We start from the raw sequence: 56,204 nt of genomic DNA on the forward strand, positions 1-56,204 counted from the left end.
CAAGTCATGAAAAACGCTATTCTGATGCCGCACGGTGTTGCTCCAATTCGTGTCCAGGAGACGCGCCAAACGTCTGAACACGAGTAGAATCAACGCCGTGCACTCAGTCCACTAAATTAAACCGGACAGCAGTGGGTCAAGCCCGGCCATGACAAAGTGGACAAGGTGAGACGATTGCCGAGTTTTTCCTCGAGCCTGTTAAGCCGGATCGGGCGCCAGGACGGCGATGCCGGCGGCGGCGATCTCGCAATCCTGGTCCTCGTGGGCGCCGGATATTCCCAACGCGCCGATCAGCTCGCCCGCCACGAAGACCGGGACGCCGCCGCCGATGGGGATGAAGCCGGCGCGGCCGTTCAGCCCTTCCAGCACATGGGGCCGGTCGCCGATGCGCCCCTTCCACGCCGCCGTGGGGATGCCGAACCCGGCCGCCGTCTTGGCCTTGTCGGTCGAGATCACCACCCCGTGGAAGGGGGCGCCGTCCATGCGCAAAAGCGCCTTGGGATGGCCGCCGGCATCGACCGCGACGGCGGTGATCTTCAGCCCCATCGCCTTGGCCCGGACGATTGCCGCCGTTACGGCGGCCAAAGCCTGTTCTTCGGTCATGTCATCTTCTCCTGTCGGTCAAACCCAGCCCATCGCCCCCGCGCCGGCGCCGGCGGCGATCAGCCATAGCGGATTAAGCCTGGTCTTCACCATCACCCCCAGGGCGGCGGCGAACAGCAGGCCTTGCGCCCAATTGTGGACGGTCATGGTGGTGAGCGACCAGGCGGTGGCGCCGACCATGCCGATGGATAAGGGCATGATGGCGCGGCGGATGGTCGCCCCCCAGCCGCCCCAGCGGACCTTGGCGCCGAAATGCAGCGACGCCATGGCCAGGATCGAGGGCGGCACGATCAGCGCGGTGGTGGCGGCGACGGCGCCGGTCAGGCCGGCCGCCTGCATGCCGACCAAGGTGGCGAACAACAGATTGGGGCCGGGCGCGATCTGGGCCAGGGTGAAGCATTCGACGAAGACCTGGGGCGTCATCCACGGATGGGTCTCGGTGACGAAGCGCAGCATTTCCGGGATCAGCGCCAGCACGCCGCCGCCGATGGCCATCATCGACAGCAGGGCGAAATGCAGGAACAAGGTCACCGAGATTTCCAGATCGCTGTTCATGGCCGCTTCCCCCAATGGCCGATGGCGATGGCGGCCGTGGCCAGCACCACCATCACCGCCGGCAACGGCCAGTGCATCACGCCGACGCCGGCGAACATCGCCAAGGCGAACAACACCGGCACCGGGGCCAGCGGCAGCGAGCGGATCATCGCCAGCGCCATCGCCGCCACCATGGCGGCGGCCACCACCGACATGCCGCGAATGACGTCCTGGACCAGCGGCATGGTGCCGATTCGGGCGTACACCACGCCCAGCGCCAGAACGACCGCCGACGGCAGCAGGACCATGCCGGTGACCGCGGCCACCGCGCCGGGGACGCCACGGCGGCGCTGGCCGATGATGATGGCCAGGTTGCAGATGGTCGGGCCGGGCAGCATCTGGGCGAAGGCGAAGATTTCGGCGAATTCCTCGGGCGTCAGCAATTTCTTCTGCTCGACCAGCGCGCGCCGCGCCCACGGCATGACGCCGCCGAAGCCGATCAAGGCCAGCCGCGAGAACAAGACGAACAATCCCCAGACGGTGGGGTTCTCGCGGGGCTTATCCATGGGCGGGGCGTCCGAAGGCGGGCAGGCCGACGGCATGCAGGCGGATGCCGTCCAGGATGGCCTGGGCGATGGGCGGCAGCAGCGCGCCATCCCGGAGCGTCAGGCCGATCTGGCGGGTGGTCTGGCCCAGCGGCACCTGCAGCTCGACCAGCACGCCCGATTCGATTTCCACCTGCAATTGGCGCGGCGACATCGCCGTCAGCATGTCGCTGCTGCCCAGCAATTGCCGCACGATGGCCAGGTCGCCGGTCTCGACCGAGGCCTCGGGCGGGGTCAGGCCCAACTCAGCGAAGGAATCGTCGATCAGCCGGCGGCCGGGGGCGTCGGGGCGCGGCAGGATCCATTGCTCGTTCAGCAGGCTTTCCAGCGCGATCATCGGCCGGTCGGCCAATGGATGACCGGCGCGGGCGACGATGCCGATGCGGTCCTCGAACAGCGATTCGGTCAACAGGCCGCGGCACAGCGCCTCGGACCGCAGCGCGCCGAAGATCAGGTCGATGTCGCCGGTGCGCAGGCCCGACACCAGCACCTCATAGGGGGCCTCGACCATCTTGACCCGAATCTTGGGGAAGCGCTTCAAGGTGTGGGCGATGGCGGTGGGCAGGATGTAGGTGCGCCCCAGCGGCAGGGCGCCGATGATCACCGTGCCGGCCTGGGTGCCGGCCAGGCCCGAGATGTCGGCCTCCATGTGGCGCAACTCGGCGAAGATGCGCTTGGCCGCCGCCACCAGCTTGTCGGCCTTGTCGCTGGCCACCATTCCCTGCGGCATGCGGTGGAACAAAGGCTGGCCGATGGCGCCCTCGATCCGAGACAGCGCCATGCTGGCGCCTGCCTGCGACATCCCCAGCTTGTCGGCCGCCGCCGACAGGTGGCGCAGTTCGGCCAGTTGTTCCAGCATCTGCAGTTTGCGGCCGCTGAACATCAGGTTGGCCAGCACGTTGCGCGAAATCGCCCCCAGGGCGCGCGAGCGGCACAGTTCCTCGACGGTCTGCTCGGCCTGGTCGTTGATGCGGGCCGCCCGGCGCAGCACCGCCTCGCCATAGGCCGACAGCAGCATGCCGCGCGGCTTTCGTTCGAACAGCACCACGCCCAGGGCGCGTTCCAGTTCGCGGATCGAGCGGGTGATCGCCGACGAGGCCTTGAAGATGTCGTCCGACGATTTGGTGATGCTGCCGGTGGTCGCCACCGACAGGAAGGCGCGCAGATGCGTCAGCGTCAGTTCCGGCGTGATGGCGTCGGCATGGGCAATGTTCATCGAACCGAAGGCTCCAACATGACGTGCGCCCGACGAAGGCCTGTCGCACAACCTTATCTTAGGCCAACAGACGGTCCCTGTAGAAGGGACCATCACAAAAATAGAATGCAGTTTCACGAATGGGCAATGTCTTATCGGCCGACCGGGCGCGTATAGTCACAGTCACAATAAGCGAGCTGTCGTGGGCTGATTCATGGCCGGCGGCTGACCGAAAAGGCAGGAGGAGGACAGTCCATGTTCAGGAAGATGTTGGGGGCCGCGATGGCGGTCGCCGTGATGGGTGGCGCTTCAGGTGCCGATGCCCAGGAAGTGACCTTGAAGGTGCACCACTTTCTTGGGCCGCAGGCGCCGCAACACGCCGCCGTCCTGGCGCCCTGGTGCGACAAGCTGGCCAAGGAATCGAACGACAAGCTGAAGTGCCAGATCTTTCCGGCCATGCAATTGGGCGGCACGCCGCCTCAGCTTTACGATCAGGCCCGCGACGGCATCGCCGACGTCATCCTGGTCCTGGCCGGCTATGCCGCCAACCGCTTCCCGCGCATGGAAGTGTTCGAGCTGCCCTTCATGATGACCAACGCCGAGGCCACCAGCCGCGCCGCCTGGGATTACCAAGAGACCCTGGCCAAGGACGAGTTCGCCGAGACCAAGCTGCTGGCGACCTTCGTGCACGGTCCGGGCAACATCTACACCACCAAGAAGAAGATCGAGAAGCTGGACGACTTCAAGGGTCTGAAGCTGCGCGCGCCGACGCGCCAGACCAACAAGCTTTTGGCGATGATGGGGGCTTCGCCGGTCGGCATGCCGGTGCCGGCGGTGCCCGAGGCCATCTCCAAGGGCGTCATCGACGGCGCGGTCATTCCCTACGAGGTTGCCCCCGCCATCAAGATGAACGAGCTGGTCAAGCACACCGCCGAGACCGACCGGTCCTACAACGCGCTTTATACCGCGGTGTTCCTGGTGGCGATGAACAAGGCCAAGTACGATTCGCTGCCGGCCGACCTGAAGAAGGTGCTGGACGCCAATTCGGGCGGCGAGGTGTCGGGCATGTTCGGCAAGGCCATGCTGGCCGCCGACGCGCCGGCCAAGGAAAAGATGCTGGCCTCGGGCGTCGAGATCAACGTGATCCCTGCCGCCGAGCTCGACAAGTGGAAGAAGGCGTCGGACGCCCTGGATGATGCCTGGGTCAAGGACATGGATGCCAAGGGCTTCGACGGCAAGAAGCTGCTGCAATCGGCCCAGGACCTGACCAAGAAGTATACCAAGTAGACGCTGACCCGGGGGCGGTCCTTGGGGTCGCCCCCTTCCCAATCATCAGGAGGGTGTCATGGCTGACGCCATTTACACCGAGACGGACACGCAATACGGTCCGATCGGAAGGGTGCTCGACGCCCTGTCCAAGGCCTTCGCCATCGCGGCGGGAATCGTGTTGACGGTGCTGGCGATCTTGTCGTTGGTCAGCATCATCGGGCGCTCGGCCTTCGCCATGCCGGTGATGGGCGATTACGAACTGGTGCAGATCATGTCGGCGGTGGCCGTGGCCATGTCGCTGCCCTTCTGCCAGATGGTGCGCGGTCATGTGATCGTCGATTTCTTCACCCATAATTGCCCGCCCAAAATCAACCGCTTCATGGACCTGATCGCCAACCTGCTGCTGTGCCTGGGGGCGTTCCTGTTCGCTTGGCGCAACGCGGTCGGCCTGATGGAGCTCAGGAAGTCGGGCGACGCCTCTATGCTGCTCGATATCCCCACTTGGGTCGGCTACGTCCCCTTCATCCTGTCCTTCGCCCTGCTGGGCTGCACCGCGCTGTATTCGGCCTGGGAAGATTTCACCGGAGAGCGCAAATGAGCGGTATCGAGTACGGCCTGATCATCGGCGGCCTGATGATCCTGCTGCTGGCGCTACGCGTCCATATCGGTGGCGCGATGCTGATCGCCGGTAGCATCGGCTATTACTGGTTCAGCGGCGCCGATCCGGTCTTGAGTTACTTCAAGCACGCGGCCTATGCCCGCTTTTCGGTCTACGATCTGTCGGTGGTGCCCCTCTTCCTGCTGATGGGCCAGTTCGCCACCCATGGTGGCCTGTCCAAGGCGCTGTTCAAGGCCGGCAACGCCATGATCGGCCATTGGCGCGGCGGCATGGCCATGGCCGGCGTCTCGGCCTGCGCCGGCTTCGGCGCCATCTGCGGCTCGTCGCTGGCCACCGCCGCCACCATGGCCCAGGTGGCCCTGCCGGAGCTGCGCAGCCACGGCTATTCGCCGCGCCTGGCCGGCGCCGCCCTGGCCGCCGGCGGCACGCTGGGCATCCTGATCCCGCCGTCGGTGCCGCTGGTGATCTATGCCATCCTGACGGAACAAAGCATCGGCAAGCTGTTCATGGCCGCCTTCGTGCCCGGCATCATCGCGGCGCTGGGCTATATGGCGGTGATCTCGATCATCGCGCGCCTGTCGCCGGGCGACGCCCCGGCCGGCGACCGTTTCAGCTGGGGCCAGCGTCTGCAGGCCATCATCGACACCTGGCCGGTCATCTTGATCTTCGCCGTGGTGATCATCGGCATCTATGGCGGCTGGTTCACCCCCACCGAGGCGGCCTCGGTCGGCACCGTCGCCACCGCCTTCGTCGCCTGGAACTCGGGTGGCCTGAAGGGCAGGGGCTTCCTGGAATGCGTCTACGGCGCCGCCAAGGCCACCGGCATGATTTTCCTGATCCTGCTGGGCGCCGACGTGCTGAACGTGTTCCTGGCGCTGACCCAGATGCCGGCCGAACTGGCCCGGTGGGTGGTCGGGTTGAACCTGCCGCCCCTGATGATCATCTTCACCATCATCGCCATCTACCTGTTCCTGGGCTGCATCATGGACAGCCTGTCGATGCTGATGCTGACCATTCCGATCTTCTTCCCGATCATCGTCGGCACCGATTTCTGGGGCATGGAGCTGGAACCCAAGGCGATCTGGTTCGGTATCGTTGCCCTGATGACGGTGGAAATCGGTCTGATCACGCCGCCGGTCGGGATGAACGTCTACATCATCAGCTCGATGGCCAAGGACATTCCCATGAAGGAGGTGTTCAAGGGCATCGTGCCGTTCCTGTGCTCGGACTTGGCGCGCATCGTTTTGCTGGTGTTCTTCCCCGGAATCACGCTGATCGCGCTTAACTTCTAGGAGAGCGTTTCATGGCCCGCATCATCGGCGGCATCGCCTGTTCCCATACGCCGACCATCGGTTTCGCCGTCGATGGCGACAAGCGCAACGACCCGGTGTGGAAGCCGATCTTCGACGGCTTCGAGCCGGCCCGCCAATGGCTGGCCGACACCAAGCCCGACGTGTTGTTCATGATCTTCAACGATCATGTCACCTCGTTCTTCTTCGACCATTATTCGGCCTTCACGCTGGGCATCGACAGCCAGTACGGCGTCGCCGACGAAGGCGGGGGCGCGCGTGACCTGCCGCCGGTGCCGGCCCATGCGGCGCTGGCCCAGCATATCGGCGCCTCGCTGATGGCCGACGAGTTCGACATGTCGTTCTTCCAGGACAAGAAGCTGGACCATGGCAGCCTGTCGCCGCTGTCGATATTGTGCGACCATCCCGACGGTTCCTGGCCCATCCCGATCGTGCCGCTGGCGGTCGGCGTGCTGCAATTTCCGGTGCCGTCGGCCAAACGCTGCTGGAAGCTGGGCAAGGCTTTGCGCCGCGCGGTGGAAAGCTACCCCGAGGATCTGAAGGTCGCGGTGATCGCCACCGGCGGCCTGTCGCATCAGGTCCATGGCGCCCGGGCCGGCTTCACCAACCAGGAATGGGACCACCAGTTCCTTGACTTGTTCGAGAAGGACCCCGAGGCCCTGACCCGGCTGACCATCGCCGATCTGGCCGAACTGGGCGGCGTCGAAGGCGCCGAGGTGATCATGTGGCTGATCATGCGCGGCGCGCTGTCGGCCGGCATCAAGAAGCTGCACCAATCCTATACACTGCCATCGATGACCGGCATCGCCGTCGCGGTTTATGAGAACCAGGACCAGATGCTGCCCAAGGACAAGGAAGCCGAACAGCGCGCCCATATCGGGCACCAACTGGCCGGGGCCGAGCAGATCGCCGGCATCCATCCCTTCACCCTGGCGACCAGCGTCAGGGCTTACCGCCTCAACAAGTTCCTGCACCGCATGATCGAGCCCGATCATCGCCAGCGTTTCCTGGCCGACCCCGAAGGCGCCTTCGCCGAATGGGGCCTGACCGAGGAAGAGAGTGACATGGTGCGCCGCCGCGACTGGGACGCGTTGATCCGTTACGGCGTGATTTTCTTCATGCTGGAAAAGCTGGGCGCGGTGGTCGGTGTTTCGAACCTGCACATCTATGCCGCCATGCGCGGCGAAACGCTGGAGCAGTTCCTGGCCACCCGCAACCAGCCGACCGCCCTTTACTCGGTCGCCGGCAAGGAGGGCATGAAGGACCTGAAGTGGGACAAGGCCAGTTAAGAACAATAACAGGACGACCATCATGATCATCGATATCCACGGGCACTACACCACGGCACCCAAGGCGCTGGAGGACTGGCGCAACCGCCAGGTCGCCGGCCTGAAGGACCCAAGCCAGGCACCGAAAGTGTCCGAGCTGACCATCAGCGACGACGAATTGCGCGAAAGCATCGAGACCAACCAGTTGGCCAAGATGAAGGAACGCGGGTCGGACCTGACGGTGTTCTCGCCCCGGGCCAGCTTCATGGCCCACCATATCGGTGATTTCGCCACCAGCTCGACCTGGGCCGCCATCTGCAACGAGCTGTGCGCCCGCGTCGCCCAACTGTTTCCCGACAATTTCATCGGGGCGGCGATGCTGCCGCAATCGCCGGGAATCGATCCCAAGACCTGCATCCCCGAGATCGAGACGTGCGTCAAGGATTACGGCTTCGTCGCCATCAACCTCAATCCCGACCCGTCGGGCGGGCACTGGACCTCGCCGCCCTTGTCCGATCGCCATTGGTACCCGATCTACGAGGCGATGGTCGAATACGAGCTGCCGGCCATGGTCCACGTCTCGACCTCGTGCAATGCCTGCTTCCACACCACCGGGGCGCATTACCTGAACGCCGACACCACCGCCTTCATGCAGTGCCTGACATCGGACCTGTTCAAGGACTTCCCGACCTTGAAGTTCATCATCCCCCATGGCGGCGGCGCGGTGCCCTATCATTGGGGCCGCTTCCGGGGCCTGGCGCAGGAGCTGAAGAAGCCGCACCTGCGCGAACACTTGCTCAACAACATCTTCTTCGACACCTGCGTCTACCATCAGCCGGGCATCGACTTGCTGACCAAGGTCATCCCGGTCGACAACATCTTGTTCGCGTCCGAGATGATCGGGGCGGTGCGGGGCATCGACCCCGAGACCGGGCATTATTACGACGACACCAAGCGCTATATCGAGGCGACGCTGAACCTGTCGGCCGAGGACCGCTATAAGGTCTATGAAGGCAATGCGCGCCGCGTTTATCCCCGCCTGGACCGGGCGTTGAAGGCGAAAGGGCTTTGAGCATGAACAATCTGGGAATCGTCAAGCGCAATATCGACCGCGCCGATCGGGCGGCAGTCGAGCATTTGTCCCAATTCGGCGTCGCCACCATCCACGAGGCCATGGGCCGGGTCGGCCTGATGAAGCCTTATATGCGTCCGATCTATCCGGGCGCCCGGCTGTGCGGCACGGCGGTCACGGTTTTGCTGCATCCCGGCGACAATTGGATGATGCATGTGGCAGCCGAGCAGATTCAGCCCGGCGATGTGGTGGTGGCGGCGATTTCCGCCGAATGCACCGACGGCTTCTTCGGCGATTTGCTGGCCACCTCGTTCCGGGCGCGTGGCGCGGTGGGTCTGGTGATCGATGCCGGCGTGCGCGACGTGCGCGACCTGACCGAGATGGGTTTTCCGGTCTTTTCCAAATGCATCAGCGCCAAGGGCACCATCAAGGCGACCTTGGGCAGCGTCAACATCCCGGTCATCTGCGCCGGGGCATTGGTCAATCCCGGCGACGTGGTGGCGGCCGACGATGACGGCGTGGTGGTGGTCCCGGCCGCCATCGCTGCACAGGCGGCCGACGCGGCCGCCGCGCGCGAGGCCAACGAAGCCTCGAAGCGCCAGCGCCTGGCCGCCGGCGAACTGGGGCTGGACATGTATGACATGCGGCCGGCGCTCGCCAAGGCGGGGCTGAAATATATCGATTGAGCCTCAATCCTCGAACGGCAGGCCGACATAGTTTTCGGCCAGGGTGGTGCGTCCGGCGTGCGAATGCAGGACGTAATCCAGCTCCGCTTTCAGGGCACGGCTCTCGAAGGGTGGGGTGTCGGGGAAGACGTGCAAAAGGTTGGTCATCCACCACGAAAAACGCTCGGCCTTCCACACGCGGCGCAGGGCCCGTTCCGAATAGCGGTCGATCCCGTCCGAACTGCCGCCGTAATATTCGATCAAGGCGTGGCCCAGAGTGCGCACGTCCGACGCCGCCAGGTTCAGGCCCTTGGCCCCGGTCGGCGGCACGATATGGGCGGCGTCGCCGGCCAGGAACAGCCGGCCGAAGCGCATCGGCTCGGCGACGAAGCTACGCAAGGGGGCGATGCTTTTTTCCAGCGACGGGCCGGTGACCAGGGATTGGCGGGCCTCATCGTCCAGGCGAGACGCCAGTTCGTCCCAGAAGCGCTGATCCGACCAATCCTCGACCTTTTCGCTTAAAGGCACCTGGAGGTAATAGCGTGACCTCGTCCGTGACCGCATCGAGCAAAGGGCGAAGCCCTTGGCATGCCTGGCGTAGATCAACTCGTCGCATACCGGCTTGGTGTCGGACAACAGGCCCAGCCAGCCGAACGGAAAGACCCGCTCGAACAGATTGATCGCTGATTTCGGCACGGAAGCCCGGCACACGCCGTGGAAGCCGTCGCAGCCGGCGATGAAGTCGCAGGCGATGGTGTGGCGGTTGCCATCCTTGACATAGCTGACCCAGGGATGATCGCTGTCGAAGCCCGAGACCGCGACCTCTTGCGCTTCGTAGATCGTCGTCAGGCCGGCAGCCTTGCGCGCTTCCATCAGGTCGCGGGTCAGTTCGGTCTGGCCATAGACCATCACCTGCTTGCCGCCGGTCAGGCCCGCCAGGTCGATGCGGTGGCGCTTGCCCTCGACCAGCAATTCGATGCCGTCATGCAACAGGCCTTCGCGATGCATGCGCTCACCGATCCCGGCCTCGTCCATCAGGTCGATGCAGACCTGTTCCAACACGCCGGCCCGGATGCGACCCAGGACATAGTCGGGGGTGTGGCGTTCCAAGATGACGGCGTCGATGCCGGCCTTGGCCAGCAACTGCCCGAGTATCAACCCGGAGGGGCCGGCTCCGATGATGGCGACTTGAACTTTCATGTCTGGTCTCCTTCCGGCCCCCCCGTTTTAGGAATGGCGCCTAGATGCTTTCCATCGCCAGCGTGCCGGCGGCGGTGTTCGAGATGGGGATATGGTAGTTGCTGTGAACAATTTTCACCTTGTCGCCCAGGACGCCGCGGCAGGTAACCCAGTTCAGCAGCTCGACGCCTTGCGTGCCGGTCAGCTCGACGATGTCGGGAATGGAATACTGGCTGACCCAGTCGGGCTCGCTGACCAGCTTGTCCATGAATTCCAGGTCGAACTTCTTGTTGATGAAGCCGGCCCGTTCGCCGTCCAGCTGATGCGACAGGCCGCCGGTGCCCAGCACCACCACCCGGGCGTCGGAATCCCACGATTCGATGGCCTTCCTGATGGCGCGGCCGAAGGCCAGGCACCGCTTGGCCGACGGCAGCGGGAACTGCACGGTGTTCTGGCAGACCGGAACGGTGCGGATAGAGCCGGCCTGGCGGTTGGGCAGCAACAGGTCGATGGGAATGGTGAAGGCGTGGTCGACCAGCATTTCCTGACAGGTGGTCAGGTCGAACTCGTCCTCGATCAGGCTGTCGATCATGTGCCATGACAGGTCCTGATCGCCCATGAACGAGCCGGTGGTGGGAATGCCCCAGCCTTCGTCGGCATGGTGGTATTCGGGCGCGGCACCGATCGAGAAGGTCGGCATCTTGTCGAGGAAGAAGTTCAGGCCATGGTCGTTATAGACCACCACCGCGACATCCGGCTTGACCTGGTCCAGCCAGGCATGGATCGGCGGGAAGCCGTCGAAGAAGGGCTTCCAATAGGGGTCCTGCTGAAGATTCTTGGCGATGGCGCGTCCGATATAGGGGACGTGGGTGGTGCAGATGCCGCCGACGATCTTGGCCATGTCAGTTTCTCCCCGCTTCGACCAGCTTGGCCATGAATTCTTCCTTGGTGACACCGGTCTGCTGGGCGCCGACATCTTGCATGTCCAGCTTGTAGATGCCGCCCAGCTTGGCGATGAAATAGGCGTTGCCGCCGGCCGCCAGCATGTCCAGCACCTGCAGCGACAAGACGGCCTTCTTCTGCTCGTCGTTCAGGGCGAACTTGTCGCAATAGGCGGCGGGGTCGGCCAGGAATTCCTGGCGGTTTTCCTCGGAATTGAACGAATAGCACATCTTGTTCAGGGCATAGCCCTTGCGGGCCATGTCGCCGTCGAAGATGGTCGTGCCGGGGATGACACGTTTGGTCTTGCTAGCCACGGTGGTTTCCTCCTGTGTGGAATTCTTCCGTGTCGATTTCGCTCTGGGTGGCGGGGTTGTATCTGGCCCCTGACACGGTGGATGGGTTGATCAATCGGTCGAGCCGGGCGATGACGTCCGGCCCCAAGGTCACGCTGTCGGCCCCCAGATTTTCTTCCAGGTGGCCGGTTGATTTGGTGCCGAACAGGGCGACGATGTGGTCTGCCTTGGCCAGCACCCAGGTCAGCGCCAATTGGGCCGGCGTGCAGCCGATTTCCTTGGCGATGGCGAAGAAGCCCGGCAGCAGGCCCAAATTCTGGCGGTAATGGGCCACGTCGAAGCGGGGCATCTGGCGGCGGATATCCTTGTCTTCCAGCTGGCTGGCCGGATCGGTCAGGGTGCCGGTCAGGAAGCCGCGCGCCAGCGGGCTGAAGGCGACCAGGGCCGCGCCCAGTTCGCGACAGGTCTCCAGCACGGCGATTTCCGGGTTCCTGGTCCACAGCGAATATTCGCTTTGCACCGCCGCCACCGGATGGACGCTATGGGCGCGGCGGATGGTGGCGGCCGACACTTCCGACAGGCCGATGGTCCTGATCTTGCCGGCCTTCACCAAATCGGCCAGGGCGCCGGTGCTGTCCTCGATCGGGACCTGCTTGTCCAGCCGATGCAGGTAATAAAGGTCGATCACCTCGGTGCCCAGGCGGGCCAGGGCCTCGTCGGCCGTGCGCTTGATGGTCTCGGGCCGGCCGTCGATCACCCGCTTGCCGTCCACCCCGGTCATGCCGCACTTGCTGGCCAGCACGATGCGGTCGCGGTAGGGCTTCAAGATCGGGCCGATCAGCGATTCGTTGGCCCCGAAGCCATACAGCGCCGCGGTGTCGAAGAAATCGACGCCCCGGTCCAGGGCGGTCAGCAGCACCCGTTCGGCGGTCGCCCGGTCGGGCGGCGTGCCATAGGCGTGGCTGAGATTCATGCAGCCCAGCGACAGGCCGGCGACGTCGAAGGGGCCGACGGTGCGACGGATGCGCATGGCCTAGCGCCCGTTCAGTTGCTGTTCCAGGGCGTGCAGCGTCTGGTAGCAGGGCAGCACCTTGGCGACCGAGGCGTTGGGTTCGCGGCCCTCGCGGATGGCGGCGACGAATTCGCGGTCCTGCAACTCGATACCGTTCATCGACACGTCGACCTTCGAGACGTCGATGGCCTGTTCCTTGCCGTCCACCAGATCGTCGTAGCGGGCGATATAGGTGCCGCTGTCGCCGATATAGCGGAAGAAGGTGCCCAGCGGGCCGTCATTGTTGAACGACAAGGACAGGGTGCAGATGGCCCCGGTGCTGGATTTCAACTGGATCGACATATCCATGGCGATGCCCAGGGTCGGATGGATCGGGCCTTGGATGGCGTTGGCGGCGACGATGGCGCCGCCGGCCTGATAGGCGAACAGATCGACGGTGTGGGCGGCGTGGTGCCACAGCAGATGGTCGGTCCAGCAACGCGGCTGGCCCAGGGCGTTGATGTTGGACCGGCGGAAGAAATAGGTCTGCACATCCATCTGCTGGATGGTGAACTGGCCGGCCTTGATCTTGTTGTGGACCCATTGGTGGCTGGGATTGAAGCGCCTGGTATGGCCGCACATGGCGACCAGGCCGCTCTGCTGTTGCAGGGCGACCACCGCTTCGGCATCGGCCAGGGAATCCGCCAGCGGAATCTCGATCATCACATGCTTGCCGGCTTTCAGGCAGGCCATGCCCTGCGCGGCGTGCAACGGCGTCGGCGTGGTCAGGATCACCGCATCGACATCGGGCTGTGCCAGGCAATCGGCCAGATCATGGGCGACATGGCCGATGCCGTACTTGGCCGCCACCTCTTCCGGCTTGTCCTCGGGCCGGCTGGCCAGCGACACCACGCGAACGCCGTCGATGGCCTTCAAGGCGTCGAGATGCTTGATGCCGAAGGCGCCAGCCCCGACCAGGGCGATGTTGACGGGCTTGCTCATCGGGGTCAGATCCTTTCTTCGGGCCAATAAAGCCGCATGGGGTTGTCGACCAGCAGCTTCTTCTGCAATTCGGCCGAGGGCGCGATGTGGGGGATGAAATCGACCAGAAGCCCGTCATCGGGCATGTGGTCCTTCAGGTTGGGATGCGGCCAGTCGGTGCCCCACAGAACGCGATCCGGGAAGGTCTCGACGATGCGCCGCGCGAAGGGCACCACGTCGCGATAGGCGGCCTGCTGGCCGTCCAGGGCCGGGGGGCCGGACAGCGACAGGCGCTCGGGGCAGCTGACCTTGCTCCAGACATTGGCATGCTCGCGCATGAATTTGACGAACAGCTCGAATTCGGGGCCGTCCACCGGCTTGGCGACGTCGGGCCGGCCCATATGATCGACCACCAATTCGGTCGGCAGGGCGGTGAAGAAATCCCACAGATCGGGTAGGTCGACCGCCTCGAAATAGATCACCACGTGCCAGCCCAGGGGCGCGATGCGGGCGGCGATCTCCATCAACTCGTCCTTGGGGGTGAAATCCACCAGACGGCGGACGAAATTGAAGCGCACGCCGCGCACGCCGGCCTCGTGCATCGCCTTCAGGTCCTGGTCGGTGACGGTGCGCCGTACGGTGGCGATGCCGCGCGCCTTGCCGCCCGAATGGGCCAGCGCATCGACCATGGCGGAATTGTCGGCGCCGTGACAGGTGGCCTGGACCACGATGTTTCGGGCAAAGCCCAGATGGTCGCGAAGGGCGAACAATTGGTCCTTCGAGGCGTCGCACGGGGTGTATTTGCGTTCGGGCGCGAAGGGGAAGCGCTCGCCCGGCCCGAAGACGTGGCAATGGGCATCGACCGCGCCGGCCGGCAGGCGGAACTTGGGGGAAGAGGGGCCGTGATACCAATCCAGCCAGCCCGGGGTCTTTTCGAAATGGCTCACTGGGCTTGATCCTTCAGTATGGCGATGATGCGATCGGCCTCGGTGCGCCAATCGGCGGATTTGGCGAAGCCGGGCGTGCCGCGTTGCCCGAACAGTCCCCGGTCGGCCAGATCGGCCATCTGCGCCTGACGCTCGGCGGTGCCGGCGGCCGATAAGGGGGCCAGGCCCATCTCGCGAACGGTGCGGGCGGATTCGCGCATTTCCTCGGCGCGGCGGCGGCCGTGCTGGATCACCCGTTGGAAGAAATAGCTGCCCAGCTTCTCCCATTCCATGCCGGGGAAGGTCTCGACCAACGAGGCGATCACCTGATCCTCGACGCCATAGGCCCGGGCGGCGGTGAAGCTTTCGATCACCATGGCCTCCAGGCCCTTGATCATCACCGAGCGGCACATCTTGGTCGCCGAGGCCACCCCCAGTTGGTCCGACGCCACCTTGGCGGCGAAGCCCAGGGCGTTGAGGCGGGGTTCCAGCGCGGCGGCGTCTGGGCCGCCCAGCAGCAGCGGCACCTGGATGCGGGGCGGCGGCACCGAGGTCATCACCGCGCCCTCGACGAAGCGGCCGCCAGCCCCGTTGACCAGTTCGGCCGTCTCGATCTTGGCCTTGGGCGAGGCCGAATTGAAATCCAGGAACCAGGTGCTGTCTCCGATGCCGGGCACTGCCGACCGGGCCGCCGACACCGATTGCGACGCGGTCACCGCCGAGATGATCAGATCCGACCGGGCGGCCAGGGCCGCGTGGTCCGGCATCAGTTCCACCCCGAAGCGGGCCCCATGTTCGGCCAGTTCCGCCGCGGCTGGGCCAGCCTGCTTGATGTCGTGGGCGAAGACGGCGATCTTTCGCGCCCGCAGATCCTCGGCCAGGATGCGGCCGACCTCGCCATAACCGATCAGGCCGATGGTGCGGATGTCCTTGTCCATCACCTTCTCCCGTCCCAGATCGCGGTGGGCACCATCACCTCGCCCTTCATCAACAGGCGCGCGGTCCGCAAAAGTGCTGCGCGCCGCACCTTTTGCCGATCGACCGGATCCAGTTCCAGCTCGACACTGAATTCGCCGGTCGGATGCTCGACGGCGACGGTCTTGACCGTGCCCGCCGGCACCACGGCGATGCCGTCGGCGACGCTGCCGTCCAGCACGCAGGCCGTCGCCACCGTGACGGCGGCCAGCACGCCGATGGCGTCATGGCAGACATGGGGAATGAAACAGCGGGTTGCCACCGCGCCGCCGGCCGTCGGCGGGGCGATCAGGCACATTTTCGGGTAATTCTTCGGCCCGACATCGCCCAATCCCATCAACAGACCGGCTTTCAGGCGAAGCGCCTCGATCCGGGTCTTCAATTCGGTGTCGGCATTCATCGTCTCGACGCTTTCGGCACCGGTGCGGCCCATGTCGGCGGCCTTGAACAGCACCATCGGCATGCCGTTATCGATGCAGGTGACGTCCAGTCCGTCGATGCTGTCCCTGACCCGGCCGGTTGGCAGCAGGCCGGAACAGACCGAGCCGGCGGTATCGAGGAAATTGATGGCGATGGGGGCGGCGGTGCAGGGCACGCCGTCGATGCAGGCGTCACCGTCATAGGCGACGCGGCCGTTCGGGGTGCGCACGGTGATGTCGCACTGCATGTCGGTGTTGAGCGTCAGGACGCGCAAAGTGGAGGTCTCGCCCTGTGGCGCGACGATGCCGCGCTCTAACGCAAAGGGCACGACGGCGGCCAGCATGTTGCCGCAATTGGGGGTGGTATCGACACTATCCTTGTCGGGCTGCAGCTGGGCGAACAGGAAATCCAGATCGACCCCAGGGCGGGTGCTGGGCCGGACGATGCCGACCTTGCTGGTCAGCGGATGGCCGCCGCCCAATCCGTCGATCTGGCGAGCGTGCGGGCTGCCCATCACCGCCAGCAGCACCTTGTCGCGCAAGGCCACATCCGCCGGCAGGTCGCTTTCCAGGAAGAAAGGCCCGCGCGAGGTGCCGCCGCGCATGAAGTGACAAGGGATCGGGGTCTGCATTCAATCTCTCCCAGTCGTCGTCGGAATCATGGTGACAAAAACCGTCACCCGGACCAAGGCCCGGGCGTCACTTTTAGCTATAGCAAATTGTTATGGCTGGGGCGTTTTCAGCCCATTTCGGTGCGGACCAAATCGCGCAGCAGCGCCATGGCCCGCCGGCCCAGCGGAGTGATCGGCTTGTGCGCGGAAACCGCCAGGAACAAGGTGCTGGTCACCGCCGGCTCGACTAGCCGGCGCAGGCTGAAGCTGCCCGAGCGGCGCCACGCCACCAGCGCGGTCTGGGTCAGGACGGCGCTGCCGTAACCGGCGGCCACCAGATCCAGAATCGACGGGATCGACGACACTTCCATCACCACTTTCAGGCGCACCCCGGCCAGGGCGGCCTGGGTTTCCAGCAGGCGGCGCATAGCGTGCGAGCGTTCGGGCAGGATCAGCGGGACCGTCCCCAATTCCGACCACAGCAGGGTCGGCGGATAGTCGCCGGCCGGCACCACCAGGCCCAAGGGCTCGTCCATCAGGGGCGTCACCTCGATGGCCGGGCTGGGCTCGGGATTGTGAACCAGGCCGACATCGACGCGGCCGCCGGCGATCCATTCGGTGACATGGGTCGATAGCCCCTCGACGATGGCCGGCCGCGCCTTGGGCAGGGTGCGGCGAAAGGCCTCGACCAGCGGCAGGGTCAGGCGCCGCCCGACGCTGGGCGGCAGGCCGATGACGATGCGCCCGGCCGGCTCGTCCCTGGCCGATTCCAGGTCCTCGGCGGCGCGCTCGACCGATTGCAGGATGCCGACCGAATGTTCGAACAATCGCCGCCCGGCCTCGGTCAGGGCGACGCCGCGGCCGTTGCGGGTCAACAGCGCCACCCGCAGGTCGGTTTCCAGCAGGCGGACCTGGCGGGACAGTGCCGGCTGGGCGATATCCAGCACCATGGCGGCCTTGGAGAAGCTGCCCAGCTCGGCGACGCGGACGAAATATTCGAGCTGGCGCAGGTTCATGCCCGGCGCTCAGGCGATCTGGCTGCAGGCCAGCATCGCCTCGCGTTCGGCGAACCACAGATCGGCATAGCCGCAGGTCCGGTACTCGGTGAAATAGGGACCGCCGATGGTGTAGTGCAGCAGCGAGATCTGATCGGCCGGCACTTCCGGGTCGTAATCGACCAGATGGCCCCAGCGATGGGGAAGCTCGCCGATCAGACCGTCATCCTCCAGCCACTTGAACTGGTGCAGTTCCAAGCCGCTGGCCGTGTTGACGTAATCGGGCGTCAGTCGGGTGCAGCGGGCATTGTTGAACAGCATGACGCTGGACCAGTTCTTCTTCTCGTACTTGGTCTGCACCGCGCCCAGGAACTTGACGTCCTCGACCGGATGATGCTGGTGCTTGATCACCTGCACGGCGAAGCGATCGTCGGCCAGGGCGAACAGCTTGGCGATGTCGTCCAGCACCAGCATGTCGCAATCGATGAACAGCGACCAGCCGTGATAGCCCGACAGAGCGGGGGTCAGGAAGCGCGAGAAGGAAAACTCGGTCGATTGCAGCGGATTGCGCGCCCGGGTCATCAGCCCGCCCAACTGCTTCAACGCCACTGGGGTAATGGATACCGGCCGGCTGGCCCGGGTCAGGATCGAATGGGCCAGGACGTTGAAGGCTACCGTTTCGGCCGGGTCGAAGCCGATGAAGACCCGAAGCGGTAGAATCGTCTGATCCATGGCGGCATCTTCCTGGTCAATAATTGGCCGGATCGCAGGATTGGCGATGCAGCTTCAAGGTCTTGCACAATTTGGCGGCGGCGGCCTTGTTGGACACCGGGCCTGCGACCACCCGCCAGCGGGCCGGCTTGCCGGCGGCGGCGACGTTGCGATAGCCGGCGCTCATCTTGCCCAGTTCTTCGGGGAACTTTGCCTTGATGCGTTCCCACACCGCCTGGGCGTCCTCTTCCGACTTGGCCGCGGCGAGATTGATGCCCCAATTCTTGCCCGCACCGTTGGTGGCGGCGGTCTGGGCCGGGGCCGGGCGGGCGCCGCTGGCGGTGCCGGCCACCGAATGGGTGCCGATCACCGTTTCGTAATTGCGCTCGATGGCGGCGCGTTCCTTCTGGGCCTCGTCGGCGGTGATCAGGCCGGCGGCGCGCAGCCGTTCCAGCCGGCCGACCGCCTGGCCGGCCTCCAGCATGTCGCGCGGCGGCAGGGGCGGGTTGTCCAGCCGCTTGGGCTTGTCGGGCAGCAGGGCGTCCAGGATCACCGTGCGCTCGGCGGAGTGCTGGGCCGGGGTGATGGCCCGGGTCTCCAGCGTCGCCGTCAGGTCGCGCAGGCGGGTCGCGACCGCGTCTTCCGACGGAATCGGCCGTTCGAGGCCGGCGGCGCCGGGCTGCAGGGTATAGGGCAGCAGCGCGCCGGCATTGGCGGCGCGGCGGCGGACGAATTCGTCGGCGGTGATCAGGCCGTCGTCCAGCAGGCGCTTCAGGATGCGGAAGCGGCCGACCACGTTGGTTTCGGCGTCCGACACCCGGATCGGCATGCCGGTCTGGCCGATCGGGTCCATGCCGCCGGCCGACACCATCGGGCGCGGCGCGCCGGGATACATGGCCTGGGCGCCATCCATCGACGGCAAGGGCGGCCCGCCGATGGCCGAGGCGCCGGGCGCGCGGCCGGATTCGGCGGCGCTGCGCGGGATGTGGCGGCCGGTGATCTTGTCGATCAGCGCCATGTTGGCGCGGGCCACGTCGATGATCGAACGCGGCATCACCACGCCGCCATCGCCGGGCGCCATGATCGAGCCCGGGGTCTGGGTGGTGATGATCACCTCGTAATATTGGCGGGCCAGGTCATAGCGCCCCATGCCCTGATAGGCCATGCCGGCCACCACCAGGGCGGTCGCGTCCTTGGGATTGTAGTGCAGCGCCACCATCGCCTGGCGCTCGGCGGTCACGTAATCGCCCCTGGTCAGCGCGCTCATGGCCCGGTCGGCCGCGCCGGAATTGGCAATTCCGCCCATGGTGTTGTTGGCGCCTTGCGGATCGACGAACGGGGCGCAGGCGGCGAACGCCAACACGACGACCGCCATGGCGGTGGACCGACCCAAACCAGAAAGGGTGCTCATGCGTTGCCCCCGAAACCGCGAACACGAGACGCGAATGTGGGCGACCTTGCCTGCGATTTTGGGATCGTTCAAGTGCCGCCAGCCGATAATGTCATTGGCAAGAATGACCGGAAGCGGTTCATACTTCCTTAATGGCATCGGCCGGAGGGGGGCATGAGCAACGGGGAGATCGAGCTCAAGTTGGTCGTCGCAGCCGACGATCTGGCGCGGGTGGCGCGGCTGCGGTCCAAACTGGGCGCGCCGGCGGGGCCGATGCGGTCGGTCCACCAGGTCACCACCTATTTCGACACGCCCGAGCGCACCCTGGCGGCCGCCGGCATCGGCCTTCGGGTCCGCAAGGTCGGCGACGCCCGCATTCAGACCGTCAAGGGGGCGGGGGTGGCGGCCGGTGGGCTGTTTCATCGGCCCGAGTGGGAAACCGCCATCGAGGGCGACCGCCCGCGCCTGGACCTGGCGGCCGAGGCCGGCCTGGCCGCCCTGGCCGAACCGGGCCTGGAAGAGCGCCTGACCGCCTTGTTTCGCACCGACATCCGCCGCCGCTTGTGCCAGGTCGGCGGCGCTGACTGGCAAGCCGAGCTGGCCCTGGATCACGGCGCGGTGGTGGCCGGCGAGCACAGCCAGCCGATCAATGAGATCGAGCTGGAGCTGATCAAGGGCGGCCCCGGCCATCTGTTCGCCGCCGCCCTGCTGATCGCCGAGCATGTGCCGGTGGGGCTGACCACGCTCAGCAAATCCGATCGCGGCCATGCCCTGGCGGATGGCCGCGTGCCGGGGCCGGTCAAGGCCAAGGCGATCGTCTTGAAGGGCAAGCAATCGGTCGGCCAGGCCTTCATGACCATCGCGCGCAGCTGCCTGCACCAATTGCTGGCCAATCGGCCGGCCCTGCTGGAATCCCGCGACCCCGAGGCGATTCACCAGATGCGGGTGGCGCTGCGCCGTCTGCGCTCGGCCCTCAAGGTATTCCGGCCGGCGCTGCCGGCGGCCTGCCCCGAACCGCTGGTGGCCGAGATGCGCTGGCTGCTGGGCGTGCTGGGGCCGGCCCGCGACGGTGACGTGTTCTTGTCGGAGATCCTGGGGCCGGTGATCGCCGACCATCCGGCCGAGCGCAGCCTGGCCCAGGTCGAGCGCCACTGGCGCGAGGCGCGAGACCGCGACTTCCAGGCCGCCTGCGACGCGGTGGCCGATCCGCGCTATACCATGCTGCTGCTGCGCCTGGGCCATTGGATCGAGACGTTGGACTGGTCCGGGGCCGAGGCCGAGCGGGTGGTGGCCTTCGCCCGGCGCACGCTGAACAAGCGGTTGAAACGCCTGGCCAAGGCGGCCGGGCGCTCTTTGCTGGATTTGTCGGCCGAGCAGCGCCATCAGGTTCGCATCCTGGGCAAGCAGCTGCGCTATGGCGGCGATTTCCTGGCCTCGTTGTTCGCTGTGCCGTCCACCCAGATATTCCTGTCGGCCTTGTCCGAGTTGCAGGATCATCTGGGGCAGTTGAACGACATCGCGGTGGCGGTGCCGCGCCTGTGCGCCGCCCATCAAAGCGGGCGTGCCGCCTGGGCCGCCGGTCTGGTCGCCGGCTGGCACGAATCGCGCCGACCGATCTTGTTGTCCGAGGCCGAGGCGGCGTGGCGCCGCCTGCGCAAGCTGGATCCGTTCTGGCGTTAGGGGGATCTGTTCAATTGCGCGGCGGGCGCCGCGGGGATTTGTTCAATTGCGCGGCGGGCGCCGCGGGGATTTGTTCAATTGCGCGGCGGGCGCCGCACGGCACAGAACCAATATTCCTCGACCGAATGAATGTCGCGGAACAACTGGTCCATATCGACCGGCTTGGTGATATAGCCCGAGGCCCCCAGGTCATAGGACGCAACGATGTCGCGCTCGACGTCAGAGGTGGTCAGCACCACCACCGGAATATTGGCGAGAAGCGGGTCCTCCTTCATCGCCCGCAGCACCTCGCGGCCGTTCATCTGCGGCATGTTCAGATCCAGCAGGACCAGGTCCGGGGTGGGGGCGTCGGTGAAACGCGGCGCTTCCCGGCGCAGGACCGCCATCGCCTCCTTGCCGTTGATGGCGACCATCGTGTGGCACAGGAACCGCCCCTCGGCCAGAGCCAGCCGGACCAGATCGATGTCGCCCGGCTCGTCATCGACGATCAGGATGTTGAAACGGGAATCACTGTTGCTTTGCATGCGTCTACTCCGATCGCACCGGCAGGGCGAAGCGCACGCAGGCGCCGCCGCTGGCCGAGGATTCTATCCACACGCGCCCCCCGGCCGCCTCGACGATTTTCTTGACCAAGGGAAGCCCGATGCCGGTCCCCGCCTTGCCGTTCTCGGGATTCAGGCGTTCGAACACCCTGAACACCCGCTCGCGGAACTCCTCGGGGATGCCGGGGCCGCTATCCGATACCGAAAAGATCGCCATGCCGTCATCTAGGCGGGCCGAGACCTCGATGAGTGGGGCCTGGTCGGGATGGTGATGGGTGGCGGCGTTCTCGATCAGGGCGCAGAATATATCGACCAGGCGGTTTTGGTCGATGATGGCGGGCGGCAGGCGCGTGCGGCGAACCTCGGCGCCGGCGGCGGCCAACACCTGATTCATTCGGACCAGACTGGAATCCAGCACCATTTCGCTATCGGCGGGAGAATGGGCCGGCGGCAGCATGCCGACCGCCAGGTAAAGCTGGACGTCGCGCAACAGCGCACGCAGGCGGGTGGCGCCGTTGACCACATGGCCCAAGGCCTTGGACGCCTCGTCGTTTGCCGACAGGCCCAGCATTTTCTGCAGGCGGGCGGCAAAGGCCATCTGCAGACGTACCGGCTCTTGCAGATGGTGGGCCAGGACCTCGGTGAACTGTTCCATGTCGCGGTTGCGCCGTTCAAGGTCGTTGCGCGCCGCGATCAATTCGCGCTCGCGCTGGCGCAGGTTGGCCTCGGTGGATTGCTGGCGCAGCGCCAGCATCAGCAGCAGCGCCGACCCGGCCAGCAGCAGCACCGACCCGCCGATGCCGGTGGCCAGGAACAGCGTGTGTTCGTGGGCATGGATCTCGGCCATGGCCGTTTGCGGGCGGCTGACGATCACCGCCAGCGGGAAGTCGGCCATCTGGCGGAAGGCGCCGATATGGGCCATCCCGTCCGAGGCGATGGCGCCTTCGACGACGCCTTCGCGCTGGTCCCACAGCTTGGTGAAATAGGGGGTGTCGATGATGGATTGGCCTGGCGTGCGGTCGTCGCCGGCGGCGCGGGCCCGCTGGATGCCGTCGCGGCCGACCACCACGATGGCGGCGTCGCGGCCCAGATCGATCTGGCGGTAGATGTCGGTGATGTAGTCGGGCGACAGCGACACCACCATCACCCCGGCGAAGCTGCCGTCCGGCTTGTTCAGCCGCCGCGTCAGCTGGATCGACCACTTGCCCGAGGCGCGGCCCAGCACCGGCTTGCTGACGAACAATCGACCATCGTCCTGGCCTTGATGGATGGTGAAATGTTCGCGGTCGCCCAGATAGACCCGGCCGGATATCGGTGCGGTCGAGATCATCAAGAAGCCGTCGGATCCGATGATGCCCACCTGGACCGACAATCCCGCCAGGATCGGGCTGCGGGCCACCATCGCCTTCAGGTCGAACCCGGTGGGGTTGTCCTCGTACTCGGCCTTCATGTGGGTGACCACCTGATCCAGGCCGCGAATGATGCTGTGGGTGTGGGATTCCAGCAGACGGGAATAGTTGGTCAGCTCAAGCAGGAAGGTGGCGGTGTTGAGCGCCTCTGCCCGGCGGTCCTGGGCCACAATGGTCAGCCACAGAAGCGCCAGCAAAACCATCCCGAACAACGGAATGAAAAGGCGCTGTGCGATCCAGGTAAGGGTCATCACCCAGGTCCGTGCATATTAGAAACGTTTCCCGGAAAGCACTTGCCAGACGGAGAGGCCCGCCGCCTACTCCGATACGACTATAGCATAGGGGGAAAGGGCGAAAAGCCCGAAAGTCGGCCCTTTCAATTCAACCATTGTCACCCGATATGCGAAGCTATGGCGGCCGCGGGCGCCGATGCTGCACTGCACCACCCGCTAACTACCCGAAGTGACGGGAAGATCAAGATAACCGAAAACAGGTTAAGCAGCCATACCGCATTGCAAAACAAGAAAAATTGAATGCGATAGTTCTTGCAAAATAGGTGAGCATCCTTTACCCATCTTGAAAAATCAGCTCGGTTGACCGGTAGGGAGGACACATGGCTACACCCGCGAAACGCAAGGCCAAGGGGGCGGAGCCGAGTGCGGCTCAGCTAAACCGCTGGTACCGCGACATGCTGCTGATTCGCCGCTTCGAGGAAAAGGCCGGCCAGCTTTACGGTATGGGTCTGATCGGCGGCTTCTGCCATCTCTATATCGGCCAGGAAGCGGTGGTGGTCGGCATGCAATCGGCGGCTGGCGACACCGATTCGGTGATCACGTCCTATCGCGATCACGGCCAGATGCTGGTCTGCGGCATGGACCCCAAAGGGGTGATGGCCGAGCTGACCGGGCGGTCGGGCGGCTATTCGCGCGGCAAGGGCGGCTCGATGCACATGTTCAGCCGCGAGAAGCGCTTCTATGGCGGCCACGGCATCGTCGGCGCCCAGGTGCCGATCGGCACCGGCCTGGGCTTCGCCCACAAATATTCCAGCGACAACGGCGTCTGCCACGTCTATCTGGGCGACGGCGCGCTGAACCAGGGCCAGGTCTATGAAAGCTTCAACATGGCCGCCCTGTGGAAGCTGCCGGTGGTCTATGTCATCGAGAACAACAAGTACGCCATGGGCACCTCGTCCGAGCGCCACGCCGCCGGCACCGAGCTGTTCAAGCGCGGAAGCGCCTATGGCATTCCTGGCGAGGCGGTCGATGGCATGAGCGTCGAGGCGGTGCACGAAGCCGCGCTTCGCGCCCTGGACCATGCCCGTTCGGGCGAGGGGCCTTACATCCTGGAAATGAAGACCTACCGCTATCGTGGTCACTCGATGTCCGACCCGGCCAAGTACCGGACCAAGGAGGAGGTGACCAAGATGCGCGAGCAGCACGACCCCATCGACACGCTGAAGGCCAAGATGTTGGCCGCCGGCATGACCGACGAGGCGACGCTGAAAGAGCTGGACCGCGAGGTCAAGGCCATCGTCACCGAGGCGGCCGAGTTCGCGCAATCGAGCCCCGAGCCCGATGCGAGCGAACTGTGGACCGACGTGTTGATCGAAGCCTAGGGGGAAACGACGATGGCTATCGAAATCCTGATGCCGGCGCTGTCGCCGACCATGACCGAGGGCAAGCTGGCCCGATGGTTGAAGAACGAAGGCGACGTGGTCAAGTCCGGCGACGTCATGGCCGAAATCGAGACCGACAAGGCGACCATGGAAATGGAAGCGGTGGACGAGGGGCGCATCGGCCGCATCCTGGTGCCGGCCGGCACCGACGGCGTGGCGGTCAACACCCCCATCGCCGTGCTGCTGGAAGAGGGCGAGACCGATGTCGCCGCCGCCATGGACAAGGTAATGGAGAATGCCGGCCCGTCCTGCGTGCCGGTGCCCCATTCCGGCCCGGTGCCGTCGTGCATGCCGGCCGTGCCGCCCAAGCCGGCCGAGGGCGAGAAGGTCTATGACAAGTTCACCCGCCAGACCGTGCGCGAAGCCCTGCGCGACGCCATGGCCGAGGAAATGCGCCGCGACGAATCGGTGTTCCTGCTGGGCGAGGAAGTTGCCCAGTACCAGGGCGCCTACAAGGTCAGCCAGGGTCTGCTGGACGAATTCGGGGGCAAGCGAGTCATCGATACCCCGATCACCGAAATGGGCTTCGCCGGCCTGGCGGTCGGTGCCGGCTTCGCCGGCCTGAAGCCGATCGTCGAGTTCATGACCATGAACTTCTCGATGCAGGCCATCGACCACGTCATCAATTCCGCCGCCAAGACCCTTTACATGTCCGGCGGCCAGCAGCCCTGTTCCATCGTGTTCCGCGGCCCCAACGGCGCGGCGTCCAGGGTCGGTGCCCAGCACAGCCAGGACTTCGCCTCGTGGTACGCCCATTGCCCGGGCTTGAAGGTGGTGGCACCGTGGTCGGCCGCCGACGCCAAGGGCCTGTTGAAGGCCGCCATCCGCGATCCCAACCCGGTGGTGGTGCTGGAAAACGAGATCCTGTACGGCCAGAGCTTCGACGTGCCCGACGACCCGGATTTCATCCTTCCGATCGGCAAGGCCAAGATCGAGCGCAGCGGCGACCGCGTCACCATCGTCACCTATTCGCGCATGGTCGGCGTCGCCCTGGAAGCCGCCGCCCTGCTGGAAAAGGACGGCATCGAGGCCGAGGTGATCAACCTGCGCTCGCTGCGCCCCATCGACATCGGCACCATCGTCGCCTCGGTCAAGAAGACCAACCGTATCGTCAGCGTCGAGGAAGGTTGGGCCTATGCCGGCATCGGTTCGGAAATCGCCGCGCTGATGATGGAGCATTGCTTCGACTGGCTGGACGCGCCGGTGGTGCGGGTGTGCGGCGCCGACGTGCCGATGCCCTATGCCGCCAATCTGGAACGGATGTATCTGCCGACCGTGGAAGGCGTCGCCGACGCTGCCCGCAAGGTCTGCTACGCTTAAGGGGGACAGCGCTCATGCCCATCGAAATCCTGATGCCGGCGCTGTCGCCGACCATGACCGAAGGCACCTTGGCCCGCTGGCTGAAGGCGGAAGGCGATGCCGTCAAGTCCGGCGACGTTTTGGCCGAGATCGAAACCGACAAGGCCACCATGGAGTTCGAGGCGGTCGATGAGGGCGTGCTGGGCAAGATCGTGGTGCCCGCCGGTACCTCGGGCGTTGCCGTCAACACCCTGATCGGCGTGATCCTGGCCGAAGGCGAAAGTGCCGCCGACATCAAGGCCAAGCCCTCTCCCACCCCAGCCCTCCCTCTCCCGCAAGCGGGCGATGGAGGGAGCGCCATCCCCTCTCGCCCGCTTGCGGGAGAGGGGCAGGGGGAGAGGGCGGCCCATTCCGGCTCGCGCGTCTTCGCCAGCCCGCTGGCCAAGCGCATCGCCGCCGATGCCGGCATCGACCTGAAGGCGGTCGCAGGCTCTGGCCCCCATGGCCGCATCGTCAAGGCCGACGTCGAGAAGGCCAAGGCCGGGGGGGGGGGCAAGCCCGCCCCGACGGCTGCCGCCGCTGCCCCCGCCGCACCCAAGCCGGCGCCTGCGCCGGCCGCAGCCAATCCGTTCGAGCCGGCCTTCGAGGAAATCCCCAACTCGACCATGCGCAAGGTCATCGCCCGGCGCCTGACCGAGGCCAAGGCGACCATCCCGCATTTCTATCTGTCGATCGATTGCGAGTTGGACGCCCTGTTGAAGGTCCGGTCCGAACTGAACGGCCGGTCCGATGCCTACAAGCTGTCGGTCAACGATTTCGTCATCCGCGCCGTCGCCCTGGCCTTGAAGAAGGTGCCCGCCGCCAACGCCAGTTGGGGCGAGGACGCGATCAAGCGCTATACCGATGTCGATGTCTCGGTGGCGGTGGCCACGCCGGCCGGCCTGATCACTCCGATCATCCGCCATGCCGACCACAAGGGCCTGGCCTCGATTTCGGCCGAGATGAAGGAACTGGCCGGCAAGGCCAAGGACAACAAGCTGAAGCCCGAAGAATTCCAGGGCGGCGGCTTCACCATCTCGAACCTGGGCATGTATGGGGTCAAGGACTTCGCCGCCATCATCAACCCGCCGCAAGGAGCGATCCTGGCGGTCGGTGCCGGCGAGCAGCGCCCGGTGGTCAAGGCCGGCGCGTTGGCGATTGCGACGGTGATGACCTGCACGCTGTCGGTGGACCATCGGGTCATCGACGGGGCGGTCGGCGCCGAGTTCCTGGCCGCCTTCAAGAAGCTGATCGAGGATCCGCTGTCGATGCTGCTTTAGGCCAGAAGGGGGAGGGAGGAGCATCGACATGGACAAGGACGAGGTTGCTCGCATCATGCCGGGCATCCGTCAGGGTTTCGAGACCCTGAAGGAACATATGGCCGGCGGCCGCATGCACGCGGCCGAGCGGCTGTTGTTCGGCGGTTGCCTGCAATGGGGGGCTGAACTGGCCCGCATCTACGCCGCCGACGACCGGGCGGCCCTGTCGGCGCGCGATCCCTTGACCCGGTTCTTCGTCATCCGCCTGCGCGGCATGCCCGAGCCGGCCTCGCTGGCCGATGCCCCGCCGGCCGGGCTGTTCCTGATGGCCTTCACCGCTTTCCCCTATCTCGACGCCCTGCTGGACGAATCGGCCATCGGCGAGCATCACGGCCTGGACGAGGACGGCAACCGCCTGGTTCGCCGCGTCGTTGCCGGCGAAGATGACGGCACCACGCTGCGCGCCAGCCGCCGGGGTCCCGATTGGTGCTTCGACCTGATGCCGGTGTACCAGGCCAAGGCCGCCGCCATGGAGGCTTTCATCGAGGCCGAGTTCCAGGGCGACTTTTCCGCCTTCCTGTGGCGTTACGTCGCCGACCACGATCTGATGTTCGACATGGACCAGGCCTGGCGGCCCTTGGCGGTGGAGGCCTGAGCATGCGATTTCGTGTCCGCGACCTCGACCGTCCGTTGGCCGCCATGCCGGCCCTGCCCGAAAGCCATCCCTCGGCGGCCGAAAGCCAATTGGTCGCCGGCCTGATCGACATGATCGGCGGCAGCGCCCTGTTCGGCGAGCAGATGCTGCTGGCCGAGGAGCAGGAACGCTGCTACCGCGCCATCGCCGACCTTCGGCGCCTGATCGGCGAAACCGGCGAGATGCTGCCGGCCGACGCCTTGGGTGCCGACGACCTGCTGGCGATGAAGGCGGCATGCCGCAAATATCTGGATCTGGCCGAGACCTGGGACAAGAAGTCCGGCCGGCGCTTTTCCATGCCGTCCTATCGCTTCTACCAGATGCTGGGGGCCTTTCGCGAGATGATGGGCCTGCATCTGTGGCGGTTGGGCGATCTGCACGATCTGGACGTTGACGGCCGCCTGGTCGCCTTCTTCCCTGGTTCCAAGGAATAGGTTTTCTCGGAGGCTTCAATGTCTGACAACAACTTCGACGTGGTGGTGATCGGCGGCGGTCCCGGCGGCTATGTGGCGGCGATCCGCGCCGCCCAGCTGGGGATGAAGACCGGTCTGGTCGAGCGCGAGCATCTGGGCGGCATCTGTCTCAATTGGGGCTGCATCCCGACCAAGGCCTTGCTGCGCTCGGCCGACATCTTCCGCACCATGAAGCACGCCGAATCCTACGGTTTGGCCGCGCCCGGCGCCTCGTTCGACCTGGCCAAGATCGTGGCCCGCTCGCGCGGTGTGTCGAAGCAGCTGAATGCCGGCGTCAAGGGCCTGCTGAAGAAGAACAAGGTCACGGTGTTCGACGGCCACGGCAAGCTGGCGGGCAAGGGCAAGGTCGCCGTCGAGGGCGCCAATCCGGCCACGCTTTCGGCCAAGCACATCATCCTGGCCACCGGTGCCCGCGCCCGCGTGCTGCCCGGCCTGGAGCCCGACCAGGATTCGGTGTGGACCTACAAGGAAGCCCTGGTGCCCCAGACCATGCCCAAGCGGCTGTTGGTCATCGGCTCGGGCGCCATCGGCATCGAGTTCGCCAGCTTCTTCAACGCGCTGGGTTCCGAGGTCACGGTGGTCGAGATGATGGACCGCGTGCTGCCGGTGGAGGACGAGGAAATCTCCGCCTTCGCCCGCAAATCCTTCGAGAAGCAGGGCATGCGCATCCTGACCGGCGCCACCGTCAAGGGCGTGAAGAAGGCGGCGGGCACGGTGACGGTGCAGGTCGAAGCCGCCGGCAAGCTTGAAGACATCGTCGTCGACCGGGTGATTTCCGCCGTCGGCATCGTCGCCAATATCGAGAATATCGGCCTGGAAGGCACCAAGATCAAAGTCGAGAAGGGCCATGTGGTCACCGACCAGTGGTGCGCCACCGACGAGCCCGGCGTTTACGCCATCGGCGACCTGACCGCCCCGCCATGGCTGGCGCACAAGGCCAGCCACGAGGCGGTGATCTGCATCGAAAAGATCGCCGGCCTTCGGGATGTGCATCCGCTGGAAATGATGAAGATTCCCGGCTGCACCTATTGCCATCCCCAGGTGGCCAGCGTCGGCATGACCGAGAAGAAGGCCAAGGATAAGGGCTATCAAGTCAAGGTCGGCCGCTTCCCGTTCATCGGCAACGGCAAGGCCATCGCCCTGGGCGAGACCGAGGGGATGATCAAGACGGTGTTCGACGCGCGTACCGGCGAGCTTTTGGGCGCCCACATGATCGGCGCCGAGGTCACCGAGATGATCCAGGGCTATACCGTGGCCAAGACCCTGGAAACCACCGAGGCCGAGCTGATGCACACCGTCTTCCCGCATCCGACTCTGTCGGAAATGATGCACGAGGCGGTCCTGGACGCCTACGGCCGGGCGATCCATATCTAGGGGCAGATGCCCGCATTCGTCATGCCCGCGCTTGACGCGGGCATCCACGCGGGGCCGCCTATTTCATTGTTTCAAATGAGTTTTGCACCCCAACGCGTGGACCCTCGGGTCAAGCCCGAGGGTGACGGAAAAGGGAACGGGGCCTCGCGCCCCGTTCAATCACACGCCAGACGTTCAACGCCTGGGGCGAGATTTTCTTGACCGCCACCCCCTTGCGGGACCATATCCAAGCCATGACCGACAAACCCGTTCTTCGCCATCCGGAAAAGGCCAGGAAGCCGGATAACCCTTCGCCCCGAAAGCCTGAGTGGATTCGCGTCAAGGCGCCGACCTCGGCCGAGGCCGCCGAGGTGCGCCGCCTGATGCGCGACAAGAATCTGCATACGGTGTGCGAAGAAGCGGCTTGCCCGAATATCGGCGAGTGCTGGAAGCATCGCCACGCCACCTTCATGATCCTGGGCGACACCTGCACCCGGGCCTGCGCGTTTTGCAACGTCAAGACCGGCAACCCCAAGGGCGCCCTTGATCTGCTGGAGCCCGAGAACCTCGCCGACAGCGTGCGATCCATGGGCTTGAAGCATGTGGTGATCACCTCGGTCGACCGCGACGATCTGGATGACGGTGGCGCCGGCCAGTTCGTCGCCTGCATCGAACGCATCCGCGCCACCAGCCCGGACTGCACCATCGAGGTGCTGACGCCGGATTTCCGCGACAAGAAGGGCGCCATCGATCGCGTCGCCGCCGCCCGGCCCGACGTGTTCAACCACAATCTGGAAACGGTGCCGCGCCTTTATCCCGGCATCCGCCCGGGGGCGCGCTATTTCGACTCGCTGCGCCTGCTGCAGCGGGTCAAGGAAGTCGAGCCTTCCTGCTTCACCAAGTCCGGCATCATGGTCGGTCTGGGCGAGACCCGGGCCGAGGTGTTGCAGGTGATGGACGACATGCGCTCGGCCGGCATCGATTTCATTACCATCGGCCAGTATCTGCAGCCGACCCTGAAGCATGTCGCCGTCGATCGCTTCGTCACCCCCGACGAGTTCGAGGATTTCAAGAAGGTGGCCCGTTCCAAGGGCTTCTTGATGGTGTCGGCCTCGCCACTGACCCGCTCGTCGCACCACGCCGATCGCGATTTCGCCGAGTTGAAGGCCGCCCGCGCCGCCTTGATGGCCGGCTAGGGGACGAGTGTGCCGACCCACGCCGAAAAGCGCGAGATGCCGCACAGCCCCGAACAATTGTTCGGGCTGGTCGCCGACGTCGAACGTTACCCGGAATTCCTGCCGTGGTGCGTCGGCGCCCGCATCAGGAAGCGAGACGGCAACGTCTTCTTCGCCGATCTGGTGATCGGCTTCAAGCTGATCCGCGAGCGTTATACCTCGAAGGTTAACTTGGACCCGGTTAATCGCCGCATCGACGTCACCTATACCGAGGGGCCGTTCCAGCGCCTCAACAATCATTGGATCTTCGAGCCGACCGAGGATGGCGGCACGCGGATCGATTTCTACGTCGATTTCGAGTTCCGCTCGAAGCTGTTGCAGAAGATGATCGGGGCGCTGTTCAACGAGGCGGTCAAGCTGATGGTGGCGTCGTTCGAAAAGCGCGCCCGCCAGCTATACGGCCCCGACAGCCGGTGTCGCTCGTGAAAAAGTACACCGAGGCGAAGCCGAGGGACTTTTTCACGAAACCCCGACAGCCGGCAACCCGCCGGGCAGGCGGCCCAGCCTTAGGCAGTCGGCGAAGCCTGCCGGATCGACCGGACGGGCGAAATGATAGCCCTGGATCAGGTCGCAGCCGATGGCATTCAGGCAGGCCAGCTGCGCCGCCGTTTCGACCCCTTCGGCGACCACCGTCAGCTTCAAGGAATGGCTGAGCGCCACGATGGCGGCGACGATCTCGCTTGAGGCCGGGTTGACGTCGATGTCGTGGACGAACGAGCGGTCGATCTTCAAGGTATCGACCGGGAATTTCTTCAGATAGGACAGCGACGAATAGCCGGTGCCGAAATCGTCGATGGCCACCGAGAAGCCCGCCCGGTGCAGGGCCTCCAGGGTGGCGATGGCGCGCTCGGCGTGGCTCATCACCGCACTTTCGGTCACTTCCAGTTCCAACAGGAACGGATCGACGCCGTATTCGCCGACCATGGCCTGGATGCGTTCGGCCAGGTCGGCCTGGTGCAGCTGGTGGGCCGACAGGTTGACGGCGATCTTGACCGGGGCCAGGCCGTCTTGCTTCCACTGGACCATCTGGCGGCAGACCTGTTGCAAGACCCAGGCCCCGATGGTCAAGATCAGGCCGTTTTCCTCGGCGATGGGGATGAACTGGGTCGGCGGCACCCGCCCGAACACCGGATGGGTCCAGCGCAGCAACGCCTCGGCCCCGGTGATGGTGCCGCAACTCTTGGCCTTGGCCTGGTAATGGACCTCGAGCTGGCCGCGCTCGATGGCGCGGCGCAGTTCGGTCTCGATCCCTAGGCGCTCGACCGAGTGGGCGTGCATTTCCGGGGTGTAGAACTGGTAAAGCCGTTCCGCCCCTTCCTTCGAGCGGTTCATGGCGGTTTCCGCCTTGCGCACCAGATCGTCGGGCTCGTTGCCGTCGGCCGGGGCCAGGGTGATGCCGAAGGCGGCGGAAACGAATATTTCCTGGCCAGACGCCTCGAAGGCGGTGTCGAACGACGCCCGCAGCCGGCCCAGCACCGGATGGATGTCGTGGATTGCGTCCAGGTCCGACAGCAGGCAGCAGAAGGTGTCGCCGCGCAGGCGGGCGATGGTGTCCTCGGTGCGAAGTGCTGCGCCCAGCCGGTCGGCGACGGCGCGCAGGACCAGGTCGCCGGTCTGGTGACCCAGGGTTTCGTTGATCTGCTTGAAGCGGTCCAACCCGATCATCACCAGGGCGGTCAGGGTGCCGGCCCGGGGGGCGCGTTCCAGCGCCTGGGTCAGGCGGTCGGTGAACAGGTGGCGGTTGGGCAGGGCGGTGACCGGGTCGATATAGGTCAGGGTGCGGATGGTCTCTTCCGCCTGCTTGTTGCGCGAGATGTCGGAAAACACCCCGACATAGCGGGTGATCTGGCCGGACTCGTCGGCGATGGCGCGAATCGACAGCCATTCGGGATAGGCTTCGCCATTCTTGCGGCGGTTCCAGATCTCGCCTTCCCACTCGCCCTGTTCGCGGATGGCGCCCCACATCGCCTTATAGAATTCCGGGCCTTGCAGGCCCGACTTCAACAGGCGGGCATTGGCGCCCAGGACTTCGTCGCGGTCGTAGCCGGAAATGGTGCAAAAAGCGTGGTTGACCCACAGCATGGTGCCGCGGCGGTCGGTGACCATCACGCCTTCCTTGGTGCATTCCAGCACTTTCTCGGCCACGTACAGGCGGGTGGCGGCCTTCTTGCGGGCGGTGATGTCGTGGAACAGCACGACGAAACCGCGCTCGGCATCTTGTTCCATTTCAGACAGCGACAATTCGGCCGGGAAGGCGGTTCCGTCCTGGCGCCTGGCCACCACCTCAAGGCGGCCATTGAGGAAGCCCGAGGTGGCGTCCGAATTGTGGGCGCGCAGGCGTTCGCGCAATTGGTCGCCATGCGGGGCGGCCAGCAATCCTTCCAGCGGTTCGCCGATGGCGTTGGCCGGCGGATAGCCGAACAGGCGCGAGAAAGCGGGGTTGACGTGGCGGATGATGCCGGCCGAATCGGTCAGGGCCAGTCCGTCGCCCAGGGTCACCATCATGGTGTCCAGGCTGGTGGCGGCCGAACGCTGCAGGCGCCGCGCCCGCGAGGCCGCCAGATTGTCGCCCCGTAGCATCAGGTGCTTGAGCAGAAGGAACATGAAGGCGGCCGACGCGACCAGCCAGCCGCTGGCCGCCACGGGCACAGGCTCGGCAAACACCGCCATCCCACCCAGGCCGGCAAGCAGATATAGCGAAGAAATCACGGCCGGCATGCGTGCCGGTTCCGAAATGGCGCTGATCAAACGGGCGCTTCTGCCCGGTGGTGGCGGTGACACGATAGACAAACCTTCCGGCATCGACCATGCTCCCCCGCATGGATTGCCCGACCCGTTTCTAAGATAAGGTGTGCACAGCTCTGTCCACAAGCCTTTAGCTCGGGAATGACTTGTTTTTACCAAGGCATGAGGATGAAAGTGGCGTCTAGACTACATCCTTAGGGTCATTCGTCACGTTCTTTCGTGGTGGTATAACAAGATCGTTGGGTTGTTTGTCTCCTCTCGTCGAAAGGTTCGTTGTTGCGGCCGATCTTTTTGTTCACCGATTACGGCGTGACCGGTCCCTATGTCGGCCAGGTGAAGGCGGCGCTGTTGGCGCAGGGCTTCGCCGGCCCGGTGATCGATCTGATGGCCGACGCGCCCGCCTTCGACCCAAAGGCTTCGGCCTATTTGTTGGCGGCGCTGTTGCCCCGCATGCCGGCCGACGCGGTCGGCCTTTGCGTCGTCGATCCCGGGGTCGGCGGCGACCGTGCCGCCCTGGTGGTCAAAGCCGACGGCCGGTTGCTGGTCGGACCCGACAACGGCCTGTTCGAACTGGCGGCTCGGCGCGCTGCCACCCTTGGCATCTGGCGCATCGAATGGCAGCCGGACGAGTTGTCGGCCACCTTCCATGGCCGCGACCTGTTCGCGCCGGTGGCGGCCGACCTGGCCCAGGGACGGCGCCCGCAAACGCCTTGGTGCAGCCCGACACAACGGATCGACAGGGGGGACTGGCCGAACGACTGGGCCGTCACCATCTATGTCGATGGGTTCGGCAATGTGATGACCGGACTGCGCGGCGAGGCGGTCGCCGGGGATGATGTCTTGGTGGTCAACGGCCACCGTCTGACCGCGGCTCGCACTTTTTCCGACCTGCCGCCCGGCCAGCCTTTTTGGTATGTCAATTCGGTCGGTTTGGTGGAATTGGCCGTCAATGGCGGGCGCGCCGATCAATGTCTGGGGATCGCCGGGCGGGCGGTCGTCGAACGACAGAAAAACCAGGATGCGTCGGACGCCGCTTCGGCTTAGTCTGTCGCCGTCACAACGGGAGAATTGCCGAGATGGGGTATTCGGTCAGGTTCTGGGGGGTGCGTGGAAGTATTGCCTGCGCTTCGCCTGACCATGTGGTTTACGGCGGCAACACCAGTTGCGTCGAAATCGATGTCGCCGGCCAGGTGCTGATTCTGGATGCCGGAACTGGCATTCGTTTTCTGGGCCAAAGCCTGATGAAGCGCAAGGTCCAGTCGGCGACCCTGCTGATGACCCACACCCACTGGGACCATATCAACGGCTTCCCGTTCTTCGTGCCGGCCTATGTGCCGACTTTTTCCCTGAAGATCATGGCCGGGCATCTGGGCGAGCGTATGGGCGGCATCAAGGGCGTGTTGACCAGCCAGATGCAGAATCCGACCTTCCCGGTACCGATCGAGACCATGCGCGGCCAATTGTCGTTCGAGGACTTTCCCGCCGGCAGCAGTTTCTCGCCTTACCCCGAGGTGGTGGTGAAGACCACGGCCTTGAAGCATCCCAACGAGGCGACCGGATACCGCATCGAACATGCCGGCTTCTCCGTCTGCTACATCACCGACACCGAGCATACCCCCGGCAGCCCCGATCCCAACGTCCTGGCGCTGATCGAAGGCGCCGATCTGGTGATTTACGACTGCACCTATACCGACGACGAATTCCCCGCCAAGGTCGGCTGGGGCCATTCGACCTGGCAGGAAGGGGTGCGGCTGTGCGATCAGGCCGGGGTCAAGCGGCTGGTTGTGTTCCACCACGATCCCGACCATATCGATCCGGTGATGGCCGAGATCGAGGCCGCCGTCCAGGCCGCCCGGCCGGGCAGCATCGTCGCCCGCGACGGCATGGAAATCGTGCTGGCCTAGGGGATTTGGCGCCCTGTCAACGCGGATTGACGTGGATTGAAACGCGACGGTTCAGGGTCTGGTTGATGGGCAAAGCGGTGCCGTCTTCACGGCGATTGGGCACGCGCGGTGCGAACTGGCCGTAAGAGGCGACGATCATCTGCTCGGGCGGCAGCCCCAGGCTGGCCAATGCCCGCATGGTCACCAGGGCGCGGGCGGCGGCCAGGTCGAAGTTCGACGGAAATTGCGGGGTCTTGACCGGCGTGTCGTCGGTATGGCCCTGGATTTCGAAACGATAGGCGGCGAAGCGCGGATTGTTCAAGGTCGCCACCAACTCGCGCATCAACGGCATGAATTCGGGCTTCATTTCCGCCGAACCGGCGGTGAACATCGCGCCCGAATCCAGGTTCAGCACCACGCCGCGATCGTCGGTGCCGACATCGGCGGCCTGGCCGGTGGTGTCCAGCGCGTTGATCACCTGGGCCAGTTCGTTCTTCAAGGTCTCGATCGGGCGCTCGGAAGGGTGCTTGCCCATCTCCGAGGTCATGCCGGACTGGACCTTCTCGTACAGGGTCGAATCGACCTTGGACACCGAGGCCATAAGGATGAAGAAGCACAGCAGAAGGGTGACCATGTCGCCATAGGTCTCCATCCAACTACCGTCGACTTCTTCCTTCTTTTGTTCGAAGCGGCTCATTTGCTTTTCTGCTTATCGATGTCGAAATGGATCGACGGGTCGAGGAAGCTGTTCATCGCATCCTGGATGAAGCGGGGGTTCTTGCGTTCGGCCAACAGGCACAATCCCTCGGTCACCAGATAATTACGGAAACGGATGATTTCCTGACGCTGCTGGATCTTGCTGGCGGCCGGCAACAACATCATGCGCGGCAGCAGCACGCCGTACAAGGTGGTGATCAGCGCCACCGCCATGCCCGGACCCAGGGCGGCGGGGTCCGAGCCCATCTGGCCCAGCATGATGACCAGGCCGATCAGGGTGCCGATCATGCCGTAGGCCGGCGCGGTGCCGGCCATGTTCTTCAAGATATCGGCCGGCACGCACGAGCGCTGGAAGGTGGTCTCGACCGCGTTGGTCAGGATCGAGCGGACTTCGTCGCCGCTATAGCCGGCGATCACCAGATCGACGCCATAGCCCAGGAACCGGTCTTGCTGCTTGAGCTTGGCTGTGTCGGCCTCGAGGGCCGCCAAGCCGCCCTTCTGGATCATGTAGCCCCAGCGGATGGCGCGGGCCACCTCGCCTTGCAGAACGCCGCGCTGGATTTTCGGCGCGAAGAAGATCGACGCCATCAGGCGGAACGCCTGCATCACATACATGGGTTCGTAGGAAATGAAGGTCGAAGCGAAGGTGCCGCCGACCACCATCACGAAGGACGGAAGATCGACGAAGGCCATGTAATTGTCGGTCGAAATGAAAATCGACCCGAGAAACAGCACGATGCCGGCTAGAAAACCAATGATTGTCGCCAGCGACATGACGGCTCAACTCCCCTCGATCCGAGTGGTATTGTGCGTTAAAAGACCAAAACGGGCAAGGCCCCAGGGCGTCGGGCGGCGATCGCTCAGGCGGCTTCCGGTGGCTCGGGGGAGGTGACCATCGGGGTGGCGAGGTCGTATTCGACCTCGACGATGTCGCCATCGACGATCTTGACCTGCTTGAATCCCAGATGCTCGATGAATTTCAGCATGCGGATATTGTCGCGCAGGACCTGGCCGACGATCTTGCCTGTGCCGCGCGAGCGGCAATATTCGATCATCTTGACCAGCAAACGCTTGCCCAGGCCCGACCCCTTCAGGTCCGAGCGTACCACCACGGCGAATTCGGCCGCCTCGTTGTCGGGATCGGTGATGGTGCGGACCACGCCCAGGGTTTCGTGGCTGCCGTCGCCGTTGGACAATTCGCCGATGAAGGCCATCTCGCGGTCGTAATCGATCTGGGTCAGGCGGGCCATTTCGGTGTGCGGCAATTCGTGCACCAGGCCGAAGAAGCGGAAGCGGATATCCTCGGGCGTCAGCTTCGACACCAGCACATGGTGGTTGGGCTCGTCCTCGGGGCGGATCGGGCGCAACGTCACCGGGCGGCCGTCGGTCATGACGAACACCTCTTCCAACTCGGCCGGATAGGGGCGGATGGCCAGGCGTTCCTCGGCCGGCTTGGCCGGGGCGACCTTGATGGCGGCGTCCAACGCCAGCACGCCCTCGGCGCCGCAGCGCAGCGGGTTGATGTCCAACTCGGCGATTTCGGGGATGTCGATGATCAGCTGGCTGACCTTGATCAAGGTGCCGTGCAGGGCATCCACATTGGCCGGAGGCCGGCCGCGATAGCCCTTCAGCAGCCGAGACACCCGGGTCCGCTTGACCAGTTCGGCGGCCAGGTTGAGGTTCAGGGGCGGCAGCGCCACGGCGCGGTCGCCGATCACTTCCACCGCCACGCCGCCTTGGCCGAACAGGATCACCGGGCCGAAGATCGGGTCGGTGGCGACGCCGACGATCAGTTCCAGCGTGCCGGGCTTACGCACCACCATGTGCTGGACGGTGAAGCCCTCGATGCGGGCGTCGGGGAAGGTGGTCTTGACCCGCTCCAGCATGGCGTGGGCGGCCTTTTCCACCTCGAACGGGCCGTCCAGGTTCAAGACCACGCCGCCAACGTCGGATTTGTGGACGATGTCGGGCGACAGGATCTTCAAGGCGACATCGCCGCCCAGTTCCTTGGCGATGCGGCTGGCCTCGGCCGGATTGTGGGCGATGCGGGTCTCGACGATGGGGATGCCATAGGCGGCCAGCACGCCCTTGGCCTCGGCCTCGGTCAGCATCGAATCGCCCCGGCCCAGCGCCGCGCTGACGATGCGTCGGGCCTGGGCGGTGTCGGCGATGAAATCCACCGCCGCCGAGGCCGGCGTTTCCATCAACAATTCCTGGTTGCGGCGATATTGCAGCAGGTGCAGATAGCCCTGAACGGCGGCACGCGGGGTCTCGAAGGTCGGCACGCCGGCATCCGAAAACAGCTTGCGGGCCTTGGCGACCATGGCGTTGCCGGCCCAGCAGGTCATGATGTTGGCGCGCGGCTTGTCCTTGAACACCTTGATCACCGCCTCGGCCACCTCGGCCGGGTCGGAAATGGCGTTGGGGGCATACATCACCAGCACCGCGTCGATGCATTTGCAATCCAGCAGCGCCTGCAAGGTCTTGGCATAGCGGGCACCATCGGCGTCGCCGACGATGTCGATCGGGTTGCCGCGCGACCAGTTGGGCGGCAGGAAGGCTTCCAGCTTCTCCAGCACGTCCAACGGCAGGTCGGCCAGTTCACCGCCGCCATCGGCCAGGTCGTCGGCGGCGATCACGCCGATGCCGCCGCCATTGGTCAGGACCGCCAGGCGGCTACCCTTCATCGGCCGCGAACGGGCCAGGGTCTCGACCGCGCCGAAGATTTCCTCGATGTCTTGCACCCTCAGCATGCCGGCGCGGCGGATGGCGGCGTCGAACACCAGGTCCGACCCGGCCAGGGCGCCGGTATGCGAGCTGGCGGCCAGGGCGCCGTCGGCCGAGCGGCCGGCCTTGATCACCAGCAGCGGCTTGTTGCGCGCGGCGGCGCGGGCCGCCGACATGAAATTGCGTCGCTGGTCGATGGTTTCCATGTAAAGAAGGATCGCCCGGGTGTGCGGGTCGCTGCCCAGATAATCCAGCACGTCGCCGAACCCGACATCGCAAGAATCGCCCAGATGGATGAAGTGCGAGAAGCCGATGCCCTTGGCGCAGGCCCAATCCAAAACGGTGGTGCACAGCGCGCCCGATTGCGACACGAAGGCGATCTTGCCGGGCAGGGCGTTTTCCGGGGCGATCGAGGCGTTCAGCTTGATGCCCGGCACCAGCATGCCCATGCTGTTGGGGCCCAGCAGGCGGATGCCATGGGCCTTGGCCGCCTCCTTGGCGGCTTCCAGCTGGGTGCGGCCGTCCTCGGTGTGGAAGTGGTGCAGCGCCGGCGTCATGATGCAGGCCGCGCGCGCGCCTTTCTCGCCCAAAGCGTGGATGATGCCGGGAATGGTGGCGGCCGGGGTGCAGATCAGCGCCAGATCGGGCGCTTGCGGCAGCGAGGCGACATCCGGATAGGCCAGTACGCCGCCGACCGAATTATGGTCGGCGGTCACCGGCATGATCGGCCCGGCGAAATCGGCCTGCAAAAGGTTGCGCATCACCACCGAGCCCGCCGCCTTCGGCTCCGTCGTCGCGCCGATCACGGTGACCGATTGCGGACGGAAAAGGGCCTTAAGGTTGCGCACGCTCATGACGTCCCCCGTCTGATACCTTCGTCTAAGCCGGCACTCTACGCCTGTATCTTGTGCGTCGCAACATAAGTGGTCAGTCCAGCGCCTTGGGGAAAACCCGTATATCCGATGTCAAATCGGTGACGCTTTGTCGCGCTTGGTTGTAACCTTCGGCCGACCGTGAAATTATGCCGCATCGCAGCACCGTGCGCGGTCGAAGGAGGGCGTGATGATCGAGATGATGGAAAACCGAACCTGGGATGAGATCCGCATCGGCGACCAAGCCAGTTTGACCCGCACCTGCCGGATGGAGGATGTCGAGCTGTTCGGCGTCGCCACCGGTGACCTCAATCCCACCCATTACAATGCCGAGCAGGCGGAAAGCCTGGCGCATCATCGCAAGATCCTGGCCCATTCGCTGTGGGGCGGCTCGTTGCTGTCGGCGCTGTTGGGCAACGAATTGCCCGGTCCGGGCACCGTCTATAAGGGCCAGGATTTCGAATTCGACCAGCCGGTCGAGGTGGGTGACAGCCTGACCGTCACCATCACCGTCAAGTCCAAGGAAGCGCCGGCCGACGTGGCCTTCGACTGCGCAGCCGTCAACCAGCGCGGCGAGAAGGTCTTTCACGGCGAGGCCCGCGTGCTGGCGCCGACCACCAAGGTGGTGCAGCCCAAGACGGTGCTGCAGGAAGTGTCGCTGCACCGCGCCCACCATGTGTTCGAGGATCTGATCGAACGGTGCGGCCCGCTCGAGCCGATCTCGGTGGCGGTGTGCCATCCGTGCGACCAGGTGTCGCTGGAAGGCCCGGTCGAGGCGTTCAAGCGCGGTCTGATCAATCCGATCCTGGTCGGGCCCGAGGCCAAGATCCGCTCGGTCGCCGCCGAGTTCGGCCTGGACCTGGACGGTATCCGCATCGTCGATACCCTGCATTCGCACGAATCGGCCGAGCGGTCGGTGGCGATGTGCCGCTCGGGCGAGGCCGAGGCGCTGATGAAGGGCAGCCTGCACACCGACGAGATGATGCACGAAGTGGCCAGCCGCGAACGCGGCCTGCGCACCAGCCGCCGCATCAGCCACGTCTTCATCATGGACGTTCCGACCTATCCGCGCATGCTGCTGATCACCGACGCGGCGATCAACATCTATCCGACCCTGGAAGACAAGCAAGACATCGCCCAGAACTCCATCGACCTGGCCCATTGCCTGGGCGTGCCGCAGCCGAGGATGGCGATCCTGTCGGCGGTCGAGACGGTGTACCCGAAGATCAACTCGACCATCGAGGCCGCCGCCCTGTGCAAGATGGCCGACCGTGGCCAGATCACCGGCGCCATCCTGGATGGGCCGCTGGCCTTCGACAACGCCATCTCGGCCGAAGCTGCGCGCATCAAGAAGATCAGTTCTCCGGTCGCCGGTTTCGCCGACATCTTGCTGGTGCCCGATCTGGAAGCCGGCAACATGCTGGCCAAGCAATTGTCCTATCTGGCCGACGCCGACGCCGCCGGCATCGTGGTCGGCGCCCGGGTGCCGATCGTCCTGACCAGCCGCGCCGATTCCGCCAAGGCCCGCCTGGCCAGTTGCGCCGTCGCCGTGCTGTTCGCCCACGCCCGACGCGGCGGCGGCAAGAATGCGGCGGAATAGGGGGACCCGATGAAAGACGCCTATCTGGTCATCAATGCCGGCTCGTCCTCGATCAAGTTCTCGCTTTATTTCGGCAATGGCGATTCAAAGCCGGTGCTGAAAGCCAAGGGCCAGGTCGAGGGCATCAACGTCGCCCCCCATTTCATCGCCCAGGCGGTGGACGGAACGGTGCTGGCCGAACAACGCTGGCCGGCCGACAGCAATCTGGTCCACCAGGATCTGCTGAAGCATCTGATCGACTGGGTCGAGAACCATCTGGACGGCGCCCGATTGGTCGCCGCCGGCCATCGTGTCGTCCATGGCGGCCCGCGCTGGAGCGCGCCGGCCCGCATCACCGACGAATTGCTGGACGAGTTGGAAAGCCTGGTGCCGCTGGCGCCGTTGCACCAGCCGCACAATCTGGCGCCGATCCGCGCCTTGGCGGTGGTCCATCCCGGGCTGGTGCAGGTGGCCTGCTTCGACACCGCCTTCCATCGCACCAATCCCAAGGTGGCCGAAACCTTCGCCCTGCCGCGCGAACTGACCGAGGAGGGGGTGCGCCGCTACGGCTTCCACGGCCTGTCCTACGAGTTCATCGCGCGTCGCTTCAAGGAAATCGATCCCGTGCGCGCCGCCGGCAAGGTGGTGGTGTGTCATCTGGGCTCGGGGGCCTCGATGTGCGCCATCGACAATGGTCGCTCGGTGGCGTCAACCATGGGGTTTACAGCGCTGGACGGCCTGCCCATGGGCACGCGCACCGGCACGCTGGATGCCGGCGTGGTCCTTTACCTGCTGCAGCAAAAGGGCATGAACGCAGCCGAGATCGAGACCCTGCTGTACAAGAAGTCGGGTCTGTTGGGGGTGTCGGGCATCTCCAACGACATGCGGGTGCTGCTGGAAAGCAATGATCCCCACGCCGCCGAAGCGGTCGATCTGTTCTGCTACCGTATCCGCCGTGAGCTGGGTTCGCTGGCCGGGGCCATGGGCGGCCTCGACGCCTTGATCTTCACCGCCGGCATCGGCGAGCATTCCGCCCCGGTGCGGGCCATGGTGTGCGAGGGTGCCGGCTGGCTGGGCATCGAGCTGGATCCGGCGGCCAACGCGGCCCATGCCGACAAGATCACCACGCCCGCAAGTCGTCTGCCCGTCTACGTCATCCCCACCGATGAGGAAATGATGATCGCCAAACATACCCGCGCGGTATTGGCGGGGTGATGCTTTCATTTTTGTGACTCGACCCCACATTTGCTTTAGGACAAGGTGTGGGACTACGAAAAAGGCGGAAGGAACGGCGATGCGGAAGCTTAAGATTTCGGTGGGTAAGGTCCACCTCGAGGTCGAATTGCTCGACACACCGACGGCGGATGCCATCTATGCTGCCGCTCCGTTCGAATCGCGCGCCGCCACCTGGGACGGCGAGGTCTATTTCACCATTCCGGTCAAGGCCGAGCGCGAGGCCGACGCCCGCGCCGTCGTCGAACTGGGCGAACTGGCCTATCGCGTCGAGGGCGAGGCGGTGGTGATCGCGTTCGCGCCGACGCCGGCTTCGGTCGGCGACGAAATCCGCCTGGCGGCACCCGAGAACATCTGGGCCAAGGGTCCAGTGGAACCGCATGCCATGCTGAAGATCGAGCCGGGCGAACTGGTCAAGGTCGAGCCGGTTTCCGCCTGACCTGGAACGGAGGCCTCCATGCATAGCGTCGTCGTCCTTGGATCCGGCAAGATCGGGATCACTGTGGCGGCGATGCTGGCCGATAGCGGCGATTGGCGTGTGACCCTGGCCGATTCCCGGCCTGAGATGATGGCCGGGCAACGCCGTCCCGGCCTTGAACCCATCATTCTGGACGTTACCGACCCGTTCGCGCTGCGTGCCGCGCTGTCGGGCCATCATGCCGTGGTCTCGACGCTGCCGTACTTCCTGTGCGCCGAGGTGGCCGAGGCCGCGCTGGCCGAGGGCGTCCATTATTTCGATCCGACCGAGGACATCGCCACCGCCCACGCCATCCGCAAGCTGGCCCAAGGGGCAGGGACCGTTGCGGTGCCGCAATGCGGCCTGGCCCCCGGCTTCGTCTCGATCGCGGCGAAAAGCCTGGCCGACGGATTCGACGAGATTCTGGATGTCCGCCTGCGGGTCGGCGCCCTGCCGCAATATCCCGACAATGCCTTGAAATATAACCTGACCTGGAGCACCGACGGGCTGATCAATGAATATTGCAACCCCTGTCAATCGGTGGTTGACGGCCGGCTGATCGAGGTGCTGCCTTTAGAGGGGCTGGAACATTTCTCGCTCGACGGCATCGCCTACGAGGCGTTTTCGACCTCGGGCGGGGTGGGGACCCTGTGCGAGACCCTGGCGGGCCGGGTCCGCAATCTCGATTACAAGACGGTGCGCTATCCCGGCCATCGCGACCTGATCCGCATGCTGGCCCGCGACCTGAAGCTGTCGGAGCGGCGCGAGCTGTTTCGCGACGTCATCGAGAACGCCATCCCGATCACCCGCCAGGACGTGGTGCTGATCTTCGTCACCGTGGTCGGGCGCAAGAGCGGACGGCTGATGCAGGAAAGCTGGGTCCGCAAGATCTATGGCGACGATTGCCCGGGCGGGCGTTCGGCCATCCAGAAGACCACCGCCGGGGCCATCTGCGCCATGATCGACCTGCATCAACGGGGCCAGATCCCGCAGACCGGTTTCGTGTGCCAGGAACAGGTGTCGTTGTCCGATTTCCTGGCCAACCGCTTCGGCGCCGTCTATGCCTGAAGGAATGAGGTTGCGAAGCCCCTCGGCTGTCCTATATTCGTCGCCATGAAACGCATCGCCGCCCTTCTTTCCCTTTGTGTGGTCCTGTCGGCCTGTGCGGTGGTCGATTTGGCCGCCCATGGCGTCAAGGAATACGAACGCTCGCGCGGCGAGAACGGCGCGCCGCCCGAGGACGATCTGCAAGCCAGGTCTCAGGCGGCTCAACCCGTGTCGGCGCAGAGGGTTCCGGTGGTCGAGCCCGCGGCCGAGCCGACCCAGCCGGTTCCGCCGCGTGAATCGGTCAATGTCGAAAGCCTGAAATAACCCGATTTCGGCATCGCGTTACCAAGTTCGTCATGTTATGACCCGAGATCGGGCAGCGTGACTGATGGGCAATGGGTAACGCCGAAACCAGACTGACCAGGGATTTGACCATTCGCTATGTCGCCGTTCTGGCGATCATCGGCGGGCTGGCGATCGCCTCGTTCCTGGGGCTGGTCCGCATCTTGATGGATGCCGAGGCCGGCGGCGCCGTCATCGGTGTCGCCGCTCAGCAGCGCCCGTTGGTCGAGCGGGTGGTGTTCGCCGTCGCCAATCTGACCCGCCCGTTGGAATCTCAGGCCCGCCTCGACGAACGCGCGGCCCTGGCCATGGCGCTCGACCGGTTGGAATCGGCGCATTTCGGCCTGGTCGTCGGCATGCCCGAGATCAAGGGGGCGGCGCCGCCATCGGCGGCGATCAAGGCGCTGCTGTTCGGTCCCGATGGCCGGTTGGATCACGAGATGAGGGGCTTCGTCGGCCAGGCCCGCGCCGTGCTGGCCAAGGCCGACCAGCGCCTGCCCGCCGACGATGCCGACGCCAAGGCTTTGTCGCCGAGCCGGGTCGAGCCCTTGCTGGTCCTGCTGGACCGGCTGGTGACCCGTTACCGCGAGGAAAACGACCAGCGGCTGCGGCGCTTGTTCGTGTTTCACGGGGCTGCCCTGGCCGCCACCCTGGCCTTGCTGATCCTGTCGGCGGCGATGGTGTTTCGCCCGATGGTCAGTCGCATCAAGGACGATCTGGCCGAACGGGTCAAGGCGGCCCGTAAGCTCAAGGAATCCGAGGAACGGCTGTGGCGCATCCTCGAGGAAAGCCCGGTCGGCGTATCGGTGTCACGGCGCAGCGACGGTGCCGTGGTCTTCGCCAATTCCCGCTTCGTCGACATCATCAACACCAGCCGCGAGGAATTGATCGGCCACCCGGCCCGCGACCTGTTCCGTAACGAGAGCCAGCGCAAGGCGGTGGTCGAGGCCCTGAAGCGCGACGGTCATATCGACGATGCCGAGGTCCAGTTCATCCGCCGCGGCGGCGAGACCTTCTGGAGCCTTCTGACGCTCCGCTCGACCTTCTTCGAGGAAGAGCCGGTCAACCTGGCCTGGGTCTACGACATTTCCGCCATCAAGGCCGCCCAGGCCAAGGTCCGCCTGACCGCCCAGGTGGTGGAAAGTGCCAGCGAGGCGGTGGTGATCACCAACGCCGCCAACATCATCGAATACGTCAACCCGGCCTTCACCACCATCACCGGCTACAAATCGGCCGAAGTGATCGGGCGCGATCCCGGCTTCTTGAGTTCCGGCCGCCATGAGGCCGAGTTCTATCAAGCGATGTGGGATGATCTGCGCGCCACCGGCCGCTGGCGCGGCGAGATTTGGAACCGTCGCAAGTCGGGCGAGTTCTATGCCGAGCAATTGTCGATCGTCGCCCTGATGAGCGATGACGGCCAGGCGGTCACCCACTATATCGCCATCTTCTCGGACATCACCAACCGTAAGGAAGACGAGGAGCGGATCTGGCGCCAGGCCAATTACGACGCGCTGACCGGCTTGCCCAACCGGTCGTTGTTCACCGACCGCCTGCAGCAGGCGGTGCGGCAAAGCCAGCGCGACGGCAGCCGGTTCGCCTTGATGTTCCTGGACCTCGACGGCTTCAAGGCGGTCAACGACACCTTGGGCCACGCCGCCGGCGACGAGTTGCTGCAGCAGGCGGCCAAGCGGCTGGAAGATTGCGTGCGCGCCTCGGACACGGTATCGCGTCTGGCCGGCGACGAGTTCACGTTCATCATCCCGGGCGTGCACGGCAAGGCCGATGTCGAGCGGGTCGCCGCCAAGATCCTGGAAGAACTGGCCCGGCCGTTCGAACTCGAGGCGGGAAGGGCGGAGGTGCGGGGCTCGATCGGCATCGCCATCTTCCCCGACGATGCCGACACCGGGGCCGCCCTGGTCGGGCGCGCCGACGAGGCGATGTATGCGGTCAAGAAGTCTGGCAAGAACGCCTTCCGCTTCGCCTGATCTAGACCGTTTTCAGCCCGAGCGGAAAACGGTCTAGAGTCTTATGTTTGGCCCGTGCCGGGCCGCTCAGGCGCCGCTCTGGCTAGTCGCATGTGTGAAAACGCTCTAACTCAAGCTGCGCAGGAACGGCTTGAACGGGCGGTCGTTGACGCGGACATGGTCCAGCAGCCATTCGCGCATGAATTGGGAAGTCTCGGTCACCAATTGGTGGGTGGCCGCGTCGTCCTCGTCGGCCTGGTCGAAGCGGTCGCGCAGGGTCTCGGCCTGGACCAGCAGGCGGTCATGGTCGGCCTTGTGCAAGGCCAGGCCGGGATAGCCATGGCGATCCAGCAGCCGCTCCTCGGCGATGAAGTGGGCCTTGGTGCGCAGGATCAGGCGATCCAGCAGGCCGGCCAGTTCCTCCAGGGGGGCGCCCCGGTCAACGGCAATCAGGTACTGATTGCAATACTCGACCATCTCGCGATGGTCCTTGTCGATCGTCGGCAGGTCCAGTTGGTATTCTTCGCACCACTCGATGATCGGCATGGCCCGCCCCCGATTCCCCATACCCTATTGGATTTAGGGCTTCCGGGCCGTCCTGTCCAGAAGGGTGGCAAGCGCTTGATGAAACATCGCCTCGGTCAGGCGCCCGGTATTGGTATTGTAGCGCGAGCAATGATAACTGTCGGTCATGATCAGGCCACCCGGAAGGGTGTGAACCGCACCGTGGGCGAACACGAAGGCCGACTTGCGCAAAGATAGCGCGGTCAACACCGCCTGATGGGCATCTCGGCCGATGGCGAACAGGCCGGCCAGGTTGGGCATGGCCCGGATTTCGGCGGCCAGGAACGGCAGGCAGGCCTTGAACTCGGCCGGCAGCGGCTTGTTGGCCGGCGGCACGCAGCGCACCGCGTTGGTGATCCGTGCGTCCTTCAAGGTGAAACCGTCGGCGGGGTCGGCGCCATAGGTGCCGGTGGCCAAGCCGACGGACTTCAGTGACGGATAAAGCAGGTCGCCGGCATAATCGCCGGTGAACGGCCGGCCGGTGCGGTTGGCGCCCTTGAGGCCGGGGGCCAGGCCGACGAACAGGAAGCGCGCCGACAAATCGCCGAACGAGCCGACCGCGCCGTTGTGCCAGGTGGGCTGGGCGGCGCGGTTGGTGTTGCGGTATTCGACCAGACGGGGGCACAGGGCGCAATCGCGCCCTGGACACTCAGGCGGGGTCACGGGGCATCGCCGGGTCGCGCGGGCCGCCCGAGCGGGCGATCTGGGATTCCAGGTCCAGCAGCTCGATGAAGGTGTCGGCCTGGCGGCGCAATTCGTCGGCGATCATCGGCGGCTGCGAACGGATGGTCGATACCACCGAGACGCGGACGCCCTTCCTTTGCACCGCCTCGACCAGGCGGCGGAAATCGCCGTCGCCGGAAAACAGCACCACATGGTCCATGTAGGGCGCCATCTCCATCACGTCGATGGCCAGCTCGATGTCCATGTTGCCCTTGATCTTGCGCCGGCCCAGCGCGTCGGTGAATTCCTTGGTCGGCTTGGTGACCATGGTGTAGCCGTTGTAATCCAACCAATCGACCAGCGGACGGATCGGTGAATATTCCTGATCCTCGATCAGGGCGGTGTAATAGAAGGCGCGGATCAGGCGGCCCTTCGAGGCAAACAGCTGCAACAGCCGCTTATAATCGATGTCGAAACCGAGCGCCTTGGCGGCGGCATAGAGGTTCGAGCCGTCGATGAACAGGCCGACCCGTTCGGTGTCATAGAAATGCATGGCAATCTCTACTAAATATAGGATGTGGCGGAACGCGCCGGGAATACGCCTAACCTAGGCATCATGGTGGCGGACCGCAAGGACCTTCGAGTCTGGCAGGTCTTGCCTTTTGTGGTGCGGCTGCTCTATAAGCTGGACTCTTTTTCCAGGTCACATCTCAGTTCGAGGAAAATTCATGGCTCGCGTTACCGTCGAAGATTGCGTCGTCAAGGTTCCCAATCGCTTCGAGCTGGTTTTGATCGCCGCTCAGCGCGCGCGCGACATCTCGTCGGGTGGCCGCATCACCGTCGAACGCGACAACGACAAGAACCCTGTCGTCGCCCTGCGCGAGATCGCCGACGAGACCATCGGCCTCGAGCCCTTGCGCAACGCGCTGGTCCAGGGCCTGCAGAAGCACGTCGAGAACGACGAGCCGGAAGAGGACGAGATGGAATCCTTCATGCCCGAGGGCGACCTGGGCTTCGAGGCGATGGCCTCGGAAGAGGATGCCGACGAGGCCGGCCTGACCGTCACCGACGGCGCCGACTTTGATCCCTCGGCCGGTGACCTCGCCGACGGGGACGTGGACTAACCCCATGCGGGCGGCGACGGCCCAGCCCCATCGCCAAGCGCCGCCCAGCATGCCGCGCCACGGAAGGCCTTGGCCCGAGGTGGCGCCATGATGCGTCAGTTCGAACTGGTCGAGCGGGTCAAATCCTATGACCCGGCCGCCGACGAGGACGCCATCAATCGCGCCTATGTCTTTGCCATGAAGATGCACGGCTCGCAGAAGCGGGCCTCGGGCGATCCCTATTTCTCGCATCCCATCGAAGTGGCGGGCATCCTGACCCGCTACCGCCTCGATTCCGCCTCGATCATCACCGCGCTGCTGCACGACACCATCGAGGACACGCCGGCGACGCTGGACGATCTGGAAAAGCTGTTCGGGCCGGAAATCGCCCGCCTGGTCGATGGCGTCACCAAGCTTTCCCGCATCGAGCTGCAGTCCGACCACGCCAAGCAGGCGGAAAACCTGCGCAAACTCGTCATCGCCATGAGCGAGGACATCCGCGTCCTTTTGGTCAAGCTGGCCGACCGTGTCCACAACATGCGCACGCTCAGCTATATCGCCAATCCCGACAAGCGTCGCCGCATCGCGCTTGAGACCATGGAAATCTACGCTCCGCTGGCCGAACGCATCGGCATGCAGGAAATCAAGATGGAGCTGGAGGACCTGGCCTTCGCCGAGTTGCACGGCGATGCGCGCGGTTCCATCATCGCCCGGCTGAATTTCCTGCGCGAGCAGGGCGGCGACCTGATCGGCCGAATCCTGGAAGAATTGCGCAAGACCTTCGAGGAAGCCGGCGTCAAGGCCACGGTGTCGGGGCGCGAGAAGACGCCTTATTCGATCTGGCTGAAGATGCAGCGCAAGAATGTCGGCTTCGAGCAATTGTCCGACATCATGGCCTTCCGCGTCGTCGTCGATTCGATGGAAGATTGCTACCGGGCACTGGGCGTCATCCATTCGAAATATCCGATGGTACCCAACCGCTTCAAGGACTACATCTCGACGCCCAAGCCCAACGGCTATCGTTCCTTGCATACCGGCGTGTTCGGACCCGAGCGTCACCGCATCGAAGTGCAAATTCGCACGGACGAAATGCACGAAGTTTCCGAGTTGGGCGTCGCCGCCCACTGGAAATACAAGGCCGGCGGCGGCCGTATGACCGACGGGCGGCAATATCGCTGGCTGCGCGAGCTTTTGGACATCCTGGAACACGCTTCGAATCCCGACGAATTCCTCGAGCACACCAAGCTCGAGATGTTCCAGGACCAGGTGTTCTGCTTCACGCCCAAGGGCGACCTGATCTCGCTGCCGTCGGGGGCGACGCCGGTCGATTTCGCCTATGCCGTCCATTCCGACGTCGGCGACACCTGTGTGGGCGCCAAGATCAATGGCCGCATCATGCCGCTCAGGTCGCGCCTGCATAACGGCGATCAGGTCGAGGTGATCACCTCGAAGGCGCAGACCCCAAACCCGACCTGGGAACGCTTCGTCGTCTCGGGCAAGGCCCGAGCCCGCATCCGCCGCTTCGTGCGCACCCAGCAGCGCGCCCAGTATCTCGATCTGGGCCGTGCCATCCTGGTACGCGCCTTCCGCCAGGAAAGCTATGACCTGACCGAGCGGGCCCTGGAAGGGGTGATCAAGATCTTCAAGGCCCCCACCGCCGACGATCTGATGGCCATGGTGGGCGAGGGGACGGTCACCGCCAAGGATGTGGTGTCCTCGGTCTACCCCGAGCTGAAGAACGCCCAGAAGACCGACAATGTGGTCCATCTGGGCCGCAACAAGGCCAAGCCGGCCCACGAGCGCGAGAAGCGGGGCAACGCGGTACCGATCCGCGGCCTGATCCCCGGCATGGCGGTGCATTTCGCCGGCTGCTGCCATCCGCTGCCGGGCGACCGCATCGTCGGCATCGTCACCACCGGCAAGGGGGTGACGGTTCACACCATCGATTGCGAGAATCTGGAACAATATGCCGAGACGCCGGAACGCTGGCTGGATATCTCGTGGGACGAGACCGAGGGCAAGGCCCATATCGGCCGCATCGATCTGGTGGTCAACAACGAGCCCGGCACGCTATCGACGGTGACCACGGTGATCGCCAAGAACATGGGCAACATCACCAACCTGAAGATCACCAACCGCACCACCGAATTCTTCGAGATGCTGATCGACATCGAGGTCCGGGACGTCAAGCACCTGACCAATGTCATCGCCGCGCTGCGCGCGACGCCCTTGATCAATTCCGTCGATCGCGCCCGCAATTAGCCAAGGAAAGAGTCTCATGTCCGCGCTGCCGCTCCGTCTGGGCGTCAACATCGATCACGTCGCGACCATCCGGAACGCCCGGGGTGGTCTGCATCCCGATCCGGTCCGTGCCGCCCATCTGGCGGCGGCCGCCGGTGCCGACGGCATCACCGCCCACCTGCGCGAGGATCGCCGCCATATTTCCGACCGCGACATCGAGCGCCTGGCCAACGAGATCCAGCTGCCGCTGAATTTCGAGATGGCGGCGACCGAGGAAATGGTCGCCATTGCGCTGCGCCACCGCCCGCATGCCGCCTGCATCGTCCCGGAAAAGCGGGAAGAACGCACCACCGAGGGCGGGCTGGACGTCGCCGGCCATATCGATTCCTTGCGCCCGCTGGTCGGGCGCCTGGTGGATGCCGGCATCCGCGTCTCGATGTTCATCGAGGCCGATCCGCGCCAGCTGGATGCTTCCAAGGCCATCGGAGCCCCGGTGGTCGAACTGCATACCGGTGCCTATTGCGACCATGACGGCGCCACCCGCGACGGCGAGCTGGCCCGCATCAGAACGGCTGCCGCCCACGTCGCCGCCATCGGGCTGGAATGCCATGCCGGGCACGGCTTGTCGTTCGACACCGTCAAGCCGATTGCTGCCATCGGCTCGATCGTCGAGTTGAACATCGGCCATTTCCTGGTGGGCGAGGCGATCTTCATCGGCTTCGAGGCCTCGATCCGTCACATGCGCGCCCTGATGGATGAAGCCCGCAAGGGGGCCGGCCGATGATCCTCGGCATCGGCAACGATCTGTGCGACATCCGCCGTATCGAGAAGACCCTGGCTCGCTTCGGCGAGCGTTTCACAACCCGAGTCTTCACCGAAATCGAGCGGGCCAAGGCTGAACGGCGGTCGCCGGAACAGCGTGCCGCCACCTACGCCAAGCGCTTTGCCGCCAAGGAAGCCTGCGCCAAGGCGCTGGGCACCGGCTTCGCAAACGGCGTGTTCCTAAAGGATATCGGTGTGGTCAATCTGGCCAGCGGTCAGCCCACCTTCGCGCTGACCGGCGGCGCCGCCCGCCGGCTGGCGGAAATGGTGCCGGCAGGCCAGACCGCCCAGCTTCTGCTGACCATGACCGACGAGCCGCCCCTGGCCGAGGCGGTGGTGGTGATCCAGGCCATTCCCGCCGCTTGACACAAGGCGGCCGGGCTGTTTTGCTCGGCGCCAACCGGGCAGGGCGGTGCCGGGGCATGTTTTCAATTGAATCAAATCATTATGCGGTGATTTTATGTCAAAGGGTAAAGCTGGCGGGACCTGGGAAACCATCAAGACCGTCTTTTACGCCATGGTGATCGCCGGCTTCGTGCGCACCGTGGCGTTCGAGCCGTTCAATATCCCGTCGGGTTCGATGATTCCGACCCTGCTGATCGGCGATTATCTGTTCGTGTCGAAATACGCTTATGGCTATTCCCGCCATTCGGCGCCGTTCTCGATGGGCCCCGCCATGTCCGGCCGTCTGGCCGAGAAGGTGCCCGAACGCGGCGACGTCGTCGTCTTCAAGAAGCCGCCCGAGCACAAGGTCGATTACATCAAGCGGGTGATCGGGCTGCCGGGCGACCGAGTCCAGGTGATCCGCGGCCTGCTGCACATCAACGGTGAGCCGGTCAAGCGCGAGCGCGTCGATGATTTCGTCGAGTTCACCCGCGAAGGCAACATCATGCGGGCGCCGCAATATATCGAGACCCTGCCGAACGGCCGCCAGCACCGCATCATCGAATATGCCGGCGACAACGGCATCGCCGACAACACCCCGGTCTACAATGTGCCGGCCGGCCATTACTTCATGATGGGCGACAACCGCGATAATTCCGCCGATTCGCGCTTCCTGGACGAGGTCGGCTACGTGCCGGCGGAAAATCTGGTCGGCCGCGCCGAGGTGATCTTCTTCTCGGGCGATGGTTCTGCCTCGTGGTGGGAAGTGTGGAAATGGCCGTGGGCCATTCGCTTCGCCCGCCTGTTCGACGGGATAGACTAAGCCGATGAGCCGAATCCTGGCCGACCGCCTGGGCTATGCCTTCACTCGGCCGGACCTGCTGAGCCAGGCGCTGACCCATCCGTCGGTGACCCATGGCCGGGCCCCGCGCAAGGCGACCGCCTACGAGCGCCTGGAATTCCTGGGCGACCGCGTGTTGGGGCTGGTGGTGGCCGAGATGGTGTTCCATCGTTTCCCGACCGAGGCCGAGGGCGAGCTGGCCCGGCGCCATGCCGCGCTGGTCCGGCGCGATTCCCTGGCCCGGATCGCCGTTTCCTGGGGTATCCCGGATTATCTGCTGCTGGCGCGCGGCGAGGAAGAAGGCGGCGGGCGGACCAATCCAGCGGTGCTGGCCGACGCTTGCGAGGCGGTGATCGGCGCGGTGTTCGCCGATGGCGGTCTTGATCCGGCCCGCAAGCTGGTGCTGGCCGCCTGGGCGCCGCTGATGGAAGAAAGCCCGGCCCCGCCCAAGGATGCCAAGACGGCGCTGCAGGAATGGGCGCAAGGATTGGGCCGGCCGCTGCCGGCCTACGAAACCCAAGGGGTCGAAGGGCCTCCCCACGAGCCGGTGTTCCTGGTGTCGGTAACCGTCGAGGGCGAGGCGCCGGTCACGGGCCGCGGTCGTTCGAAGCGGTCGGCGGAACAAGCGGCGGCAACGGCCCTGTTGAAGAAGGTGAAATCATGAACGAGGTGCCGGAAAACGAGCGGCGATGCGGCTATGTCGCGGTGGTCGGCGCGCCCAACGCCGGCAAATCGACACTGGTCAACGCCCTGGTCGGGACCAAGGTGTCGATCGTGTCGCCCAAGGTGCAGACCACGCGCTTTCGCGTGCTGGGCATCGTCATGGCTGGAACAGCCCAGGTCATCCTGGTCGATACCCCCGGCATCTTCCAGCCCAAGCGCCGCCTGGACCGCGCCATGGTCGCCGCCGCCTGGGACGGCGCCCACGATGCCGAACAGATTTGCCTGCTGATCGACGCCTCGAAGGGCTATGACGACGACAGCCGCGCCATCGTCGAGCGCCTGAAGCAGGTCAACCGCCAGGCCATCCTGATCCTCAACAAAGTCGATGTGGTCAAGAAGGAAAAGCTTTTGAAGCTGGCCCAATCCCTGCACGAGGAAGGCATCTTCACCGACATCTTCATGGTCTCGGCCCTGACCGGCAGCGGCCTCGACGCCCTGATGCCGGTGCTGGCCGAGCGCACGCCGATGGGGCCGTGGATGTTCCCCGAGGACGAGGTGTCGGATCTGCCGCAGCGCCTACTGGCGGCCGAGATCACCCGCGAGAAGGCCTTCCTGCAACTGCACGAGGAACTGCCCTACGCCCTGACCGTCGAAACCGAATCCTGGGAGGAAAAGGAAGACGGCTCGGCCCGCATCGACCAGGTGATCTATGTCCAGCGCGAAAGCCAGAAGGGCATTGTCGTCGGCAAGCATGGCCACCAGATCAAGGCCATCGGCGCCGCCGCCCGCACCGAGCTGGAGGCCCTGCTGGAGCGTCGGGTTCACCTGTTCCTGCACGTCAAGGTGCGCGAGGATTGGCAGGACAAGCGCTCGCATTACAACGAATTCGGCCTGGATTTCGATTCTTAGGGCCGGCAGGGATAACCACGGAGGCACGGAGGCACGGAGAAAAACAGAAAGAGATTTTGTTTTCTTCTTTTCCTTCTCCGTGTCTCCGTGCCTCCGTGGTTGAACATTTTTACGAAGCATCATGGACGCACGCTCGCTTGGACTGATTCTGGTGTGGGTCGGCGCCATCTTGCTGGTCGCCGTGCTGCAGCAGCGCCTGCGCCAGGGCGCGCTGGGCGAGGATGCATTCGAGAACCCGCCGCCGGTCGCCCGCTGGGCGGTGGCCATCGCCAGCGCCGGCATGGCCTGTGCCGGCCTGGGCATCCTGCTGACCCTGTGGAGCTTTCTTTGATGGATTGGGACGACGACGCCATCGTGCTGTCGGCCCGCCGCCATGGGGAAAATGCCGCTGTCATCCATGTGTTGACGGGGGCGCACGGTCGCCATCCCGGGCTGGTGCCGGGCGGCATGGGCCGGGCCAATCGTGGCAGCCTGCAGCCGGGTAACCGGGTGCGGGTCGCCTGGCAAGGGCGTCTGGCCGAGCAATTGGGGCGCTTCCGGGTCGAACTGGTGCGCGCCGACGCCGCCTTGCACTTGGCCGATCCCGACCGCCTGGCGGCCTTGTCGGCGGCCTGCGCCGTGGCCGAGGCGGCCCTGCCCGAGCGCCAGCCGCTGCCGGCCGCCCACGCCGCCCTGACCGCATTGTTGGATGCGCTGGAAAGTGACGCATGGGCGACGGTGATGGTCCATTGGGAGCTGGCGCTGCTCCGGGCCTTGGGGTTCGGGCTGGACCTGTCGGCCTGTGCCGTCAGCGGCACCAGCGAGGACCTGGCCTATGTCAGTCCGAAAAGTGGCCGCGCCGTCAGCCGTGCGGCTGGCCAGGACTGGCAAGACCGGCTGCTGGAGCTACCGGCCTTCCTGGTGGCGGGCGGCATCGGCAGCGCCCCGGACGTCGCCCTGGGCCTGAAACTGACCGGCTTCTTCCTGGAACGCCACGTCCTGGCGCCGCAGCGCCGGCCAATGCCGGCGGCGCGGTTGCGATTGGTTGACCGCTTCCTGTCGTCGGGTACTATATATTGATGCGACGTTTTGCCGCCTTTTGGGGACATTCATGACCGAACCTGCCGCTGCCGGCCTTATCCGCGAAACACCGCTGACCGAGGCGCTGGGCGAACGTTATCTCGCCTATGCCATGTCGACCATCGTGTCGCGGTCGCTGCCCGACGTGCGCGACGGGCTGAAGCCGGTGCATCGCCGC

57 protein-coding genes (1 of these 57 running past the window's edge) are annotated in these 56,204 nt (G+C 65.1%); 33 read left to right on the forward strand and 24 right to left on the reverse strand.

What is annotated here, in order from left to right; translation table 11 throughout:
- Positions 1-198: 198 nt before the first annotated feature.
- From A6A05_RS03580 to A6A05_RS03595, 4 genes are read right to left on the reverse strand one after another with little or no spacing between them, the layout of a single operon-like run.
- Entirely contained in the window at positions 199-603 is a 405-nt protein-coding gene (locus tag A6A05_RS03580) for a GlcG/HbpS family heme-binding protein (RefSeq protein ID WP_068497540.1), read from the reverse strand.
- Positions 604-621: 18 nt separating this feature from the next.
- Complete coding sequence (locus A6A05_RS03585; protein WP_068497543.1) at positions 622-1,158, reverse strand: chromate transporter; 537 nt, start codon at positions 1,156-1,158, stop codon at positions 622-624.
- Positions 1,155-1,703 (reverse strand): chromate transporter, encoded by a 549-nt coding sequence (locus tag A6A05_RS03590; protein WP_068497644.1) that lies wholly within the window; start codon positions 1,701-1,703, stop codon positions 1,155-1,157. The genes A6A05_RS03585 and A6A05_RS03590 overlap by 4 nt, the downstream gene beginning before the upstream one ends.
- Positions 1,696-2,958 (reverse strand): LysR family transcriptional regulator, encoded by a 1,263-nt coding sequence (locus tag A6A05_RS03595; RefSeq protein ID WP_068497544.1) that lies wholly within the window; start codon positions 2,956-2,958, stop codon positions 1,696-1,698. Before A6A05_RS03595 ends, A6A05_RS03590 begins: the two co-directional genes overlap by 8 nt.
- Before the next feature lie 234 nt (positions 2,959-3,192).
- Here A6A05_RS03595 and A6A05_RS03600 point away from each other — a divergent pair, with 234 nt between their 5' ends.
- The 6 genes from A6A05_RS03600 to ligK are packed head-to-tail and all read left to right on the forward strand — an operon-like array spanning position 3,193 to position 9,161.
- Positions 3,193-4,224, forward strand: a complete 1,032-nt coding sequence (locus tag A6A05_RS03600) for a TRAP transporter substrate-binding protein (RefSeq protein ID WP_068497546.1) — start codon at positions 3,193-3,195, stop codon at positions 4,222-4,224.
- Positions 4,225-4,282: 58 nt separating this feature from the next.
- Complete coding sequence (locus A6A05_RS03605; protein ID WP_068497548.1) at positions 4,283-4,804, forward strand: TRAP transporter small permease; 522 nt, start codon at positions 4,283-4,285, stop codon at positions 4,802-4,804.
- On the forward strand, positions 4,801-6,117 hold the full coding sequence (locus A6A05_RS03610) for a TRAP transporter large permease (RefSeq protein WP_068497550.1): 1,317 nt from the start codon (positions 4,801-4,803) through the stop codon (positions 6,115-6,117). The genes A6A05_RS03605 and A6A05_RS03610 overlap by 4 nt, the downstream gene beginning before the upstream one ends.
- A gap of 11 nt (positions 6,118-6,128) precedes the next feature.
- On the forward strand, positions 6,129-7,424 hold the full coding sequence (locus tag A6A05_RS03615) for a gallate dioxygenase (RefSeq protein ID WP_068497552.1): 1,296 nt from the start codon (positions 6,129-6,131) through the stop codon (positions 7,422-7,424).
- 22 nt (positions 7,425-7,446) lie between these two features.
- Positions 7,447-8,475, forward strand: coding sequence for an amidohydrolase family protein (locus tag A6A05_RS03620; RefSeq protein WP_068497555.1), 1,029 nt, complete (start codon positions 7,447-7,449; stop codon positions 8,473-8,475).
- A 2-nt stretch (positions 8,476-8,477) separates the two neighbouring features.
- Positions 8,478-9,161: a 4-carboxy-4-hydroxy-2-oxoadipate aldolase/oxaloacetate decarboxylase gene (ligK, locus tag A6A05_RS03625; RefSeq protein WP_068497556.1), complete on the forward strand. Its 684-nt coding sequence runs from the start codon at positions 8,478-8,480 to the stop codon at positions 9,159-9,161.
- 3 nt (positions 9,162-9,164) lie between these two features.
- Here the strand turns inward: ligK and pobA are convergent, their stop codons facing one another.
- The 11 genes from pobA to A6A05_RS03680 all read right to left on the reverse strand — a co-directional run bounded on the left by pobA (position 9,165) and on the right by A6A05_RS03680 (position 19,574).
- The gene (pobA, locus tag A6A05_RS03630; protein ID WP_068497557.1) at positions 9,165-10,340 is read right to left on the reverse strand and encodes a 4-hydroxybenzoate 3-monooxygenase; all 1,176 of its coding nucleotides are present in this window, start codon (positions 10,338-10,340) and stop codon (positions 9,165-9,167) included.
- 40 nt (positions 10,341-10,380) lie between these two features.
- A complete protein-coding gene (locus A6A05_RS03635; RefSeq protein WP_068497558.1) occupies positions 10,381-11,220 on the reverse strand; it encodes a class III extradiol dioxygenase family protein in 840 nt (279 codons plus the stop codon).
- A 1-nt stretch (position 11,221) separates the two neighbouring features.
- Positions 11,222-11,575 (reverse strand): protocatechuate 4,5-dioxygenase subunit alpha, encoded by a 354-nt coding sequence (locus A6A05_RS03640; RefSeq protein WP_082910673.1) that lies wholly within the window; start codon positions 11,573-11,575, stop codon positions 11,222-11,224.
- Positions 11,568-12,584 carry an aldo/keto reductase gene (locus tag A6A05_RS03645; RefSeq protein ID WP_068497559.1) on the reverse strand — a complete coding sequence of 339 codons (1,017 nt, stop codon included), beginning with the start codon at positions 12,582-12,584 and terminating at the stop codon, positions 11,568-11,570. The genes A6A05_RS03640 and A6A05_RS03645 overlap by 8 nt, the downstream gene beginning before the upstream one ends.
- 3 nt (positions 12,585-12,587) lie before the next feature.
- The gene (locus A6A05_RS03650; protein WP_068497564.1) at positions 12,588-13,547 is read right to left on the reverse strand and encodes a Gfo/Idh/MocA family oxidoreductase; all 960 of its coding nucleotides are present in this window, start codon (positions 13,545-13,547) and stop codon (positions 12,588-12,590) included.
- Between the two features lie 5 nt (positions 13,548-13,552).
- Positions 13,553-14,473: an amidohydrolase family protein gene (locus A6A05_RS03655; protein WP_068497565.1), complete on the reverse strand. Its 921-nt coding sequence runs from the start codon at positions 14,471-14,473 to the stop codon at positions 13,553-13,555.
- Positions 14,470-15,390, reverse strand: a complete 921-nt coding sequence (locus tag A6A05_RS03660; protein ID WP_068497566.1) for an NAD(P)-dependent oxidoreductase — start codon at positions 15,388-15,390, stop codon at positions 14,470-14,472. Before A6A05_RS03660 ends, A6A05_RS03655 begins: the two co-directional genes overlap by 4 nt.
- Positions 15,390-16,478 carry a 4-oxalomesaconate tautomerase gene (locus tag A6A05_RS03665; RefSeq protein WP_068497568.1) on the reverse strand — a complete coding sequence of 363 codons (1,089 nt, stop codon included), beginning with the start codon at positions 16,476-16,478 and terminating at the stop codon, positions 15,390-15,392. Before A6A05_RS03665 ends, A6A05_RS03660 begins: the two co-directional genes overlap by 1 nt.
- Before the next feature lie 107 nt (positions 16,479-16,585).
- Positions 16,586-17,473, reverse strand: coding sequence for a LysR family transcriptional regulator (locus tag A6A05_RS03670; RefSeq protein WP_068497569.1), 888 nt, complete (start codon positions 17,471-17,473; stop codon positions 16,586-16,588).
- A gap of 9 nt (positions 17,474-17,482) precedes the next feature.
- Positions 17,483-18,184: a glycosyltransferase family protein gene (locus A6A05_RS03675; protein ID WP_068497571.1), complete on the reverse strand. Its 702-nt coding sequence runs from the start codon at positions 18,182-18,184 to the stop codon at positions 17,483-17,485.
- A 16-nt stretch (positions 18,185-18,200) separates the two neighbouring features.
- A complete protein-coding gene (locus tag A6A05_RS03680; RefSeq protein ID WP_172822176.1) occupies positions 18,201-19,574 on the reverse strand; it encodes an SPOR domain-containing protein in 1,374 nt (457 codons plus the stop codon).
- A 153-nt stretch (positions 19,575-19,727) separates the two neighbouring features.
- Here A6A05_RS03680 and A6A05_RS03685 point away from each other — a divergent pair, with 153 nt between their 5' ends.
- Positions 19,728-21,233 (forward strand): CYTH and CHAD domain-containing protein, encoded by a 1,506-nt coding sequence (locus tag A6A05_RS03685; RefSeq protein WP_068497575.1) that lies wholly within the window; start codon positions 19,728-19,730, stop codon positions 21,231-21,233.
- 74 nt (positions 21,234-21,307) lie between these two features.
- Here A6A05_RS03685 and A6A05_RS03690 read toward each other — a convergent pair whose 3' ends face one another.
- On the reverse strand, positions 21,308-21,757 hold the full coding sequence (locus A6A05_RS03690) for a response regulator (RefSeq protein WP_068497576.1): 450 nt from the start codon (positions 21,755-21,757) through the stop codon (positions 21,308-21,310).
- Between the two features lie 4 nt (positions 21,758-21,761).
- On the reverse strand, positions 21,762-23,435 hold the full coding sequence (locus tag A6A05_RS03695) for a sensor histidine kinase (protein ID WP_068497577.1): 1,674 nt from the start codon (positions 23,433-23,435) through the stop codon (positions 21,762-21,764).
- A 362-nt stretch (positions 23,436-23,797) separates the two neighbouring features.
- On the opposite strand from A6A05_RS03695, the gene pdhA reads away from it, so the two are divergent.
- The 8 genes from pdhA (at position 23,798) to A6A05_RS03735 (ending at position 31,637) form a co-directional block, all read left to right on the forward strand.
- On the forward strand, positions 23,798-24,799 hold the full coding sequence (pdhA, locus tag A6A05_RS03700; RefSeq protein ID WP_068497578.1) for a pyruvate dehydrogenase (acetyl-transferring) E1 component subunit alpha: 1,002 nt from the start codon (positions 23,798-23,800) through the stop codon (positions 24,797-24,799).
- Between the two features lie 12 nt (positions 24,800-24,811).
- The gene (locus A6A05_RS03705) at positions 24,812-26,179 is read left to right on the forward strand and encodes a pyruvate dehydrogenase complex E1 component subunit beta (protein WP_068497579.1); all 1,368 of its coding nucleotides are present in this window, start codon (positions 24,812-24,814) and stop codon (positions 26,177-26,179) included.
- A 14-nt stretch (positions 26,180-26,193) separates the two neighbouring features.
- Positions 26,194-27,477: a pyruvate dehydrogenase complex dihydrolipoamide acetyltransferase gene (locus A6A05_RS03710; RefSeq protein ID WP_068497584.1), complete on the forward strand. Its 1,284-nt coding sequence runs from the start codon at positions 26,194-26,196 to the stop codon at positions 27,475-27,477.
- Between the two features lie 28 nt (positions 27,478-27,505).
- The gene (locus A6A05_RS03715) at positions 27,506-28,111 is read left to right on the forward strand and encodes a hypothetical protein (protein WP_068497586.1); all 606 of its coding nucleotides are present in this window, start codon (positions 27,506-27,508) and stop codon (positions 28,109-28,111) included.
- Positions 28,112-28,113: 2 nt separating this feature from the next.
- Positions 28,114-28,584, forward strand: a complete 471-nt coding sequence (locus A6A05_RS03720; protein ID WP_068497588.1) for a hypothetical protein — start codon at positions 28,114-28,116, stop codon at positions 28,582-28,584.
- A gap of 18 nt (positions 28,585-28,602) precedes the next feature.
- On the forward strand, positions 28,603-29,997 hold the full coding sequence (gene lpdA, locus A6A05_RS03725) for a dihydrolipoyl dehydrogenase (protein ID WP_068497590.1): 1,395 nt from the start codon (positions 28,603-28,605) through the stop codon (positions 29,995-29,997).
- A gap of 233 nt (positions 29,998-30,230) precedes the next feature.
- A complete protein-coding gene (gene lipA, locus A6A05_RS03730) occupies positions 30,231-31,172 on the forward strand; it encodes a lipoyl synthase (RefSeq protein ID WP_068497648.1) in 942 nt (313 codons plus the stop codon).
- 9 nt (positions 31,173-31,181) lie between these two features.
- Entirely contained in the window at positions 31,182-31,637 is a 456-nt protein-coding gene (locus A6A05_RS03735; protein WP_068497592.1) for a type II toxin-antitoxin system RatA family toxin, read from the forward strand.
- Between the two features lie 33 nt (positions 31,638-31,670).
- On the opposite strand, the gene A6A05_RS03740 is transcribed toward A6A05_RS03735, so the two are convergent.
- The gene (locus A6A05_RS03740; RefSeq protein ID WP_216635739.1) at positions 31,671-33,920 is read right to left on the reverse strand and encodes a putative bifunctional diguanylate cyclase/phosphodiesterase; all 2,250 of its coding nucleotides are present in this window, start codon (positions 33,918-33,920) and stop codon (positions 31,671-31,673) included.
- A 312-nt stretch (positions 33,921-34,232) separates the two neighbouring features.
- Between A6A05_RS03740 and A6A05_RS03745 the strand changes: the two genes are divergently transcribed.
- Together A6A05_RS03745 and A6A05_RS03750 are read left to right on the forward strand one after the other, a co-directional pair.
- On the forward strand, positions 34,233-35,000 hold the full coding sequence (locus tag A6A05_RS03745) for an SAM hydrolase/SAM-dependent halogenase family protein (RefSeq protein WP_245644179.1): 768 nt from the start codon (positions 34,233-34,235) through the stop codon (positions 34,998-35,000).
- A 32-nt stretch (positions 35,001-35,032) separates the two neighbouring features.
- Entirely contained in the window at positions 35,033-35,860 is an 828-nt protein-coding gene (locus tag A6A05_RS03750) for an MBL fold metallo-hydrolase (RefSeq protein ID WP_068497596.1), read from the forward strand.
- Between the two features lie 16 nt (positions 35,861-35,876).
- On the opposite strand, the gene A6A05_RS03755 is transcribed toward A6A05_RS03750, so the two are convergent.
- The 3 genes from A6A05_RS03755 to A6A05_RS03765 all read right to left on the reverse strand — a co-directional run bounded on the left by A6A05_RS03755 (position 35,877) and on the right by A6A05_RS03765 (position 40,137).
- Positions 35,877-36,536 (reverse strand): OmpA/MotB family protein, encoded by a 660-nt coding sequence (locus tag A6A05_RS03755; protein ID WP_068497597.1) that lies wholly within the window; start codon positions 36,534-36,536, stop codon positions 35,877-35,879.
- Positions 36,533-37,330, reverse strand: a complete 798-nt coding sequence (locus A6A05_RS03760; protein WP_068497599.1) for a motility protein A — start codon at positions 37,328-37,330, stop codon at positions 36,533-36,535. Before A6A05_RS03760 ends, A6A05_RS03755 begins: the two co-directional genes overlap by 4 nt.
- 86 nt (positions 37,331-37,416) lie before the next feature.
- A complete protein-coding gene (locus A6A05_RS03765) occupies positions 37,417-40,137 on the reverse strand; it encodes a bifunctional acetate--CoA ligase family protein/GNAT family N-acetyltransferase (protein ID WP_068497601.1) in 2,721 nt (906 codons plus the stop codon).
- A gap of 208 nt (positions 40,138-40,345) precedes the next feature.
- On the opposite strand from A6A05_RS03765, the gene A6A05_RS03770 reads away from it, so the two are divergent.
- The 6 genes from A6A05_RS03770 to A6A05_RS03795 all read left to right on the forward strand — a co-directional run bounded on the left by A6A05_RS03770 (position 40,346) and on the right by A6A05_RS03795 (position 46,798).
- Complete coding sequence (locus A6A05_RS03770; protein WP_082910676.1) at positions 40,346-41,755, forward strand: bifunctional enoyl-CoA hydratase/phosphate acetyltransferase; 1,410 nt, start codon at positions 40,346-40,348, stop codon at positions 41,753-41,755.
- Positions 41,756-41,764: 9 nt separating this feature from the next.
- Positions 41,765-42,949, forward strand: coding sequence for an acetate/propionate family kinase (locus A6A05_RS03775; protein ID WP_068497603.1), 1,185 nt, complete (start codon positions 41,765-41,767; stop codon positions 42,947-42,949).
- 79 nt (positions 42,950-43,028) lie between these two features.
- Positions 43,029-43,406 (forward strand): cyclophilin-like family protein, encoded by a 378-nt coding sequence (locus A6A05_RS03780; protein ID WP_068497604.1) that lies wholly within the window; start codon positions 43,029-43,031, stop codon positions 43,404-43,406.
- Between the two features lie 18 nt (positions 43,407-43,424).
- Positions 43,425-44,492 (forward strand): saccharopine dehydrogenase family protein, encoded by a 1,068-nt coding sequence (locus A6A05_RS03785; RefSeq protein WP_068497605.1) that lies wholly within the window; start codon positions 43,425-43,427, stop codon positions 44,490-44,492.
- Positions 44,493-44,537: 45 nt separating this feature from the next.
- On the forward strand, positions 44,538-44,795 hold the full coding sequence (locus A6A05_RS03790; protein WP_068497606.1) for a hypothetical protein: 258 nt from the start codon (positions 44,538-44,540) through the stop codon (positions 44,793-44,795).
- A gap of 71 nt (positions 44,796-44,866) precedes the next feature.
- Positions 44,867-46,798: a diguanylate cyclase domain-containing protein gene (locus A6A05_RS03795; RefSeq protein ID WP_068497607.1), complete on the forward strand. Its 1,932-nt coding sequence runs from the start codon at positions 44,867-44,869 to the stop codon at positions 46,796-46,798.
- A 105-nt stretch (positions 46,799-46,903) separates the two neighbouring features.
- Here the strand turns inward: A6A05_RS03795 and A6A05_RS03800 are convergent, their stop codons facing one another.
- The 3 genes from A6A05_RS03800 to A6A05_RS03810 are packed head-to-tail and all read right to left on the reverse strand — an operon-like array spanning position 46,904 to position 48,557.
- Entirely contained in the window at positions 46,904-47,323 is a 420-nt protein-coding gene (locus tag A6A05_RS03800; protein WP_068497608.1) for a bacteriohemerythrin, read from the reverse strand.
- A 33-nt stretch (positions 47,324-47,356) separates the two neighbouring features.
- Positions 47,357-48,004 carry a uracil-DNA glycosylase gene (locus A6A05_RS03805; RefSeq protein ID WP_068497611.1) on the reverse strand — a complete coding sequence of 216 codons (648 nt, stop codon included), beginning with the start codon at positions 48,002-48,004 and terminating at the stop codon, positions 47,357-47,359.
- Entirely contained in the window at positions 47,991-48,557 is a 567-nt protein-coding gene (locus tag A6A05_RS03810) for a LabA-like NYN domain-containing protein (protein ID WP_068497612.1), read from the reverse strand. The genes A6A05_RS03805 and A6A05_RS03810 overlap by 14 nt, the downstream gene beginning before the upstream one ends.
- Before the next feature lie 175 nt (positions 48,558-48,732).
- On the opposite strand from A6A05_RS03810, the gene rpoZ reads away from it, so the two are divergent.
- The 10 genes from rpoZ to parC form a co-directional block, all read left to right on the forward strand.
- Positions 48,733-49,128: a DNA-directed RNA polymerase subunit omega gene (gene rpoZ / locus A6A05_RS03815; protein ID WP_068497613.1), complete on the forward strand. Its 396-nt coding sequence runs from the start codon at positions 48,733-48,735 to the stop codon at positions 49,126-49,128.
- A gap of 87 nt (positions 49,129-49,215) precedes the next feature.
- On the forward strand, positions 49,216-51,369 hold the full coding sequence (locus A6A05_RS03820; protein WP_068497614.1) for a RelA/SpoT family protein: 2,154 nt from the start codon (positions 49,216-49,218) through the stop codon (positions 51,367-51,369).
- Positions 51,370-51,385: 16 nt separating this feature from the next.
- Complete coding sequence (locus A6A05_RS03825; protein ID WP_068497616.1) at positions 51,386-52,132, forward strand: pyridoxine 5'-phosphate synthase; 747 nt, start codon at positions 51,386-51,388, stop codon at positions 52,130-52,132.
- Positions 52,129-52,536 carry a holo-ACP synthase gene (acpS, locus tag A6A05_RS03830; RefSeq protein WP_068497618.1) on the forward strand — a complete coding sequence of 136 codons (408 nt, stop codon included), beginning with the start codon at positions 52,129-52,131 and terminating at the stop codon, positions 52,534-52,536. Before A6A05_RS03825 ends, acpS begins: the two co-directional genes overlap by 4 nt.
- Positions 52,537-52,630: 94 nt before the next feature.
- Positions 52,631-53,377, forward strand: coding sequence for a signal peptidase I (gene lepB / locus A6A05_RS03835; RefSeq protein WP_068497621.1), 747 nt, complete (start codon positions 52,631-52,633; stop codon positions 53,375-53,377).
- Between the two features lie 4 nt (positions 53,378-53,381).
- The gene (gene rnc, locus A6A05_RS03840; protein ID WP_068497623.1) at positions 53,382-54,059 is read left to right on the forward strand and encodes a ribonuclease III; all 678 of its coding nucleotides are present in this window, start codon (positions 53,382-53,384) and stop codon (positions 54,057-54,059) included.
- The gene (era, locus tag A6A05_RS03845) at positions 54,056-54,967 is read left to right on the forward strand and encodes a GTPase Era (RefSeq protein ID WP_068497625.1); all 912 of its coding nucleotides are present in this window, start codon (positions 54,056-54,058) and stop codon (positions 54,965-54,967) included. Before rnc ends, era begins: the two co-directional genes overlap by 4 nt.
- Before the next feature lie 121 nt (positions 54,968-55,088).
- On the forward strand, positions 55,089-55,298 hold the full coding sequence (locus A6A05_RS03850; protein ID WP_068497627.1) for a hypothetical protein: 210 nt from the start codon (positions 55,089-55,091) through the stop codon (positions 55,296-55,298).
- On the forward strand, positions 55,295-56,026 hold the full coding sequence (gene recO / locus A6A05_RS03855; RefSeq protein WP_068497629.1) for a DNA repair protein RecO: 732 nt from the start codon (positions 55,295-55,297) through the stop codon (positions 56,024-56,026). Before A6A05_RS03850 ends, recO begins: the two co-directional genes overlap by 4 nt.
- A gap of 31 nt (positions 56,027-56,057) precedes the next feature.
- Positions 56,058-56,204, forward strand: the beginning of a protein-coding gene (gene parC / locus A6A05_RS03860; protein WP_068497631.1) for a DNA topoisomerase IV subunit A. It continues 2,076 nt past the right edge of the window; only the first 147 of its 2,223 coding nucleotides appear in the window; its start codon is at positions 56,058-56,060; its stop codon lies beyond the right edge, outside the window.

The sequence above is a fragment of the Magnetospirillum moscoviense genome (assembly GCF_001650635.1).
In the GTDB taxonomy this organism is placed as follows: domain Bacteria; phylum Pseudomonadota; class Alphaproteobacteria; order Rhodospirillales; family Magnetospirillaceae; genus Magnetospirillum; species Magnetospirillum moscoviense.

Coding starts and splice junctions, on each gene's coding strand:
- A6A05_RS03660 (WP_068497566.1), bottom strand. CDS start 15,390: ATGGACAAGGACATCCGCACCATCGGCCTGATCGGTTATGGCGAGGTC.
- A6A05_RS03620 (WP_068497555.1), top strand. CDS start 7,447: ATGATCATCGATATCCACGGGCACTACACCACGGCACCCAAGGCGCTG.
- acpS (WP_068497618.1), top strand. CDS start 52,129: ATGATCCTCGGCATCGGCAACGATCTGTGCGACATCCGCCGTATCGAG.
- A6A05_RS03755 (WP_068497597.1), bottom strand. CDS start 36,536: ATGAGCCGCTTCGAACAAAAGAAGGAAGAAGTCGACGGTAGTTGGATG.
- A6A05_RS03595 (WP_068497544.1), bottom strand. CDS start 2,958: ATGAACATTGCCCATGCCGACGCCATCACGCCGGAACTGACGCTGACG.
- A6A05_RS03600 (WP_068497546.1), top strand. CDS start 3,193: ATGTTCAGGAAGATGTTGGGGGCCGCGATGGCGGTCGCCGTGATGGGT.
- A6A05_RS03675 (WP_068497571.1), bottom strand. CDS start 18,184: ATGGATCAGACGATTCTACCGCTTCGGGTCTTCATCGGCTTCGACCCG.
- A6A05_RS03690 (WP_068497576.1), bottom strand. CDS start 21,757: ATGCAAAGCAACAGTGATTCCCGTTTCAACATCCTGATCGTCGATGAC.
- rpoZ (WP_068497613.1), top strand. CDS start 48,733: ATGGCTCGCGTTACCGTCGAAGATTGCGTCGTCAAGGTTCCCAATCGC.
- A6A05_RS03750 (WP_068497596.1), top strand. CDS start 35,033: ATGGGGTATTCGGTCAGGTTCTGGGGGGTGCGTGGAAGTATTGCCTGC.
- lepB (WP_068497621.1), top strand. CDS start 52,631: ATGTCAAAGGGTAAAGCTGGCGGGACCTGGGAAACCATCAAGACCGTC.
- era (WP_068497625.1), top strand. CDS start 54,056: ATGAACGAGGTGCCGGAAAACGAGCGGCGATGCGGCTATGTCGCGGTG.
- A6A05_RS03825 (WP_068497616.1), top strand. CDS start 51,386: ATGTCCGCGCTGCCGCTCCGTCTGGGCGTCAACATCGATCACGTCGCG.
- A6A05_RS03590 (WP_068497644.1), bottom strand. CDS start 1,703: ATGGATAAGCCCCGCGAGAACCCCACCGTCTGGGGATTGTTCGTCTTG.
- A6A05_RS03715 (WP_068497586.1), top strand. CDS start 27,506: ATGGACAAGGACGAGGTTGCTCGCATCATGCCGGGCATCCGTCAGGGT.
- A6A05_RS03695 (WP_068497577.1), bottom strand. CDS start 23,435: ATGACCCTTACCTGGATCGCACAGCGCCTTTTCATTCCGTTGTTCGGG.
- A6A05_RS03705 (WP_068497579.1), top strand. CDS start 24,812: ATGGCTATCGAAATCCTGATGCCGGCGCTGTCGCCGACCATGACCGAG.
- ligK (WP_068497556.1), top strand. CDS start 8,478: ATGAACAATCTGGGAATCGTCAAGCGCAATATCGACCGCGCCGATCGG.
- A6A05_RS03720 (WP_068497588.1), top strand. CDS start 28,114: ATGCGATTTCGTGTCCGCGACCTCGACCGTCCGTTGGCCGCCATGCCG.
- rnc (WP_068497623.1), top strand. CDS start 53,382: ATGAGCCGAATCCTGGCCGACCGCCTGGGCTATGCCTTCACTCGGCCG.
- pobA (WP_068497557.1), bottom strand. CDS start 10,340: ATGAAAGTTCAAGTCGCCATCATCGGAGCCGGCCCCTCCGGGTTGATA.
- A6A05_RS03850 (WP_068497627.1), top strand. CDS start 55,089: ATGGACGCACGCTCGCTTGGACTGATTCTGGTGTGGGTCGGCGCCATC.
- A6A05_RS03580 (WP_068497540.1), bottom strand. CDS start 603: ATGACCGAAGAACAGGCTTTGGCCGCCGTAACGGCGGCAATCGTCCGG.
- A6A05_RS03610 (WP_068497550.1), top strand. CDS start 4,801: ATGAGCGGTATCGAGTACGGCCTGATCATCGGCGGCCTGATGATCCTG.
- A6A05_RS03710 (WP_068497584.1), top strand. CDS start 26,194: ATGCCCATCGAAATCCTGATGCCGGCGCTGTCGCCGACCATGACCGAA.
- A6A05_RS03650 (WP_068497564.1), bottom strand. CDS start 13,547: ATGAGCAAGCCCGTCAACATCGCCCTGGTCGGGGCTGGCGCCTTCGGC.
- A6A05_RS03760 (WP_068497599.1), bottom strand. CDS start 37,330: ATGTCGCTGGCGACAATCATTGGTTTTCTAGCCGGCATCGTGCTGTTT.
- A6A05_RS03680 (WP_172822176.1), bottom strand. CDS start 19,574: ATGAGCACCCTTTCTGGTTTGGGTCGGTCCACCGCCATGGCGGTCGTC.
- A6A05_RS03790 (WP_068497606.1), top strand. CDS start 44,538: ATGAAACGCATCGCCGCCCTTCTTTCCCTTTGTGTGGTCCTGTCGGCC.
- A6A05_RS03585 (WP_068497543.1), bottom strand. CDS start 1,158: ATGAACAGCGATCTGGAAATCTCGGTGACCTTGTTCCTGCATTTCGCC.
- A6A05_RS03605 (WP_068497548.1), top strand. CDS start 4,283: ATGGCTGACGCCATTTACACCGAGACGGACACGCAATACGGTCCGATC.
- A6A05_RS03795 (WP_068497607.1), top strand. CDS start 44,867: ATGGGTAACGCCGAAACCAGACTGACCAGGGATTTGACCATTCGCTAT.
- A6A05_RS03685 (WP_068497575.1), top strand. CDS start 19,728: ATGAGCAACGGGGAGATCGAGCTCAAGTTGGTCGTCGCAGCCGACGAT.
- A6A05_RS03665 (WP_068497568.1), bottom strand. CDS start 16,478: ATGCAGACCCCGATCCCTTGTCACTTCATGCGCGGCGGCACCTCGCGC.
- A6A05_RS03785 (WP_068497605.1), top strand. CDS start 43,425: ATGCATAGCGTCGTCGTCCTTGGATCCGGCAAGATCGGGATCACTGTG.
- pdhA (WP_068497578.1), top strand. CDS start 23,798: ATGGCTACACCCGCGAAACGCAAGGCCAAGGGGGCGGAGCCGAGTGCG.
- A6A05_RS03765 (WP_068497601.1), bottom strand. CDS start 40,137: ATGAGCGTGCGCAACCTTAAGGCCCTTTTCCGTCCGCAATCGGTCACC.
- A6A05_RS03780 (WP_068497604.1), top strand. CDS start 43,029: ATGCGGAAGCTTAAGATTTCGGTGGGTAAGGTCCACCTCGAGGTCGAA.
- A6A05_RS03635 (WP_068497558.1), bottom strand. CDS start 11,220: ATGGCCAAGATCGTCGGCGGCATCTGCACCACCCACGTCCCCTATATC.
- A6A05_RS03645 (WP_068497559.1), bottom strand. CDS start 12,584: ATGCGCATCCGTCGCACCGTCGGCCCCTTCGACGTCGCCGGCCTGTCG.
- A6A05_RS03670 (WP_068497569.1), bottom strand. CDS start 17,473: ATGAACCTGCGCCAGCTCGAATATTTCGTCCGCGTCGCCGAGCTGGGC.
- A6A05_RS03615 (WP_068497552.1), top strand. CDS start 6,129: ATGGCCCGCATCATCGGCGGCATCGCCTGTTCCCATACGCCGACCATC.
- A6A05_RS03800 (WP_068497608.1), bottom strand. CDS start 47,323: ATGCCGATCATCGAGTGGTGCGAAGAATACCAACTGGACCTGCCGACG.
- A6A05_RS03810 (WP_068497612.1), bottom strand. CDS start 48,557: ATGCATTTCTATGACACCGAACGGGTCGGCCTGTTCATCGACGGCTCG.
- A6A05_RS03820 (WP_068497614.1), top strand. CDS start 49,216: ATGATGCGTCAGTTCGAACTGGTCGAGCGGGTCAAATCCTATGACCCG.
- lpdA (WP_068497590.1), top strand. CDS start 28,603: ATGTCTGACAACAACTTCGACGTGGTGGTGATCGGCGGCGGTCCCGGC.
- A6A05_RS03775 (WP_068497603.1), top strand. CDS start 41,765: ATGAAAGACGCCTATCTGGTCATCAATGCCGGCTCGTCCTCGATCAAG.
- A6A05_RS03770 (WP_082910676.1), top strand. CDS start 40,346: ATGATCGAGATGATGGAAAACCGAACCTGGGATGAGATCCGCATCGGC.
- lipA (WP_068497648.1), top strand. CDS start 30,231: ATGACCGACAAACCCGTTCTTCGCCATCCGGAAAAGGCCAGGAAGCCG.